Below are 57,671 nucleotides of genomic sequence, written 5' to 3' on the forward strand. Positions count from 1 at the left end.
TGATGGCAATGGATCACCGTTACTGGTGCAGCGTAATTTGCGCATGGATGGTACGGTATTTACCGGTGAGGTGCGCGGGGTACCGTTTGTTGAGGCGGGTGAAACCGTGGTGCTTGAAGTGGTGCGTGACATCAGTGACCGGCTTGATGTTGAAAACAGATATAGCAAGCTGGTGGCATCCTCCTCGGCTGCCATTATGACCTATGCCGATGGTCATTTTTTATCGGCCAATCCTGCTACGTTATCGATGTTCGGTGTGGTCTCGGAAGAGGATTTCCGTCAGCTGTTGCTGGCAGACCTTTCGCCATCACTGCAACCTGACGGGCGTGATTCGACGAAGGCCATCGCCGGGCATATCCGGGCGGCGATGACGGATGGCGCATCCCTGTTTACATGGATCTGTATTCGCAGCAGTGGTGAGACCTTTCCTGTGCAGGTGCAGTTAACGGCGCTGGAGCTTGATGGTCAGCCGGTATTGCAGTGGATTGTCACCGACCTGAGCGAGTTCCGTCAGATGCAGGCGGAAAAAGCACGTCTGGTTGCAGCTCTGCAGTATTCGGCGGAAGCAGTGATTATCAGCGATACCGAGGCGCGTATTCAGTACGTGAACCCGGCCTTCGAGCGCCTGACCGGTTTCACCTTCGCCGAGGTAGAGGGGGGATTCGCCAGTGTACTGCGTACAGCAGGGACCGATACTGCGATCTATGAGAAGATGCTCGCTACGGTCAATGGCGGTAAGGTCTGGAAGGGCGAGATGGGAATCCGTCGCAAGAGCGGTGAAGAAATTCTGACCGATCGCAGTATTGCACCGATTTTTGATGAGCAGGGCAAGGTGGTCAGTCATGTGGCGATGCTGCGCGATGTGACTGAAGAGAAGCAGCAGGCACAGAAGCTGGAGCATACCCAGAGACTGGAGAGCCTGGGTATTCTGGCGGGTGGTATTGCTCACGACTTTAACAATATTCTGACTGCCATTATGGGCAATGCAGCCATGGCTGAGCGGGCGCTGGATATGGCGTCACCGGCCAGAGTGTTGCTGGGCAGAATCGAGGAGTCCTCCCGTCGAGCCTCGGAGCTGTGTCGGCAGATGCTGGCCTATTCGGGGAAAGGAAAATTTGTTGTCAAACCGCTGAATATATCCTCGCTGGTAATGGAGATGACACGCTTGATGGAAGTTTCCATCAGTAAAAACGTCGTACTCAAATATCATCTGTGTGAGCAGCTGCCTCTGATTGAGGCAGATGCGGCCCAGATTCAGCAGGTGGTGTTGAACCTGATCACTAATGCCAGTGAGGCCATTGGTGAAAAGAGCGGTGTTATTGGTTTTACCACCGGTGTCATGCATGCCGATGCCTCCTATTTGAGCGGTTCGGTGGCGCGGGTGACGCTACCTGAAGGCCGTTATGTATTTCTGGAGGTGTCGGATACCGGTTGCGGTATGGATGCTGCCACCGTTGAGAAAATATTTGACCCGTTTTTTACCACCAAGTTTACCGGCAGAGGCCTCGGCATGAGTGCTGTGCTGGGTATTGTGCGCGGTCATCATGGTGCACTGCGGGTGTATAGTGAGCCCGGTCGCGGTACGACATTCAAGTTGTTGCTGCCGGTGATGGATGAGCCGATGGAGGCACTGGCTGCGGATCATACCGGCGAATGGGTTGCCCCGGTGGGCGATGGCGTTGTCCTGGTCGTGGATGATGAGGAGACGATTCGCGAAGTGGCTGCAATGATGCTGGAGGATATGGGGTTTGAAACGATGACGGCAGAGGATGGTCAGGATGCTGTGGAGGTGTATCGCCAGCATGGTGACCGGATTGTTGCCGTATTGCTCGATATGACGATGCCCCGGATGGATGGGTCGGAGTGTTTTCGTGAGCTGCGTCGCATCAATGCGGATGTGAAGGTTGTTTTATCCAGCGGTTATAACGAGGAGGAGGCCACGACCCGTTTTCTGGGGAAGGGATTGGCAGGATTTCTGCAAAAACCATACTCACCTGCAGCATTGCGGGAAACGATGGCCGATATCATCAGGTAACGTATCGAGGGTGGCTGCTTCACGGCTGGTTTTGGCTGGCCGGTTATGCTATACACAATCATCAGGAAGGGGTCGGTTGCATGAGCTTTGCTGAAACATGGGTGGTGACCACCGGCATTCAGATGCAGATGTTGCGGAGATGTCTGCTGGTGGCGATTGCATTTGTCGCGGTATTCGGCATGGCGAACCTGATGGCCGGCCTGACGATGCTGGCTGTCACCGAGCTGGCAATGATTGTCACTCTGGCCGGATTGATGCTCTGGAGTCATTTTAACGGGCCACTCGGCTTACTCAAAAACCTGTTCATTCTTCATCCTGTGGTGCTGTTCTCGACCCTGTTTTTTGCCGGTGGCAGCTATGAGATCGGTTTTATCTGGAGTTTCGGTATCCCGTTTATCGGTTGTATGGTGGCTGGTGTACGGGCAGGGCTGATCTGGAGCCTTCTCTATGTGGTGATCATTGCGGCCGGCAGCCCGTTTTTCTCCGATTTTGATCTGCTCAAGCTGCTTTACATTGGCCTTGCCTATGTACCCTTTACCATGATTGCCCTGTTTACCGGTTATGCGATGGAGAAGATCGGCGCCTTCAAGGATGCGTTGCTCGATGATACGACCAGGCGCTTACGCCATGAAGAGCATGCATTGAACGAGAGCCGGTTCAATCATCGCGCCTTGCTGGATATGATGCCATATGCCATCGGTGTCCATCGCGACGGGCGCTGGATTTACTGTAATCCGGCGGCGGCCCGCCTGCTTGAGGCGGCAGGACCGGAAGAGATCATCGGTACAAACATTTATGACTATGCCCATCCCGAAGACCATGCCCGCCTGCAGGAGCGGGTTCGTCATATGGCCGGGTCGGGGCGGCCTGCACCTGTACTTGAGCTTGCGGTGGTACGTCGTAGCGGGAGAGATGTGACCATCAAAATGCAGTCTTCGCCTGTGATGATTGAAGGCGGGCCGGCGGTGCTGGTGACGGCGGAAGATACCAGTGAGCGTATGCAGCAGGATCAGGAAAATCATGCCCTGAAGGCCCAGCTCGAACATGCCCAGCGGCTTGAATCTCTCGGGGTGCTGGCAGGTGGTATCGCGCATGATTTTAATAATCTTCTGACCGCTATTATGGGCAATGCCGAACTGGCGCAGGGGGTGGTGGGCATCAAGTCACCTGCAAATACCTACCTCGGCCATATTGTCACAACCTGCGATCATGCGGCCGAATTGTGCAAACAGATGCTCGCTTATGCCGGCAAGGGCACCTATGCGCTGGAAGTGCTTGATATCAACGAGATGATTCGATCGATGGGGCGTTTGATCCGGGCCTCTGTCGGCAAGAATATCGCATTGAAAATCAAGCTGTATCCCGATCTCCCCGGTATTGAGGGTGATGCGGCCCAGATTCAGCAGCTGATTCTTAACTTTATTGTCAATTCTGCCGATGCCATTGGTGCTGCCGCAGGTGAGATCAAGGTATCCAGCGCTGTACGCGAGATGGCGCGCAACGAGCTCGATCCTCTCTATCACGGCGCGGAATTGCCGACCGGGCAGTATGTGATTATTGAGGTTCGCGATACCGGTTGTGGCATGGATGCAGAGTTGCAGGCGAAAATATTTGATCCGTTTTTTACGACCAAAAAAACGGGAAGCGGGCTTGGGCTTTCGGCTGTACTGGGTATTGTACAGGGGCACAAAGGGGCAGTGCAGTTGTTCAGTGCACCGGGTAAAGGCACGGTGTTCCGGGTCTATCTGCCGGTGACGGATCAGAAAGTGAAAGAGAAAATGGTGACCACGATGGAGGTGGCGGCCTGGCGTGGTGATAATGGCATGGTGCTGGTGGTGGATGATGATCAGCGCGTACGCACCGTGGCAGAGACATTTCTGTCGAAACTCGATTTTGATGTGCGCAGTGCGGAAGATGGTCAGCAGGGGGTAGAGCTGTTTGAGCGCTATCATGATCAGCTGGTGGCTGTGCTGCTGGATATGACCATGCCGGTGATGGGGGGCGTTGAGGCGATGGCCGCCATGCGTGCCATCGACAGAACGGTACCGATTATACTGGTTTCAGGTTATTCCGAGGTGGATGCCGGCACCCTCTTGACCGGCGATCGTCCGGATGGCTTTTTACAGAAACCGTTCAAGGCGATGGTCCTTAAATCCGTCCTGTATGAAATCACGCACCAGCAAGGTACCTGAAGCCACGGGGTGGCTTCAGGTACCGCGATAGTTGCACATAACCGAAGCCACGGGGTGGCTTCATGATGCGCGATAGTTGCACCCAACCGAAGCCACGGGGTGGCTTCAGGTACCGCGATAGTTGCACCCAACCGAAGCCACGGGGTGGCTTCATGATGCGCGATAGTTGTACCCAACCGAAGCCACGGGGAAGGCTTTCAGGTACCGCGATAGTTGCACATAACCGAAGCCACGGGGTGGCTTCATGATGCGCGATAGTTGCACCCAACCGAAGCCACGGGGTGGCTTCATGATGCGCGATAGTTGTACCCAACCGAAGCCACGGGGTGGCTTCAGGTACCGCGATAGTTGCACATAACCGAAGCCACGGGGTGGCTTCATGATGCGCGATAGTTGTACCCAACCGAAGCCACGGGGAAGGCTTTCAGGTACCGCGATAGTTGCACCCAACCGAAGCCACGGGGTGGCTTCATGATGCGCGATCGTTGCCCCCAACCGAAGCCACGGGGGCAGCACTGCAGCAACAGGGTAAGTAAAACCGGTTCGCTATTAAGCGGTGTATCAGCATTTTTACGCACAGAAAGGCCGGTGATGGCGTCTGCCATTGATGTGCCCGCCTGCTTGTAAGGCGGGCAGTTCACACTCCTCTGAGTCACGTCTCTATTTTGGCAGTGAACGTATTTTTGAATTGCCCTGTTCCATTGAAATGGTTGCCGAGTAGTCTTCGCCGTCATGCGAGTCAGCGATTACGATTTTGATCTGCCCGAGCAGAGTATCGCCAGCCAGCCATTGCAGCAACGGGATGCTTCCCGCCTGCTTTGTCTGAGTGAGGTGAATGACGATTTTAGTGATCGCCGTATTGTCGATCTGCCACACATGGTGCAACCCGGTGATGTCTGGGTGGTGAATGACACCAAAGTGATTCCTGCCCGTCTGGTTGGCAGCAAACAGAGCGGCGGCCGGGTGGAGATCCTGCTGCTGGAGCCCACCGATAAAACCGATGTCTGGCGCGCCTGGGGCAAGGCCAACAAGCCTTTGAAGGAAGGTACGATGATTACCTTCTCCGACACCTTTACGGCGACGGTTCTGGCGCGTGAAGGCAAGGATGTGCTGGTGCAGCTGCAGGCTGACGATGTGGCGGCGGCGATTGAGACGCATGGCCATATGCCGCTGCCGCCCTATATTGCGCGCCCCGATTCTGAGGAAGATAAGCAGCGTTATCAGACGGTGTTTGCCCGCCATGCCGGCGCAGTTGCTGCACCGACTGCCGGCTTGCATCTGACGACCGAGCTGATGGCTGCCATGCAGGCAGCCGGGGCCGAGTTTGTGCATGTCACGCTGCATGTGGGGCCGGGTACCTTTCAGCCGGTTCAGGTGGAAGATGTCGCCGATCATATCATGCATGAAGAAGCCTATATCGTGCCGGCGGAAACCGCCGAGGCGGTGAATCGGGCCCGGCAGCAGGGGCGGCGCGTGGTGGCTGTGGGAACGACCAGCCTGCGTACGCTGGAGGCCGCCGGCCAGAGCGGGCAACTGCTTGCCGGAGCCGGTCGTACATCCATTTTTATTACGCCCGGTTATCATTTTCGTATGGTGGATGCCCTGCTGACCAATTTTCATTTGCCTAAATCGACGCTGCTGATGCTGGTTTCAGCACTGGCCGGTCGGCAGCGCGTGCTGGCGGCATATGAGCACGCCAAGCAGGCGGGTTACCGTTTTTATTCCTATGGTGATGCGATGTTTGTGCCGGGCCGGACGGAATCGTGATAGCGTTGACTGAATATATGGGTTGCTTGTTCTCCGGAGGCGAGAAATGAGAATTCTGATATCCCAGATGATGCCCCGCGTCGGCGAGATGGAGGGGAATGTCCGTCAGATGATGCAGGCGATGGCGCAAGCAGAGTCAGGGCTTTGTGATCTGGTGGTGTTTTCCGAGTTGTGTATCACCGGCTATCCGCCTGAGGACCTGCTGTTCAGGCCCGCTTTTATGGCGAAGGTGGATGAAGCGGTTGCTGCAGTCGTGGCAGCCAGTCGGCAGAGCTGCGTGGTTTTCGGTGCACCGCGGCGGGAAGGTATTCACCTGCGTAACAGTGTGATACTGGCCCGTAACGGAAAAGTGGTCGGCATTTATGATAAACAGCGCCTGCCCAATTACGGTGTGTTTGATGAGCAGCGCTATTTCACCCCCGGTACTGGCCGCCAGTGTGTGTTTGATGTCAATGGCTGGCGGGTAGGGGTCGGCGTATGTGAGGATCTCTGGCATGATGATCTGGCCGCCAGTCAGGCGGGCATCGCCTGCGATGTATGGCTGAATCTGAATGCATCACCGTTTCATCTGGGTAAACAGGCGGACCGTGAGGCACTGGTTGCCCGCAGGGCTGCGGCCTTCGCAACACCACTGGTCTATGTTAATCCGGTGGGTGGGCAGGATGAAGTGGTATTTGACGGTGGTTCACATGCAGTAGATGGCAATGGCAATATGTTATTGCGGGCCCCTCTGTTTGAGCCGTGGCAAGGGGTGCTTGATCTTGGCTGTGTCGGCGTCACTGCTATTGAACCGGTCGCTGAACCGATGGCACAGATTTATGCCGCCCTGGTGATGGGGGTGCGCGATTATGTGCGTCGAAATGGCAGCTCACAGGTGGTGATAGGACTCTCCGGCGGTATCGACTCGGCCCTGACGGCAGCGATTGCCGTTGAAGCTCTGGGTGCAGCCAATGTGCTCGGCGTGCTGCTGCCATCAAAGTATTCCAGTGATCACTCGATTGCCGATGCCGAGGCACTGGCGATCAGCCTTGGCATCGAGGTGATCACATTGCCGATCAGTGGCGGCACCTTCGCTGTTGAAGCGATACTGGCCGATACCTTTGCGGCCTGGGGTACAAGTGCGCCCGATGTGACCGAAGAGAATATTCAGGCCCGTATGCGTGGCCTGCTGTTGATGGCCATCTCCAACAAAACAGGGCGTATGCTGCTGACAACCGGTAATAAATCGGAAATGGCGGTCGGCTATGCCACCCTGTACGGGGATATGGCCGGTGGCTTTGCCGTGCTCAAGGATGTCTATAAAATGCAGGTGTTTGCACTCTCCCGCTGGCTGAACCGGGAGCGTGAGGTGATTCCGGCCAACACCATCAGCAAGCCGCCTTCGGCCGAATTGCGTCCGGATCAGAAGGATAGTGATTCATTACCTGACTATGCCGAGCTTGATGCCATTCTCAGTGCCAGCATCGAGGAACGTCTGAGCGTGGATGAAATTGCCGCGCGCGGTTATGATGCCGAAGAGGTGCGGCGTGTGGTGCGCATGCTGCAGCTGGCCGAGTATAAACGCCGGCAGGCGCCTCCAGGGGTGAAAATTACCGAGCGCGCATTCGGGCGGGATCGGCGTTATCCGATTACCCATGGCTTTCGCGAATAGCAGGCAGAAAAAAGGTTAAGTAGCAGAATCCCGTGCAGAAAGGAGCAAACATTGAAGAAGATTGAAGCAGTGATCAAACCGTTCAAGATCGATGATGTAAAGGATGCCCTGGGTGAAATGGGGATCGATGGCATGACCATTACCGAGGTGAAAGGGCATGGCCGTCAGAAGGGACATACCGAGCTTTACCGCGGGGCAGAATATGTGGTTGATTTTGTTCCCAAGGTAAAAATCGAGATGGTTGTCAGCGAAGAGCGGGTCGAAGAGGCCGTACAGGCCATCTGTGCAGCAGCCCGAACCGGCAAAGTCGGTGATGGTAAAATTTTCATTTCGCCGGTTGAGCAGGTAATCCGTATTCGTACCGGCGAACGTGATCAGGATGCAATTTAAACATCGGTTGCCAAGCTGAATATCTTGTGCCAAAGTCGCGCATCCGATCTGACCGGGTGGGATTTTTTGTATAACTATGAAGGAGTACATTGTGAGTAACGCAGTTCAAAAGGTCTTTGACCTGATCAAAGAAAACGAGTGCGAGTTTGTCGATGTCCGCTTTACTGACACACGTGGCAAATGGCAGCACGTTACCTATCCAATCCATCAGCTGAGTGAAGATTCATTCGAAGACGGCTTCGCCTTCGACGGATCATCCGTTGCCGGCTGGTGTGATATTAATAACTCAGATATGGCTCTGATTCCTGATCCGGCAAGTGCAAATATCGATCCCTTCTTCGAAGCTTCCACGCTGGTTCTGGTTGCTCAGGTGATCGACCCAATTACCGGTCAGGAATATAACCGTTGCCCGCGTCAGATTGCACAGAAAGCGTTGAACTACATCCGCTCTGCAGGCATTGCTGACACCGCATACTTCGGCCCTGAGCTCGAGTTCTTCATTTTCGACGGCATCCGCTGGAACAACGATATGGGTGGCTGTGGCTACCAGATCGAGTCCGAGGAAGCAGCATGGAACTCCGGCAAGAACTTTGCTGATGCGTCCGAAGGCATGATGCGCAACTCCGGCCATCGTCCGCGCGTCAAGGGTGGTTACTTCCCGGTTCCGCCAATCGACTCCCTGCATGAGATCCGCAGTGACATGTCTCTGGTCATGAGCGATCTGGGCATCCACATGGAAGCGCATCACCACGAAGTGGCGACCGCTGGTCAGTGCGAGCTGGCAATGAAGTTTGCCGAGCTGATTCAGAAGGCTGACGAAGTACAGTGGTACAAGTATGTGGTACACAACGTTGCTCATGCCCATGGCAAGACCGCAACCTTCATGCCTAAGCCAATCTATGGCGACAACGGCTCCGCCATGCACGTTCACCAGTCTCTCTGGCTCAATGGCAAGAACCTGTTCGCAGGCGACAAGTATGCCAACCTGTCTCAGGAAGCACTGTGGTACATCGGTGGTATCATCAAGCATGCCAAGGCTCTGAACGCAATCACCAACGCTTCTACCAACTCCTACAAGCGTCTGGTTCCTGGCTTCGAAGCACCTGTGATGCTGGCTTACTCCAACCGTAACCGCTCTGCGTCCATCCGTATTCCGGTTGTTAACTCCAATCCGGCTCGCCGTATCGAAGTTCGCTTCCCTGACTGCACCTCCAACCCGTATCTGGCCTTCACTGCCATGATGCTGGCAGGTCTCGACGGTATCGCGAACAAGATTGATCCGGGTGCAGCTGCAGACAAGAACCTGTATGACCTGCCTCCGGAAGAAGGCAAGCTGATCCCGACCGTTTGTGGTGGTCTGGAAGAGGCTCTGATTGCACTCGATGCAGATCGCGACTTCCTCAAGGTTGGCGGCGTCATGGATGATGACATGATCGATGCCTACATCGAGCTGAAGATGGAAGAGCTCAACGAAGTTCGTATGCGTCCGCATCCGAAGGAAATGGAACTCTACTACTCCTGCTAATCCAGCCGGATTTGCTGATCAGGAAAGGCCGCCCATCGGGCGGCCTTTTCTTTTTTATGGCGCAGGTTTGCCCGGATGGTAATAAATCAGTCATCGCCTGGCAGACGGGCATACATCGGTACTGATTCTCACGTTGTCATCAAACGGTTATAGTTATGCAATGAGCGAACCGATTGATCAGCTGTTAACAGATGTCCCCCAGTTCCTGCATGCCGATGTGCGCAGGGTATATGCCCATTCGCCGCTGTTTGCCATGCTGATGCGCACAGCCACCCCGGCAGAGTGTAAAAGACTGTTTGTGGCGGCGGATGCGATCGCGCTGCCGGATGCCAGTGCGAGCTGGATTCCTGATTGTGACAGCAGTGATCTTGTCACCTGCATGCGCCATTTGCGTCAGTGCAAACATCGGGGCCATCGTCATCTGATCTGGTGGGAGCTCGGCCTGCATGGCGATATGGATCGCTCCTGTCAGGCCATCGCAGACTTTGCCTCCGGGCTGCTTGATCAGGCGCTGAAGATGGCCATGCGCCTGATTGCTCCGCGTTACGGGGTGATCGAGGCGGGGCGTTTCTGCATTATCGGGCTGGGCAAGCTTGGCGGCCGTGAACTCAACCTCGGTTCGGATGTCGATCCGCTGTTCATCTGGCAGGGGGAGGGTCATAGCTCAGGCGGGCGGCAGTCACTTCCTGTGGACGAGTATTATATGCACCTCTCGCGCATGCTGATTCGGTTGATGAGTGAGCGAACGGCCGATGGCATTGTCTGGCCGGTGGATATGCGCCTGCGTCCGGGTGGCGACGGTTCGGCCATTGCCCTGCATCTGGAAACAACCCTGTCGCACTATCTTGAGTATGGTCAGACCTGGGAGCGGGCGATGCTGATCAAGTCGCGGCCGGTGGCAGGTGATCTGCTGCTCGGTCAGGCCTTTATCGAAGGTATTACACCATTTATTTATCGCCGCTATCTCGATTATACCACGGTGGTTGCGCTGGCTGATATGAAACGCCGTATCGACGGGCAGGCCGGTAGTGGCGGCATTGCTGCCGGTTTCGATGTCAAACGGGGTCGTGGCGGAATTCGTGAAATCGAATTTATTATCCAGTCGTTGCAGCTGTTGCATGGTGGCCGCAATGTGGCACTGCGGGTGCAGCCGAGCATGCAGGCGATCGATCTTTTGCAGCAGTCCGGCATTATCAATGCGGAAGATGTGGCTGAACTGAAGCAGGCCTATCGATTCTGGCGGCGGATGGAGCATGCCATTCAGGCGAGGCGGGGAGAGCAGACGCACCGGTTACCGGATGATTACCGCCCATATCTGAGCGCTGCCACCGGTATCGAGGATATTGAGCGGCAGATGATCCACCATGCCGCGATCGTTGAAGGTGCATTCAGCCGCTTTGTTAAACCGGCCGATAGCGGTCAGCCGGAGGCGAACAGCTGGCTGACCGGTCATGCGGATGCCTTGTCATCGGTTGTTGAGGCGGATCGGGAGCGGATCGTCATGTCACTGCAGCGGATTGATGAATCGCTGGCCAGAGGCATGCTTCCTGAGCGCAGCCGGGGCGAGGTTGAGCGTATTCTGATCCGTGCCATGCCGCGCTGGCTCGATGATGAAAATGGTGTCACCGCACTTGAGGCTTTTGCCCGGCTTATTCACTCGATTTCCGGTCGTGCCACCTGGATTGATTTGCTGGCAACCCATCAGGGGGCACTGGACTGGCTGATCGGTGTGCTCTCAGCCAGCCAGTATCTGGCCGATCATATTGTCAGGGATCCTTCGTGGCTTGAGTGGCCGCTGATGGTGGAGCGCAGTGAAACAGATATTCATCATATGGTGGCCGAGCTTGATGGTTTGCGCGATTACGATCATGTCGAGCAGATGCTGGCTGATATCGGTTACTGGGTGGATCGTGCACGACTGCTGTCGGCACTGGCTGTGGATGCCCATACCGCCGATGCCATGACCATTGGCGGCTGGCTGGCCGATATCGCCGATGCGGCGACGGCGGCGACGCTGCGCCTGTGCCTGCATCAAATGGATTTGCCGGCAGATTTTCCATTTGTTGCACTGGCGATGGGGAAGCATGGCTCACGTGAAATGGGGCTGGTATCCGATCTGGATATGGTGTTTGTGCTGGCCGATGAAAATCCTTCCGGCATGGTCGGGCGGCGCAGCATGGGTGAGCATGCCCAGCGTATCGGCCGGCGCATGATCCAGTATCTGACCGGTACACCACCGTACGGAGCCGGTTACGAGTTTGATGCCCGTCTGCGCCCATCCGGTCAGTCGGGGGTGCTGGTCACCAATATCAGCGGTTTTCGCGACTACCAGTTAACCGATGCCCAGACCTGGGAGCATCAGGCCTTATGCCGTGCCCGTCCTGTCGCCGGCCCGGCTGCTGCACGGGAGATGGTGGCCAAACAGGTGGCGTCCATTCTGGATCTGCCGCGCAACCATTCCGCTCTGGCGGCAGAGGTGATGGAGATGCGTGAGAAGATGCTTGCTCACCTGGCCAGCAAAGAGAGTGATATCATCAATCTGAAGCAGGATGCCGGCGGACTGGTTGATATTGAGTTTCTGGCCCAGTACGCGCGTCTGGCCTTTGGAGGATATCAGCGAAGAACGGTTGATCTGCTCCGGTCTCTGCCTGATTCTGCACCGGATGCATGGCATCAGCAGGCCGAATGGCTGGCAGAGAGTTATCTGATCTATCGTCAGATGGAGAATGCACTGCGGGTGGAGTTGTGGCGCTCGATCGGCCATTTGCCCAATGATCCGGCGGCCACCGAGTGGGAGACCATGCGGCGGCATGCCGCCATTCACTCACCCTTGCAGTTAAAAGAGCGCATGCAGCGGGTCCATGACTGCTTTCATCAATTCATGGCAGCGGAGCTGGACCGTTGCGGGTGATTTCCTTGGCGCACGCGATGACGCCAGAGTAGCGTGGCGCTGCTTTTCTGAACCATATTACTGCGGATGGCCGCAATTTCTGGATGTGACTACATGAGCGATCAAGGCGGCCCGGAGGGTTTACAGGAACTCTTTACGGCACTGAATCTGCAGGAGGATGCACCCGATCCCTGCATAATGGTGATCTTCGGTGCTTCGGGTGATCTGACCAAGCGACTGCTGATTCCATCGTTGTTTAATCTCTACTGCGATAATCTTCTGCCGGATGCCTTTGCCATTCTCGGTATGGCCATGGATGATTTTTCCACCGAATCATTTCGCGACCGCATGAGCGAGGATGTACGCAACTACTCGCGCCAGGATCAGTTTGATGACCATGCATGGTCGGTCTTTTGCGATAAAATCCATTATATGCAGGGGCGTTTCGATGATGCAGAGGCATTTGCCCGGCTGAAGACGTTTTTGCAGGCACTCGATGGCCGTTACGATGCCGGTGGCAATATCCTCTTTTATATGGCTACACCTCCAGCTGTTTTCAGCATGATCTCTACCGGTCTTGAGGCGGTGGGAATGAATGAGGAACATGATTACTGGCGGCGTATCATTGTTGAAAAACCGTTCGGGTCGGACCTTGATTCAGCCCGTCAGCTCAACCGCCAGATTCTCACCTACTGGAAAGAGAGTCAGGTCTATCGTATCGATCATTATCTGGGTAAGGAGACCGTGCAGAATCTGCTCGCCTTCCGCTTTGCCAATGGCATGTTCGAGCCGTTGTGGAATCGTACCCATATCGATCATATCCAGATCACTGCCACTGAGCAGGTGGGTGTGGAGTGGCGCGGTGGCTATTACGATAAATCGGGTGTGGTCCGCGATATGATCCAGAATCATCTGTTTCAGATGATGGCCTACCTTTGCATGGAGCCGCCTGTTTCATTCGAATCCGAGGCTATCCGGAATGAGAAGTTCAAGCTGCTCAGTGCGGTGCGGATCATGGAGCCGGAAGAGGTACGGGAAAATGCCGTACGTGGTCAGTATGGCGAAGGTGTGAAGCAGGATGGATCACCGGCGAAGCCGTATCGACAGGAGCATCTGGTGCATCCGGATTCGAATACCGAGACCTATGCGGCCGTGAAGTTGCGCATTGATAACTGGCGCTGGCACGGGGTGCCGGTATTCCTGCGTTCGGGGAAGGGGTTGCGTACCAAATCCACCGAGATTGTTGTGCAGTTCCGCAGGGCACCCGAATTTACCTTCCGTGGTACACCGGCTGCCGGTCAGCTGGAAGCCAATCAGCTGATTTTCCGCATTCAGCCCAATGAAGGCATTGAGCTGCGTTTTCTGGCCAAGCGGCCGGGCCCGTCGATGCATATGCGCAAGGTCAATATGAACTTTGAATATGACGAGGCCTTTGTGACCCATCCGGGCACCGGTTACGAAACCATGTTATATGATTGCATGCGCGGCGATGCATCGCTGTTTTCCCGCTCCGATCTGGTGGAAACATCCTGGCAGATTGTGCAGCCGATTCTGGATGTATGGAAAAGTGAAAAGGCGCGCGATTTTCCCAATTACCCGTTCGGCTCATGGGGGCCGAAAGCGGCCTTTGATCTGCCCGCTGCAGCCCACAGGCGCTGGCTGGCCCGCTCGCCGAAACAGGCGTTGTCCCGTGTGCCGATGTTTGAGGGATCAGGCACGACGATGATCAATGCCTTTGCCATGATGCTCAAGCCGCGTGTGTATAATGCAGGTGACGAGATTGTCCGGCTCGGTTCTGTGGCCGGTGAGCTGTTCATTATCGAGCAGGGGCGGGTGGAGATGGTGGATGCCCGTGGCTGGGTGAAAGGGGAGCTGAGTGACGGGCAGGTGTTTGGTGAGCTGAGTCTGCTGTTAACCAAGGAGCGCCAGGCAACGATGCGTGCATTGACCTATTGTGCGATCTATACGCTTGATAAGCGTGATTTCAGCAAGGTGTTGATGGATCGGCCGCAGTTTGCCGAACGGATGATGCAGGTGGCGCGTGAGCGCTATCATGTGATTGTGAATGCCAATGAACTGATGACGGGTGAGTCGGCGAAGATTGCGGACAAATAACAGGAGAGTGGAAATAATATGAAACTGGCAATGATCGGATTGGGTCGCATGGGCGGCAATATGGTGAAGCGGCTGGCACAGGGTGGTCATGACGTGGTGGCCTATGATGTGGATACCACTCCCGGCGCAGCACTGGCCGCCGAATATTCATCGGTTACCGCTGCTACCGATCTGAATGATGTGATTGCACAGCTGCCTGCGCCGCGTGTGATCTGGGTGATGGTGCCGCATCAGTTTGTCGACAGCACCATTGCTGCATTGCTTGCGGCAGGGGTTGAAGCGGGCGATCTGATCATCGATGGCGGTAACTCCAACTATAAGGAAGGCCAGCGTCGCGGCACTGAGCTTGCGGCAAAGGGGATGCTGTTTGCCGATTGCGGTACCTCCGGTGGTGTGTGGGGTCTTAAAAATGGCTATTCACTGATGATCGGTGGTGAAGATGATGCCATTGCCCTGATTGCACCGGCACTGACCACCCTGGCCTCCAATGAGGGCAAGGGTTGGGGTCATGTCGGACCGGTGGGAGCCGGCCACTTCGTCAAGATGGTTCATAACGGTATCGAGTACGGCATGATGCAGGCCTTTGCCGAGGGCTTTGAGCTGATGAAGGCGAAGGATGAGTTTGATCTGGATATGCATCAGATCTCGCGCGTCTGGCAGCATGGTTCGGTGGTCAGCTCATGGCTGCTTGATCTGACCGGTGATGCACTGGAGCAGGATGGCGATCTTTCATCGCTGTCCGACTGGATGGATGATTCCGGTGAAGGGCGCTGGACAGTCAATGAATCGATCGATCTCGGTATTCCGACGCCGGTGCTGACGCTGGCACTGCAGATGCGCTTCCGCAGTCGTCAGAAGGACGCATTTGCCGGCAAGATCGTCAATGCCCAGCGGGCCGGTTTCGGTGGTCATCCGATTCGTCCGGTGGAATCCTCCGAATCATGAGTGAGATGTTGTTTGAGTCACCCGCAGAACTGGCCGCTTATGCGGCCGGGCGGGTGGCTGAGCTCTGTCAGAAAGCGGTAGCTGAAAAGGGTGTGTGCCATCTGGTACTGGCTGGCGGTACTACGCCACGGCTCTGCTATGACTTGCTGCGACAGATGCCACTGCCATGGGCGTCACTGCATATCTGGTTCGGTGATGAGCGCTGTCTGCCGGTCGGAGATGCCGAGCGTAACGATACCATGGCCGATGCGGCGCTGCTCAGGCATGTGCCGATACCGGCAGCGCAGATTCATCGCATGGCGGCAGAAGAGGGGCCGGAATCGGCGGCTGCGGCCTATGCGGCGCTGCTTGCTGCTGCTCCGGTGATGGATATCGTGCTGCTTGGTATGGGGGAGGATGGGCATACCGCCAGCCTGTTTCCCGCCAATCCGGCCCTGACCGATGTGCGTCTGGCGGTGCCGGTTTACAACTCGCCCAAGCCACCAGCCGAGCGGGTCAGTATGGGCTATAGCGCACTCAATGCGGCCCGTCATCGTATCTTGATGGTCACCGGCAAGGGGAAGGCCGATGCGCTGGCGCGCATCCGGGCAGGGGAGCGGTTGCCGATTGCCGCCATTGCCGATGGTGAGTGGCTGATGGATCGTGCTGCGATGGGATCAACCGACTGAAAAATAGCGGGCCGGCTTATTGCCGGCCCTGCATGTTAAAGCGTCCAGTCTGGCGGATGTGAATCACTCCATAAGTCATGCCTGGCACTGTCACTGTCATAAAAAATAAAGGCGATTGCCCTGATGTTTCTCGCTGGTTATATTTACTTATATGAAATTATAGCTATAAGTTGCTATAGGTTGTTATAGACCATGCAGATAATGTTCAGAGGTGTGTATGGACCCGATTAAAAATCCGTTTTCTCCGGGGGCAGGTTCTCCGCCTCCTGAATTGGTTGGCCGGGATGGGGTGCTTGAACAGGCCAGAATTTTACTGGGGCGGGTGAAGCAAAAGCGGTCCGAGAAAAGTATTCTGCTGACAGGCTTGCGAGGTGTTGGCAAAACAGTGCTTCTCAATGAGATGGAGCGGATGGCCGGGGACGCCGGATATCGCACGATTCTGATTGAAGCGCACGAAGATAAGTCTCTGGGGATATTGCTGGCTCCGCATTTGCGCCGTCTTCTTTTTGATATCAACCGTATGGCAGGAGCAGGTGATAAGGTTCGCCGTGGGCTGGCTGTGTTAAAAAGCTTCGTTGGAGCGATCAAAGTCACAGTCGGCGATATTGAGCTGGGCCTTGATATTGATCCTGAGCAGGGTTCAGCCGACAGTGGTGACCTTGAAGTTGATTTACCCAGTTTGTTTATCGCTGTGGCTGAAGCTGCAGCCGATAGAGGTGTATGTGTTGCAATACTGATCGATGAGATTCAGTACTTTAAACAGAAAGAGCTGAGCGCCCTTATTATGGCGATGCACAAGATGCAGCAGCGCCAGCTTCCATTGGTTTTACTTGCTGCCGGTTTGCCCATTTTGCCTGGTCTTGCAGGAGAGTCGAAATCATATGCAGAGCGGTTATTCAGTTTTCCTGATATAGGGGCGTTCTCGGAGCATGATGCCAGTCGAGCTTTACAGGAGCCTGTTGAAACAGAGGGGGTACGTTTTTCCGAAGATGCATTAAAAGAGATCTTCAGGTTGACGCGGGGGTATCCATACTTTCTTCAGGAGTGGGGTTATCAGGCCTGGAACCGGGCCGTTGCCTCTCCGATCGAGTTTTCTGTGATTCAGGGCGCATCCGAAATTGTGATTGGCCGGTTGGATTTAAACTTTTTCAGAGTGCGATTTGATCGCCTGACACCGACAGAGAAGACCTTTCTCCGGGCTATGTCAGAACTCGGCCCAGATCCGCAACGGACGAGCGATATCGCGGATGCTTTGGGGCTGAAAATCAGCAGTATCGGCCCAACACGCGCTAATCTGATTAATAAAGGAATGATATATAGCCCTTCGTATGGAGAGCTGGCATTTACGGTTCCGCTGTTTGACGAGTTTATGCGCAGAGCAATGCCGGTTTTTCCTGACGGGGGTCTGCAAGGATAAAGACGATGCGCTGGCACGCATCAGGGCAGGGGAGCGGTTGCCGATTGCCGCCATTGCCGATGGGGAGTGGCTGATGGATCGTGCTGCCATGGGATCAACCGATTAAGAATAGCGGGCCGGCTTATTGCCGCCCCTGCATATTAAAGCGTCCAGTCTGGCGGATGTGAATCACTCCATAAGTCATGCCTGGCACCGTCACATGTCCTGAGCTTTGTTCTGCAGGCAGACTTTTTGCAACAGATTCAGTTGATTCGTCCTTTTATAAAACCAACCATTTTGCTACAGTATTAGTGGTTCGCGGTCATGCGACGCATTCACCGCATGCGAGGAGGACAACATGAAACGTTCAGTCTATGCACTTATCCCGTTGCTACTGGCACTGCTGTTCAATGTTACACCCGCTGTTTCCGCCACCGTCCCGATCCGTACCATCGACGCTATCCTGATGCATTTAAGTCACTATCCGTCCGAAAGCGAGATGGCCAGCCTGCAGCAGATCGTCGATAACACAGATGCCACAGCCGGCGAACGCACACTGGCCGGGGCCATGATGCGCTTCAGTCATCATGTCAGTGATAGTGATCTGCTCAAACTGGAGACCCTGAAACAGAGTAAATCGGCGAGTGCTGACGAAAAGGAGCTTGCCGACATCATCATGCATGTCGCACACCATCCGTCGAATCGCGACAGGCAACGATTGCAGCAGCTGCTGCAGTGACCTGCAAGGGACGGGGTCAGGACTTGTTTTGCGAAGGGACGGGGTCAGGACTTGTTTTGCGCATTGTTGGAGTTAGTGTGCTCTCATGGCCAGACCGTTGCGGATAGAATTTGAAGGTGCTGTTTATCATGTGACATCGCGTGGTAACGCGCGGTCCGATATCTATTTAACGGACGATGACCGGGAGATGTTTCTGGCGGTGCTTGCTCATGTGGTCGATCGCTTCGGCTGGATTTGTCATGCGTATTGTCTGATGAGTAATCATTTCCACCTGATGATAGAAACACCGCGTTCGAATTTGAGTCGCGGGATGCGTCAATTGAATGGTATCTATACCCAGCGCTTCAATCGCACGCATGGACGTGTCGGACATGTGTTTCAGGGGCGGTTCAAGTCGATTGTTGTGGATAAAGATGCCTACCTGCTGGAGTTAAGTCGATACATCGTTCGCAACCCCGTTGCGGCCGGCATGGTGAAGGATGCAGGCGACTGGCCGTGGAGCAGCTATCAGGCGACAGCGGGTGCCGTTTCAACTCCTGCATTCCTTGATACTGGCTGGCTGTTATCCCGGTTTGGTAATGACTCGGAAACCGCCAGGGCTGCGTATGTTGCTTTTGTCCGGGATGAGCAGATGGTCTCCCCCTGGGATCAGTTGAATGGCCCCGATATTTTAGGCGATGATCTGTTCAGAGGTCGGTTGCAGGTAGCCGGGAGTGGTGAAACAGTAGGGATTCCGAAGCGGAAGCAGTTGTTGAGGCATCTGCCGCTTTCAGAGATTGCGCAGCCAGACAGGGAGCGAAGCGACTGGATACGGGAGGCCTACAGGGAACATGGCTATACCATGCAGGAGATTGCAACTTATTGCGGCCTGCACCATTCAACGGTGAGTCGCATCATTAAATCCGCCGATGAAAATGCGCGAAACAAGTCCTGACCCCCTATACTGTTGACTGAAGGGTTAGAGGAGAATTGCACTTGTAGCGAACAGGCTTGAATTTCGCCTCTTGGCTAGGATTGGTTTCCCTTAAACTTTTCGCCTTTCGAAGAGCTTCTTGGGCGGAATTGTTATCTCCACTTTGCGCAAGGGCATCAGCATATTCTTCATAGGCGCCGGCAAAGGCTATGGGGTCTGACTTCACACTGTTGGTTTGCTCGACTTCACGAAGGGCATCTGAGTAGTAGCTGGCCGCATCTTTATAACGCTTTTGGTCATACATAAGGCGCGCCAATTCAAAACGACGGATGCCAATATTGCGGCTATTCCGTTGGGGTAAGCTCTCCTCCAGTTTCAATGACTCCACGAGAAATTTTTCTGCTTCCTCCAAATGGCAGGCATACCCGGTTGTTCTTCCAAACTCATACGTCATCATCGAAATGGTTTCCGGTTCGGCACCGCCTGAACGAGCAGCAACGAGCGCCTTCCAGTCCTGCTCTCGGGCTGAAACGAAATCACCTTGATTTTCGAAATTTCGTGCGGCCTGGTAATGTATTTGCGCCTCCTTCATATTTATCGAACTGGCGCATGCACAGCAAATTAGACTGAGGACCGATACTGAAAATAATTTCGCAAAATTCATTACTTCTTCTCCTCTAACGTAAAAGTGAGGGGCTGCGCGCTTTTGCGCAGTCCCTCTCGACTGACGGGTTATGCCTAAGTGCTAAGGCGAAGATCAATTTTATGTGCTCGAACATTCATGTTCTCGTTAATTGTTTTTGAGAGTTTTTCCAAGATCACATTGAGATCGGCCACATATTGCGACGGTTTTTGATCTTCATCGCCTAGAAGGACAAATAGATAAGTATCCAATTCCCGGAAGCCACTTACTATTTCCTTGCTAAGGACTATTTGATTTTCATCGATCAGCCTTCTAAAGGCGTTCAATTTTTCAAGTGCTTCGGCGTGGTTCTGCGCGAGCCACTTTTCATGGCCTAACGCAACCTTGCGGCCAAAGATATTTTTGACTTCGTAGAACGAAGACCAAATTTGGTTCATACACGATATGCGCTGTTTGAACACTTCATTACTGCACTGAGCTTCTCGATCAATCCACGATTTGACCCATGTGGAAAATAGAGCGATAGCAGCCCCAACTATGAGCAGAAATATTTCGTTCACTAGACCCTCCAGTTTTTAGGCATAACGATCAAGCTGTGGGGCGCGAGCCGCATCGCGGCGCAGCGTCCCACACGAGCGAATTGTTATGTGTTGTTGTTTGCACCAGCTTGTCCTTTTGCATTTGTGCGCAGCTCAAATGCACGAACGATAACGTATGCGATGAGTGCAAATATAAAAAACACCAACAGCATCCATGCGATGGATTGAAGAGACTCGATTATCGTACGATATATTTCCAATACCCAGCGATCCATGGTTAGCACGGGTGGGGTAAAGTGTTCTGTCGGTGCACGCAGGAAGTTTTCCAGGTAGTTGATCCTGACACCTCCAGAAATTCCAACCACATAAATGGCGAATTTAAGGTACTTTGTCCAAGCATAAGCGATATCGTCTGCCACGATTCTTTCCAGAATTCCATCGATCGGCTTGGCGAATAACTTCGCTACGATAAAACACACTAGCAATGAGACAATAAACGTGATTCCTAATAAAGATAAAAACACTTGATGCTCCCTCCACGGTTAAGACACATAACTTATTAATATACGACGATATACATTTGCCAGATTTGGCAAATGTATATGCATTGTTTGGAGGTGATCGGGCTGATATTCGGCAGGCTTCGCAGGGGATGCAGCGCATCCGATATCTTTTTGCATGGAATATCCCCTGTTATATATAACGATACCTAACAGGGGATATTGATATCCCGGGTGATATGCTAAAGCGGTTTCTGCCATCGACTCCTCCCGTTTTGTTCAACGTGCATGATACCCTTTCCAGGCCTTTGTATCTCCGATAAATATGGGACAAAAGAGGCTTCAGCTCGCAGTTTTTGGATCGGCTTTTGTTGCTGCTTCCGGGGCGGACTCAGGTTCGGACTCGGACTCGGACTCGGACTCGGACTCGGACTCGGACTCGGACTCGGACTCGGACTCAGGAGCAGACTCAGGAGCAGACTCAGGAGCAGACTCAGGAGCAGACTCAGGAGCAGACTCAGGAGCAGACTCAGGAGCAGACTCAGGAGCAGACTCAGGAGCAGACTCAGGAGCAGACTCAGGAGCAGACTCAGGAGCAGACTCCTGCGTGGCGGGAGCAGCTTCCGCCTCATGTCCCGGTTCGGCTGCTGGCGCGGTGAGAGGCTCTTCGGTAATCACCAGGTTTCTCAGGTTTTCGCAGGCTCTGATGGTATCGCGCCGATATTCCAGCATGCGCTTGTAGTAGTAGGTGGCGGGCATGGCCAGCAGCAGCAGGAGCCATGGATGCTGATAGACGATGGTATTCAACAGCGGTTCAAGAAAGCCCGGGGTGACAAAATCGATCATATCGGCCAGGTAACCGAACAGGCCGGTGTGCTCCGCCGGTTGCTTGTCTGAGAACAGCCAGGTGGCGAAACCGGCAAGCAGGAAGAGCAGGGCAAAGCTCAGCATGCGCTCATACAGGCATTTGCGCTCATGGACCCAGGTGTTGATCTCGGAGCGATAACGATTCCAGTTATAGTGATGACCGGGATTTCGGATTTCGACCGGTGCATCCGGATCATCATCCACCACAGCAAAGCGGGCCGGCAGCTGACCGGGGGCATAGTTGGCGGTGCGATGGTTGATGCGCTCAATGACGCTGCGATGCAGTTTGATCTCGCCGTTCAGGCGGCCTTCGCACAGCTTTTCGATTTCGCGCGGATGATAACGATAGAAAATGCCAAGTCCGTCGCGAGAGTTATACATGCGGCCATGCACATGGCTGTCGTTCAATGCCTCCTGCAGTCGCCCCGGCTCGAAGTGGAGGCCGCATCGCTGTGCTCTGAGCATCATCCAGTAGAGCGGGACACTGGCCATGCCCGAGCGCTCGTAGCCGCCACCGACATTGGAGTGCATGCCGGCAAACCAGACCTGCTCGACACTGCCCTCGGGGCGTCCCTGCTCACGCCAGACATGTGGCCAGAACGCCGTACGCTCATCATCAATGGCCAGTGCCTGATAAGCATGTGCCACGTTATCGGTCAGCCTGTAATGGTAGAATTTATGCGGCCATTTGCGATCCAGCCACATCTCCGCCTTGATAAACAACGCGTTAAGCCAGCCGGAAACGGTGCCGGTGACGTCGGTACGGGAAGGGAAGCCCAAAGCCACCACCGTATCCCAGACGCCAAGGAAATGGATTGGCACAATGCCATGCGAATCTTCGGATGCGCTCAGTGCGCGGGCTCGCTCGGGATGCTGCTCGTGCTGTTTATAAGCGGCGAACGCCTCATCCACACGTTTTGTCAGCTCCCGGTTGCGCAGCCCCTTGCCTTTTGCCAGACCGCAGATGCTGATCAGGCCATTGCAGGCGCGAACGGTGGAGGCACCACGGCTGAAGCCGAAGAACCAGATGCGGTCACCCGGCTCATAATTGCGCGCCAGAAAGGCATAGAGGTCGCATACATTGCGCTCGAATCCGAAGCCAAGCCCGCCGGAGAGGGCGCGTATATATTTGTTTTTCTGGGTGCCGACACCGTTATCGTAAAAGACGATCTGCTCGCGGCAGTGAAAGCCGTCGGTTACCTCACCGCTAAAGCGTTTGTCCACGGCCTTGTACATGCGGTAGACGTTGCTGTCCGGTGTATAGCCGCCGGCATTGCCGGTGCCATCGGCGCATACAATGATATTTTTTCCGCTTTTGCGCGTTGATTGAGCTTCCATCATCCACCCCCCCAGGCTTCAGTTTCAGCGACAGGGTAAACCGGTATGGCACTGCTGTCATGCTTTCGGAGGCGTAAAGACAGACAACAGACTTGAAAAGTTTCTCCCGGTTGGATTGAATGCATTCAAAATCGATCGGGCGCTGAGGGCATGCGGGCTCTCATTTTGAGGGTATGACGCAGGGAGGGGAGTGAAGGACCAGATCAGGTGCTGTGTATTCATTGCGTTTGTGCTGATGAATCTGTTTACTGCTTATGCGGGAGACATGCTGTCGTCCCGATCTGCCGGCGTGATTGATTTCAGGCCGGCGTCGCCGGGTGAGCATGTCATTGATTTGACCGGAGAGTGGCGGGCTTACTTTGGCCGGATACTGATGCCCGATCAGCTTGCCGATGCGAAGGTTGCGGACACGTATACGCCGGTCGATATCTCCCGAATGGGCGCTGTTGATCATCCGGGTACGATTCAGGAGCCGCCGCAGCAAGCAGATGCCTGGTCGACCTATACGCTGACGGTGCTGTTGCCCGCGAAACCACAACCACTGGCCATCCGTTTGTCTCCTTATCTCTCATATGCGCAATTGTATGCCAATGGTCGTCTTGTAGTCGCACTGGGCAATGTACGTAGCAAAAAGCTTTTTTGGGAACGCCGGTTAATTAATCTGGGCGAGGTGTCAGGCAAACTGGAGCTGGTGCTGCAGGCCAGTAATTTCGATGCCTATCGCTCGGCCCTTGCCTGGAATATGTCTCTGGGCGATCCTGTACTGATCAGCCGGGAAGAGTTGCTGGCGAAGACGCATGATACGCTGATTATTCTTACACTGTTGCTGATCGGTATCGTATATCTGATCTTGTATGCCAGGCACAGACACAGGAAAACCCTTCTTTATGCGGCGCTGTTTGCAATCTTTGTCGGTATCAACACCATGTTCAGTCTGGAGGGAGTGGTTTATGACCTGCTTCCGGGGCTGACGCTTGAATTCGGATACCTGCTCAATTTTATCTCCCTGATCTGGGCTACAGTTTTTCTGATTTACCTGGTGAAGGAGCTGTTTAAAGAGGATGTCTGGCCGCTGGTCGGCCGCTTTTATCTGGTGATCAGCACTATCTTAACCGCACTGATCTTTGCGCTCGGGCAGGAGCAGATTGTTGATCTGGAGCTTGTGCATCGCTTGCTCGTGCAGGTTCCCATCTCCGTATATGGTATCTACCTGGTGATTGTCGCTGCTCTTCGCTGCCGCTCAAGATGTCTGCCGACCATGGCGGGGATTGTCATCATGGCCCTGACGGTGATTTACGATGTCATCTCTTTTGAAGGGTGGTTGCCGGTTTACGATATGACCTACTACGGCATTGTGGCATTTCTTCTGTTGCTGGGAATGGCCCGGCTTGGTCTGTTCGCAAGGTCCATGCATGACGAGCCCGGGCAGCCAGCGGTAGCGGCGCAGGCGAATGTGGAATCGCTGCAGCAGGCTGATGTACAGCCGCTCTCTTTGCCGGATGAGCCACAGCCAGATCAAATAGCCTTGCCTGCGGATGAGCGTGAACTGGTCGTCTGTCTGATGTGGCAGTGCCTGGAGATATGGCAGCGTGTGACCGGTACGGGCAAGGTAGAGCTGGCAGAGCAGAGTGGTCTCTGGCGGGCGCAGCTCGATGGTGATACCTGGCGTACGCGCACGCTGGACCGTTACCTGAAGGTCGAGACGTTGCCGCATCGTCCACGCTGGCAGGTTGTGGTGAAGACCGCCGAGTATGTGCTTGCGCATACAGACGAGCATCCGGAGCTGCGCGAACAGCTGCAGACGACCATCACAGCCTTGCGGGGACATCACATGCAATGGGCCATGTCTGCCTGATGGTAAGTTTTAAACTCCTTTAATTTCATATGGTTAAAAAACTTTTACCATTTTTTACCGTGAAATTCCGCCCTTGATTCTGATGATATCGTTCAGGAGTTTTTCCAAATCTCGGAGGGCATACATTGAAAAAACTTAAACTATTATTTTTGGGGCTTCTGGTGCTGCTCGGCCTTGCGCCGCAGATGGCCTCTGCAGCCGTGGGCGATATTACCACTGTGGCCGGTAACGGTACTCTTGGCAGCTCAGGCGATGGTGGTGCGGCAACTGCTGCCCAGTTTGGGGTGCCCGGCAATGTTGTTGTGGATGCTGCGGGCAACCTCTATATCGCAGATGGCTGGTACAAACGCGTTCGTAAGGTAGATGTATCTGGCAATATCAGTTCATTGATGCAGGGAGTCTATGCAAACGATATTGCTATTGATGGTGCCGGTAATATCTATGTGGCGAACTTATACAATCAAGTTCAGAAAATGGATGCTGCAGGCAATGTAACTACTGTAGCAGGGACTGGTGTACGTGGCTTCTCCGGTGATGGTGGTGCAGCAGTTTCTGCTCAGTTGAACCAGCCATCTGGCGTTGCAGTTGATGGTGCAGGCAATCTTTACATTGCGGACACTGGTAATCATTGCATTCGCAAAGTAGATGCATCGGGAAATATCAGTACAGTGGCTGGGACCGGTGTTCTGGGATATTCAGGTGATGGTGGTGCAGCAGTTTCTGCGCAGCTGGCTTATCCGAACGACGTTGAAGTGGATGGAGTCGGTAATCTTTATATAGCGGATACAGCTAACCAGCGTATTCGCAAAGTGGATACATCGGGCAAAATTAGTACGGTTGCCGGTACCAGTGTGACGGGCTACTCCGGTGATGGTGGCGCTGCAACCTTGGCGAAGATAGCCGGTGTTTACAATATTGGCATTGATAGTGTCGGTAATATCTATTTGGCCGACAGTGGCAATAATCGCATCCGCAAGGTGGATGTTTCGGGTAATATCAGCACGGTGGTCGGTACAGGAGTGGCGGGCTTTTCCGGCGATGGAGGCCCGGCACTTAGCGCCCAGTTGAATAGTCCAAAGACTGTCTATGTTGATAGTGCCGGCAATCTTTATATCGGTGATGGAGCCAACCTTCGAGTCCGCAAGGTGGCGGGCGTTGCTGCCGCTGCCGCTGCGAAGGCAGAGCCCATGGCCTGGGGGTATAACTCCTACGGTGTTTTGGCTACAGGCGATACAAAATTGAACATCAAGCCGCTGGCAGTGCCGCAGGCTGCCGATTTTGTCAGTATCAAACTGGGCATAAGCCATGGCGTGGGACTGAAGGCCGACGGTACGGTCTGGGCCTGGGGTTATAATGACTATGGTCAACTCGGTCTTGGTTACTGGGGTGGTGTCAGTTACACACCTGTACAGGTCAGTGGTCTGACCAATGTGGTGGCAATCGATGCGGGGCAGTCATTCACTGTTGCGCTGAAGGCCGATGGCACGGTATGGGCCTGGGGTATTAATAATTACAGTCAGGCCGGTATGGCTCCGTCGACCGCAGTGCCAGGTCCGTATCAGATCAGTGGCCTGACCAATGTGACCGCCATTGCGGCAGGCCGTGCTCATGCGATTGCATTGAAGTCAGACGGTACTGTCTGGAGCTGGGGTAACAATCAATATGGCCAGTCCGGTAACGGTGTGGTGAATGGAGGATGGCCGTTCTGCATAACTAATCCCGTTCAGGTCTCGGTTAGCGGGGCTGTGTCCATTGCTGCCGGCTCAAGTCACAATTTTGCGCTGAAATCAGACGGTACGGTTTGGGCCTGGGGCCTGGATGCCAGCGGTGAGCTTGGCGACGGTCGCACGGGTGTGTGGGCTGTTCCAACGCCGGTGCAGACCCAGATCAGTGGTGTGGCGTCGGTTTCCGCCGGTTATAACTATGCCTCCGCATTGAAGACGGATGGTACGGTATGGGTCTGGGGTCTGAACCGTTTTGGTCAGGCCGGTAATGGTACCATTACGCCCACCGAGCCTCTGCCAGTGCAGACCAATATCACTGGCGTTCGCCAGATTTCTGCCGGTTCTTCCCATATGCTGGCAGTGAAGCTTGATGGCACGGTTTGGTCATGGGGTTATGGTGGTTTCTGGCAGTTAGGTACAGGCACGTCCACAACTACGCCGACGCCTGTGCAGCTCAGTGGTCTGGGCGGTATCGGTGCCACGGTTGAGGCGGGTAGTAACGAGTCTTTCGTTTACGGTGGCGTGAGCGGCGGTGCCGGATCTGCACCGGCTGCACCTGCGAACCAGCCGCCGGTAGCCAATGCCGGTGCCGCACAGGTTGTGGAATCAGCGGGTGCGATGACGGCAGTGATGCTGAATGGTTCTGCATCGAGCGATCCGGATGGCGATACGCTGACCTACAGCTGGAGCTGGAACGGTGGCTCGGCTACCGGTGCAACCCCGACCGTGAATCTGGCTAACGGCACCTACAACATCAGCCTGACCGTCGATGATGGCAAGGGTGGTACAGCAACTGCCACTACCACTGTAACCGTTCGGGATACCGTGGCGCCGTCCATCAGTATTGCGCCGATTGCAGCAGTGGAGGCAACCTCTGTTTCCGGTGCATCGGTGAATGTAACCTCTTATGTTACTACCAGCGATGTCTGCGGCGTACAGCTGGGTGTTTCACCAGCCGGTGTGTATGCATTGGGTAACACCTCTGTGACCGTGACTGCCACGGATTGCGCGGGTAACAGCCGCAGCGCATCGACCACCGTATCGGTTGTCGATACCACAGCACCGGTACTGAGTGTGCCTGCCAACGTATCTGTCGAGGCAACTGCCAGGCTGACGTCGGTCGCGATTGGTGCTGCCACCGCGACCGATATCTTTGCGGTAACGGTCAGCAACAATGTGCCGGCAGCATTCCCTGTTGGCAACACCACCGTGACCTGGACGGCGACGGATGCGAACGGCAACAGTGCAACGGCAACCCAGACTGTCACCGTAACTGACACCACCGCTCCAAGTGTGGTGGCACCGGCAGCAGTCACTGTTGAAGCAACCGGCGCGCTGACCGCTGTCACACTTGGCAGTGCAAGCGCAAGCGATCTGGTCGATGGCGTAGTCACCGCGACTGCCGATCAGACCGGTCCGTTTGCACCGGGTGTATATACCATTACCTGGAGCGCAACCGATGCTGCGGGTAACACAGGTACAGCAACCCAGATCGTGACGGTCACCGATACCACTGCACCGAGTGTTATTGCACCGGCAGCAGTCACTGTTGAGGCAACCGGCGCGCTGACTGCTGTCACACTTGGCAGTGCAACAGCAAGCGATCTGGTCGATGGTGTAGTCACCGCGACTGCCGATCAGAGCGGTCCGTTTGCACCGGGTGTGCACACCATTACCTGGAGTGCCACCGATGCGCATGGCAACGTGGGTACAGCAACCCAGACCGTAACGGTCACCGATACCACTGCACCGAGTGTTATTGCACCGGCAGCAGTTACTGTTGAGGCAACCGGCGCGCTGACCGCTGTCACACTTGGCAGTGCAACAGCAAGCGATCTGGTCGATGGCGTTGTCACCGCGACTGCCGATCAGAGCGGTCCGTTTGCACCGGGGGTATATACCATCACCTGGCGTGCCACCGATGCTGCAGGTAACACAGGTAAAGCAACCCAGACTGTCACGGTCACCGATACCACCGCTCCAAGTGTGGTGGCACCGGCAGCAGTCACTGTTGAGGCAACCGCTGCGCTGACTGCTGTCACACTTGGCAGCGCAACAGCAAGCGATCTGGTCGATGGTGTAGTCACCGCGACTGCAGATCAGACCGGCCCGTTTGCACCGGGTGTATATACCATCACCTGGAGCGCCACCGATGCTGCAGGTAACACAGGTACAGCAACCCAGACCGTAACGGTCACCGATACCACTGCACCGAGTGTTATTGCACCGGCAGCAGTTACCGTTGAGGCAACCGGCGCGCTGACCGCTGTCACACTTGGCAGTGCAAGCGCAAGCGATCTGGTCGATGGTGTAGTCACCGCGATTGCAGATCAGACCGGTCCGTTTGCACCGGGTGTTTATACCATCACCTGGAGTGCAACCGATGCGCATGGCAACGTGGGTACAGCAACCCAGACTGTCACGGTCACCGATACCACTGCACCAAGTGTGCTGGCACCGGCCGATGTGACGGTTGAAGCCAGTGCAGTACTGAGCACGGTTGCAATCGGCAATGCCACAGCAACTGATCTGGTCGATGGTGCAGTCGCAGCGAGCAGCAATGCACCAGCCAGCTTCCCGGTTGGTACGACGGTTGTAATCTGGAGTGCAACGGATGCAGCGGGTAACACAGGCAGTGCTACGCAGAAGGTGACCGTGGTCGATACCACAGCACCGGTGTTGACACTTCCTGCCAATGTCACGGCAGAGGCCAATGGTAATCCGGGCAGCACGGTTGCAATCGGTAACGCGACTGCGACCGATATCTTCCCTGTTACCGTTACCTCCAATGCGCCGGCGGTATTCCCGCTGGGTGTCACGTCCGTGATCTGGAGTGCGACGGATGCCAACGGCAACGTTTCAACAGCAACACAGACGGTTACGGTTGTGGATACCACCGCTCCGGCGATGACCCTGCCAGCCGATGTGCATGTTGAGGCGACAGCAGCCCTGAGCAGTGTGGTGATTGGTACCGCGACTGCGACGGACCTGTTCGGTCCTGTGAGCGTGGTTTCCGATGCGCCAGCCAGCTTCGCTCTCGGTACCACAGTGGTGACCTGGACCGCGACCGATGCCAATGGCAACAGCAGCACCGGTACACAGCGTGTCACCGTGGTGGATACCACAGCACCTGCGGTTGCGGCCGCACTTGAAGCTGTGAAGGTCGAGGGTCAGGAGGGCGTGTTCCGCGTCGTCTTCAGCTCTCACGATCTGGTTGATGCGAATCCGGCTCTGTCAGCGATGCTGAACGGTGTGACGGTGAGCAATGGTCAGAGCGTTCACCTCTCTTATGGCAGCCGTCAGAAGGTTGAAGGTGGCCGCAATGTTGAGATCGAAGCACCATCGTTCTCACTTGATGTGATCTCGACCGATGCATCGGGCAATGCAGGTTCAGCAGCAGCGGCCTATGCTTTCCCGGCTCCAAGGGAAGCACATGGAGACAGCAAGTCTGATCATGGCAAGCAGTCTGAAAGCAAGAGCAAGAGTAAGAGCAGCAAGCGCGACTGATCATCGCGTACGCTAAATGAAAAGGCCGGCGGGTAACTCCGCCGGCCTTTTTGTTTGTTCATGTCAGTGATATTCATGGTTTAAGTGGTGATTTCTTTTGCAGCTACAGCGATAGTGCGAAGTTATTGAGGATGCTGATGATTGTTTGTGATGATTATGCCGGTCGCGGCAATCGTATGATCTGCGACAGGGCGGCATATTCATTGGCACCGAGCCGGGCAACCGGATCGAGTTTTTCCGCATCCACCTTGATGCGACCATCTTTACCGTGTTCGATGATCTCATCACTCAGGTAGAGTTGTTTTACTTCGCCATAGATCACTGCCTGCCCGCTGTTGCCTATCTCATGCAGAGCATGCAGTTCACAGGCAAATGCGGCGCGGGCATCTTTCAGGCGGGGAAGCGGGAAGTTTTCCAGAGCCACCGTTTCCAGTCCCAGTTGCTCGATTTCCGATACACCGGCTGGCATCGTTGCCGAGCTGTCATTCATCGCCGCCAGTTGATCCATCGATGGAATGTGAATAACGAAATAGCGACGTGCTTCGATATTGTTGCGGGTATCTTTTTCTTCGCCGGGCGATTTTTTACCGACGGAAATCATGACCAGAGCCGGATCTGCGCAGATGGCGGAGAAGTATGAAAAGGGGGCAAGATTGAGTTTGCCATTTTCATGTTCGCTGAGTACCCAGGCGATGGGGCGGGGGACCAGTGTCTGAATCATCTGGAAATAACGCTGTGAAGTGGTGAGTTGGTCGAAGTTGATCTGCATGGGGCCTATGCAAGCCGGTTTGCTGTTGCGCGTAAAGATATGAGCGGGAAATAAAAAAGGTTCATCGCGGACGTCCGCTGTTGGTCAAGATGTGTGTGGGCCGCTTGAACCCCCCTAATACGATTTGCCGAATAGAGTGATTTACTACAGAAACAAGCTGCGGCTGCAGTGAATGGCTCGTATGAGGTCATCCGCAGGACAAAAATACGGGGGGGCGGCTCTCGCTCATGCGCGATGAACCAATAAAAAAGGGACCCCGAAGGATCCCTTTCTATCTGGAGCGGGTAACCGGGCTCGAACCGGTGACCTCGACCTTGGCAAGGTCGCGCTCTACCAACTGAGCTATACCCGCGAATGGCCCGCATTATGGTAATCGGACCGTTGTTGTCAAAACTTTTTTTACCATTTTGACAACTATGTGTTTGAACCGGTTGGAGGCAGGGGCGAGAATCGAACTCGCGAATAAAGGATTTGCAGTCCTCCGCCGTACCACTGAGCCACCCTGCCATTTCCACCGCTTCTTCCAATTAAAAGGGGCCGTGAGGCCCCTTTTGTCTGGAGCGGGTAACCGGGCTCGAACCGGTGACCTCGACCTTGGCAAGGTCGCGCTCTACCAACTGAGCTATACCCGCGGAACGGGGCGAATCATGCCAAGCAGGATGGCCCTGTCAAGCTCTTTTGGCGGGATTTTTTTCATGTGCAAAGTCATCCCTTCTGGCATAGTTACGTCCAGCAGTTATCCAACACGCCGGAGAGAAATCATGAGTGATAATGAAATGGCCGAGCGCAAAATCTATATTCTTGATACCAACGTCCTGATTCACGATCCAAACGCACTGAAACGCTTCGATGAGCATGATGTGGTGCTTCCGATCGTTGTGCTTGAAGAGATGGATAATGTGAAGAAGGGACTGGATGAGCTGGCCCGCAATGTGCGCGATGCCTCCAGGCAACTCGATGAGTTGAGTGAATCCTGTGACGATCTGGAACAGGGGTGTCCGTTGCCAGGTGGTGGTCGTCTCTTTTTTGAAATGAACCATCAGTCGCTGGCGATATTGCCGGAGTCGCTGGCACGCAGTGGCGGCGACAACCGCATTATTGCCGTGGCGATGTCGGTTCAGAAGCAGCATCCGGGACGGCAGGTCATTCTTGTTTCCAAGGATATCAATCTGCGCATCAAGGCGCGTGCACTGGGCTTGCGCACTGAGGATTACCGCTCCGACCGGGTCGTCAGTGATCTTTCCGTGCTGCCAAGTGGCAAGTTGCGCCTCGATGCCGATGTGTGGGCTGCGATGGGCGCCGACATGCAGGTGCTTGAGCATGCCCATGGTAATCATTTTGTGGTCACCTGGCCGGAGGCGATGGCTTTGCCATTTATTCACTCCTTTGTTGTGCTGCCGGGAGAGCGTGAAATTGTCATGCGTTGTACGGCCCTTGATGAGGGGCGCCGGGTTCATCTGCAGGACGTCATCTCCTATCGTCAGGAGCGCAATGCGATCTGGGGCATTCAGGCCAAGAATCCGGAGCAGAATATGGCCATGAACCTGCTGATGGATGCGGATCTGGATCTGGTGGCCATGATGGGGCTGGCCGGTTCCGGTAAAACCCTGCTGGCGCTGGCCTGTGGGTTGCATCAGACGCTGGATATGGGGCTGTATGACAAGATTCTGGTGACGCGTGCAACGGTGCCGATGGGCCACGATATCGGTTTCCTGCCGGGTACCGAGCGTGAAAAGCTTGAGCCGTGGATGGGGGCGATCACCGATAATCTGGCACTGCTGCTGGGAGATGAGGCGGCAAATATCGCCGATATTCTCGGGCAACACAGGATTGAAATTGCAGCGCTCTCATTTGCACGTGGTCGTACATTCACCAAAACATGGCTGATTGTCGATGAGGCCCAGAACCTGACGCCGCATGAGATGAAAACCATTATTACCCGTATGGGCGAGGATTCGAAGATTATTATTCTCGGCAATAATGCCCAGATCGATACGCCTTACCTGACGGCTTATACCAATGGTTTGACACGGGCTGTGACTGCATTTGCCGGTTGGGAGCATGCCGGTCATATTGCTCTGAAGGCGGGCGAGCGCTCTCGTCTGGCCAGCAAGGCGGTCGAGGTCCTGTAAAAAAAAGCCGGCCGATGATGTCACTGTCAGGGGGATTTCTCCCTGGCAGTGAAAGGCCTTCGATCGATTGCCAGGATGGCAGTGGGTCAGCATCTCCTTAATCGAAGGTGGCGATGTGGAAAGCGGTGCCGCCATGGCTCAGTATCACACCATCTTCCGTAATCTCCTCAAGTATCAAGCGATCACCACAGGGCTGCTTCTCCCTGCAAAGCTGACCGTTAATGATTACCATCCGCTTGTCAGGCTCTGCATCAAAAATGTGTCCTTCGATCCGGATCGCCGGAAGTTTATCCTGCTCGCTGGCGGGTAGCTCCGAGCGTTCAGGGATGTTGGTGCCGCGATCGATCTGCTGTAACGGTTCAATGTCAGAGCGGTCGGGTGGCGCCGGAATTTGATGTTGCTGTACCGGTACCACCGGTTCCTGTGTTTGATCTGTCAGGTTGTCCGTGTGCGCAGCTTCTGTCTGCTCAGCTGTTTCAACCGGTGTCTCTATCCGTCGATGGTGCCATGGTTGTGGCGGAGGTGTGATGGTGGCGGCAGTCGTTGCGGTCGGGTGTGGGGTAGCCGGTTGTTCGGGCAGCTCTGGTGCAGGCCGGCTTAGCCAGATGAGCAGTATGACACTGCTGCAAGCCAGTATCAGCCATATAGCCGTGGTATAGGGTGAGCGGTGGCCGGGCGCATGGGAGTGAATGCCGGCAGCTTCGGGGCTCTGTGTGCTTCTTTTTTCATCCGACTTTTTCAGTGCATCAAGGATATAGGACATTAGCGCTGTCCATCGCTGTCGGGGCGAAGGTGAGGTGCTGGCCTGTGTGCACCCGGGGAGTGCCAGATCACGGTGAACTCACCTGACCAGTATTGATGCAGCTCATCCGCCGGAATGTCCCATTCATCCTGGCCAAGTCGTAATGTGATCTGCCGGTCCTGAATGCTGACGAGCGCAAAGAAGGCGGTGGTTGGGCCGCTGGTCAGTGGCAGTACCGCCGGCAGGTTCAGTTTCTGCACATCATGGAGGTCGCCATGGCTGTGAATACAGTGGTAACGGCTTGCTTCAAGGGTCGTACAGATATTTTTGCCCTGAATCAGCCTGAGCGCAGGGTCCCAAAGTTCGACAAGGGTTTGCCATGCGGAGAACTCACTGTTGCTGGTATCGAGCTGGCCCCATGGTGGTGGCGCCGCAGCTTTCTCCTTATGGACAGGTGGTGCATCCATCTCCCGGGTGGAGTGCTCTATGGGCGGGAACGATGCGCCGGCTGAAGGCGTCGCGACCGCATGGATGGGTAATGGGCTCTTTTGCCATGACTGCATGGTAAATATCGCCAGTGCCAGCAACGGTATGGTGATCGCGGCAAGAGTGATGCGCCATCGTTTGCTGTTTCTGATTTCATCCTCGCCGGCGACTTCACGGCAGGCCTGGCGGATATGCTCAGGCGTAGCTGTGGTCTGGTTCCGGGCATAAAGTCCGAGCATGGCGCGATTGCAGATCAGGTTGATCAGGCGAGGGATGCCGTGGCTGCCGCGATAAATGAGTTTGATGGCGCGGCTGTTGAAAATCGGGCTCTCACATCCGGCCACTTTCAGGCGGTGGCGGATATATGCGCCGGTTTCATCGAGATTCAGCGGGTTTAAATGGAAGCGGGCGGTGATGCGCTGTGACAGCTGGCGCAGTTCATGGCGCGCCAGCATGGTTTTGAGTTCCGGTTGCCCGAATAGCGCGATCTGCAGCAGCTTGCGCTGATCTGTTTCGAGATTGGTGAGCAGGCGCAGTTGTTCGAGCACCTCGACAGAAAGCGTCTGCGCCTCATCGATCATCAGGACGGTGTTTTTTCCTTCGGCATGGGTCTGTATCAGTTTTGCACTGATCAGATCGGTGAACTGCTTGATATCAGTGCTTCCCGGTGTGTAATGGATGGAGAGCTCGTCGCAAAGCGTGGCAAGCAGCTCTTTAACCGAAAGTTTCGGGTTAACAATCCAGGCATAGTCGATGTTTTTAGGTCCGTTACTCAGCAGGCGCCGGCTCAGGGTTGTTTTGCCCGTGCCCACCTCTCCTGTCAGCAGAACAATGCCACCTTCTCCCTGTAAGCCGTAAAGCAGATGGGCCAGCGCATCCTGGTGTCGCGGGCTCATGAACAGATAGCGGGGGTCGGGGGCGATGGAGAAGGGCATCTCCCGCAAGCCAAAGTGCTGAAGGTACATCGCTAGCAGGCTGCCACAGCGCGTCTGCTTTGCTGATGCCGCCGACATGCAGAGAGTGGATGCTGTGCATATGTGAAACGTGGGTTGTTCAAAGCTACCTCGCGATCTGGCTGCAGGGGAAACATAGCTGCAACAGGCTATATTCCGCGAGGATTATTTTTATGGCTGACAGCAGGTAGACGGTATCTGCCTAATTGAATGCCTGAATCAGGTTATGACGCATGGCCATGCGTAGCAGCTCCACCATGTTTTTAACGCCCAGCTTGCTCATGATATGGGTATGATGGTTGGCCACTGTTTTCTGACTGATGTGAAGATTTTCGGCAATGCAGCCGCTATTGGCGCCGCTTAAAATCATATGCAGCACAGCTTGCTCTCTGGGGGAGAGTGAATCAAAGGGGTTGCTCGTATGCCGGTAGGGTGTTTCCGAAATGGTCTGTGCCAGCCAGGGTTCGATAAATGAGCCGCCCTCTGCGATGGTACGGACCGCCTTCCTGAGAATATGGCCTGGAATATCAAGCGAGACCACGCCTTTGGCGCCGATTCTGATAGCCTCTCCGGTGAGGGAGGCCTGCTCCTTGCGTATGATAAGCAGTACGCGAGCCTCGGCAAACCGGCGTACGATCTGGCTGAGGCAATGAAGAGAGCCGGCACTGCCGGTATGCGTACCAACGACGATAATATCGCAACCGGACTGATAACATGTATGATTACAGCCATTGTCACACCGGGCCGGTGGCAGCACGGCCATATCCGGATCCATGTGCAGCAGGCAGACGATTCCTTCACGAATCAGATTTTGCTCATTCATCACTTGAATGTGTATGGTCATTTTTCTGATATCCGGCAGGTCAGGGTGTATCTTTTGTATTGGATGCAGAGAAAAGCGTGAAAATGGTCCTGTTCCTCCTGTGGGTGACTGTCTGGTTCAAATACCTGACAATATAGCTCAGATATTTCAGAGTGATAACTTTTTTGTCAGTGAGGTGTTCGTTCGCCATGCTGCTTGCATGTAAAAAGACGATGGCGGGTGATCAGCGCATGTCATTCATTCTGTCAGGTAGTCAATTGGATTGCAGCTGTTAAACTCGCCACATCTTATTTTGACGGGAGGCCGCTTGGCGCAGATGCAGAACTATGTTGGCAGGCTGACCATGCCGACAGAGCTTGTGCTCGTTGTCATCATGGCCTGGATGGTGGCTGGCTGGCTGATGCCGGCGCCTCAGCCGGAGCAGATCCTGCAATCGCAAGCACAACAACCTGTCGCGGTTGCATTGCCTGATATGGCTGCAATGATGGCCATTCCCTTGTTCGGCACCCCTGTAGTGAAAAAAGAGATGGCGAAACCTGTGGCTGTATCCGCACCGGTGGTCCGCAGCCCGTTGCAAATCAGCCTGTTGGGTACGGTGGTGGCGGGCGATGCCTCAGCCGCCATTGTCCGGCTGGGATCCGGCGGGGAGAAGGCGTTTGTGATCGGCAGTGTGATTCAGCCGGGAGTGGTGCTGAAGCAGGTGGAGGCAACCTCCATCGTGATTGATCACAGTGGTCGCATGGAACAGATCAGTATGCCCAGGTCAGCACTGCCATCGCAGTTTGTTGCGAGTGAAGGGGCGCCGGCCAAACAGGAAAACCGGCTGATGAGTCGCGCACAACTGCAGCAGCAGATGCAGGATTTGCCGACATTGCTGACTCAGGCAAGATTGGCTCCGGCCGCCGGCAATGGGCCGATGGGTGGATTTGTGATCAGCGATATTGTTCCCGGTTCCCTGTTTCAACTGGCCGGGCTACAGAATGGTGATGTGCTTCATAAGGTGAACGGGCAGCTGCTTGATAATCCATCGCAGGCCATGCAGCTGTATCAGAGCTTGCAAAATACCCCATCCATCGATGTTGAGCTGACGCGCGCGGGACAACTGCAGCGTGTGCACTATGATATTCGCTGAGACGGGCTGAACAGGATGAATGATGTGACGAATAGTGAAAAAGGATTGAACATCAGGTGGTTGGCCTGCCTGATTGGTCTGATCTGTTGGTGCCAGATTCAGACGGTGTCGGCCAGAGAGATCACGCTCAACTTCAAGGATGCGGATATTGGTGCATTTATTGAGTTTGTTGCCGGCTTTTCTGGCAAAAACTTCCTTGTTGATAACCGCGTGAAGGGAAAGGTGACAATTATTTCCCCGACGCCGATTTCCGAAGCGCGTGCATATGAGGTGTTCGAGTCGGTGCTGGAAGTGAATGGTTTTGCCACCGTGCCCAGCGGACCGGTGATCAAGATTGTGCCGCGTGCTGAAAGCAAACAGATGTCATTGCCGATCAAACTGGCCGGTGCCAACAGTGGCGAAGGTGACGCGATGGTGACGCAGGTTATCCGTCTGCAATATGCCGATGCCCAGCAGTTACAGGCGCTCATTCGTCCGCTGATTTCCCCGAACAGTCATCTGGTCGCTTATCCGCGCGGCAACATGATGCTGCTCACCGATAGTGCCAGCAACATTCAGCGCATCCAGAAAATTCTGCAGTTGCTCGATCGCAAGGATGCGGTGGGCGTACAGTTGTTCAAGTTGCAGCATGCCTCGGCAGATAAATTGGCGACGACCATCTCAACCCTCTATGGCGCGGCCGCCGGTCAGTCGCCGGATGCTGTCAAAGCCATTGCCCATCAACCGGGCAATATATTGATCATTGTTGCCGCACCGCAGATTATCAATGAGGTGGCCTCCGTGGTTGAGCGTCTGGATGTGGCACCTGAGGCGGATAGCGGTCGCCTGCAGGTCCGTTACCTGAAAAATGCCAATGCAGTGGATGTGGCAAAGGTATTGACCAGTCTTGTCGGGACTCAGGGTGGCGGCGGAGCAGCGGCCGGGCAGGGGAAGGCGCTGTTTTCAGGTGATGTAAAGGTGGTGGCGGATGATGCAACCAATGCCCTGCTGATTACGGCCGACTCCAGTGATATGAGCGCCATTGGTGGTATTGTTGACCGCCTGGATGTGAGGCGTCGACAGGTGTTGGTGGAGGCGCTGATTGTTGAGGTCAGTGGCAACGCGACCCAGCGGTTCGGTGTTGAGTGGATGGCATCCGGTGGTATGGGGGCCGGTGTGCAGAACTTCAAAAATATGCAGGCGATCGGTGGTGCAATGGCTGCCAATGTCAACGCGGCCGCACCTGTGGCGCCGGCCGCAGCACTGACAGGAGCAGCTCCGACCGGATTGACACTCGGGGTGGTGAACAAGGCATTGTCAATCGGGGCACTGGTGCATGCGATGCAGTCGGATAATGATGCCAATGTTTTATCCACTCCCAACCTGCTGACCATGGATAATGAAGAAGCCGAGATCGTTGTCGGCCAGAATGTGCCGTTTGTGACCGGCGGCTACGCTCAGGCGGCAGCAACAGCGACAGGTGGTGGCATTAATCCGTTTCAGACGATCGAACGCAAGGATGTGGGGCTGACATTACGGGTGAAGCCACAGATCTCCGAAGGCGATACGGTGCGGCTGGAGATTTACCAGGAGATTTCCAGTGTGGTTCCTGCTGCCAACAATGCAACCGGTGCGACCGATATTGTTACCAATAAACGTTCGATCAAAACGGTGGTGCTGGCCAATGATGCCCAGATGATCGTGCTGGGCGGGCTGATGCGGGATGATAAATCGGCTACCGTGCAGCATGTGCCGTGTGTGGGTGCCCTGCCGCTGGTGGGGGAGCCGTTTAAATTTACCGAAAATCTGAAGACGAAAACCAATCTGATGGTGTTTCTCAAGCCGCATATCATCAAGGGAACCAGTCAGATCGATTCACTGACCAATGTGAAATATCGTGATATCAGAGGTCTTTATGAGAAGCCGGTCGAGGGGGGGACGATTCTTTTCCCCAGGGATGTGAAGGCGCTGCCTGAGTCACTGAAGCCCGCACCTCTACCAACCGTGATCCCTGCAAACAGTGCGCCGGCGGCAGCAGTCCCCTGATGTTACAGCTGACACGCTTGACGAGTGATCAGGTGGATGCGCAGCGGGTGGCTGCCTTTACGCTGCCCGTTTTGCGCAGTGGTCCATTGCTGCCGTTAAAGCCACTGCAGGGGCTTGCCAATCCTGTGGCTGTGGCTGTGGATGCGCCATGGCCGTGGGAGTTACTGGATGATTGCCGTCGCCTGTTCGGCGTTGAGGTGCAGCCGGTTTATCTTCCCAGAGAGGCAATTCTGATTGCTTTGAATCAGGCCTTCGATATGGCTTCCGCATCAGCCGAGCAGATGATGGAGGATCTGGGGATCGATGAGCTCAGTCGCGAGATTGAAGAGGTCGGAGATCTGCTTGAATCCGAAGATGATGCGCCGGTCATACGACTGGTCAACACCCTGCTCTCGCAGGCGTTGAAAGAGCGGGCCAGTGATATTCACATCGAGCCATTTGAGTCGCGAGTGCTGGTCCGTTTTCGTGTGGATGGCGTATTGCATACCATCGTCCATCCGCCCAAAGCGGTGCAGGCGGCTCTGACCTCCCGCATCAAGGTGATGGCCGGTCTTGATATTGCTGAAAAAAGGCATCCGCAGGATGGACGTTTCCGGGTAAAGATCGCCGGACGGGAAGTGGATGTGCGTGTTTCGCTGCTGCCGACAGCTTATGGTGAGCGTGTGGTGATGCGATTGCTGGATCGTGGTGCAAAGATGCTGACCCTTGCCGAGCTTGGTATGAGTCCGGCTCAGTTGCAGACGATGCAGGAGGTGATTGGGCTGCCGCATGGCATTGTGCTGGTAACGGGGCCGACAGGATCGGGCAAGAGTACCACGCTTTATGCCGCTCTGATGCAGGTGGATCGCATCAACCGAAATGTGATGACCATTGAGGATCCCATCGAATATCAGATTGAGGGTGTGGGGCAGATGCAGGTGCAGCCGAAAATCGGCGTCAGTTTTGCCGCCGGTTTGCGCTCGATTCTGCGTCAGGATCCCGATATTGTGATGATCGGTGAAATTCGTGATCTGGAGACCGCTGAAATTGCCATTCAGGCATCGCTGACCGGCCACCTGGTGTTTGCCACCCTGCACACCAATGATGCGCTCTCGGCCATTGTTCGTCTGCAGGATATGGGGGTGGAGCCCTATCTGGTTGCTTCCTCGCTGACCATGGTGCAGGCCCAGCGCCTTGTCCGCCGACTTTGTCCGCACTGCTGTACGCCGCGTCATCCGACAGCGGATGACTGGCGTTTGCTGGAGAGTAATCCGGAAGACTATGCCCATGTTGAGCAGGTGTATGCAGCCGTTGGTTGTGATCACTGCATGGGCACGGGCTATATTGGCCGGGTTGCGATTTATGAGATTACCCGTATTTCCGATGCCATGCGCAACCTGATTCATGATGGCAAGGGACTGCCTGCGATGCGCCGTCTGGCTCGCGCCGAAGCGATGGTGACGCTGCGTCATGACGGGGCTCGCCATGTGGCCAATGGTGTGACCACGATCGATGAGGTCTTGCGCGTGAGTCTCGAAGATATGCTGGTGGTTGAGGTGTGAGAGTGATGGCTCGCACCGTGAAGTTACCATGAGCCTGTTCAGTTATGAGGCGATCGATGCCACCGGCAGGCGCAAAAAAGGTGAGATTGAAGCTGATTCGGAGCGCTCTGCCCGCCAGCAGCTGAAATCAGCCGGGCTGGTTGTACGTCAGCTGCAGGTCGGCGAGTCACGGACAGCCAGGAGCAGGAAGTCGGCTGGCAGGCATGCTGTTTCCCACCTCAGTGGTGCAGATACGGTACTGTTTCTGCAACAGCTGGCGACATTGAGTGCCGCAGGCATGCCGCTGGTGGAGGCGCTGGCTGCCATTGCCGCAGGCATGGACCGGCGCAAAGCGCGCTCTGCGATGGTCACCATCAGGCAATCGGTGCTGGAAGGGGGCTCCCTGGCAGAGGCACTGCGTGATCAGCATATGGATGAGATTGTCTGTAATATGATCGCAGCCGGCGAAGAGACCGGGCAGCTGGAAGTCGTGGCGACCCGTTTGGCGGAGTTGCTGGAGCATCGTCAGGCGCTGCAGCAGGAGCTTTTGTCAGCCACCCTTTACCCGGCCATTATTCTCGGTTTTGGCATGCTGGTGATGCTGTTTTTGATGGCGGTGGTGATCCCGCAGGTCATTACGGTGTTTGAACGGGCTGGCGGCCATTTACCCTTGCTGACCAAAATCGTGATTGCCGCATCCGATTTTTTGCGCGCCTATGGTGGCTGGCTTTTTCTGACCGTGGCAGGAGCGCTGCTGGCTTATCGTGTGTCGATGCGGCAGCCCTTCTTGCGTCGTCAGCGTGACCTGATATTGCTGCGGCTACCGGGCGTCGGTCATTTGCTTGCACGCATCGAAACGGCGCGATTCTGCCACACGCTGGGTATGCTGCTGACCGGTGGCGTGCCGGTACTGGCGGCCATCCATATTGCCAACCAGAACTGGTCACTGTTGCCATTGCGGGAGCTTGGCCAGGTGGCGCGAGAGAGTCTGCGCGAAGGCGGGGCATTGTCCGATGCGCTGGCGAAAGGGGGGATGGTTCCCCATCTTGCCATACAGTTGCTGGCGGTCGGTGAGCAGAGTGGTCGTCTTGATGCAATGTTGTTAAGGGTTGCCGAACATTTCGAGCGCGAGGTGTCGCGTGGACTAAAGCGTATGTTGACCATTGCTGAACCGATGCTTGTTTTGCTGATGGCCATTGGCGTCGGGGCGATGGCGATGGCGATATTGTTGCCGATTGCCGAAATGAACGAGCTGGTCCGGTGATGCGCAGCACCTGCTGGCTGGTGCTTGCGCTGGTGCTTGCTTGCCTGATCCGGGTGGTGCCTGTGTATGCATCGGCGGCGACAGTCTGGCAGCAGGCCATGGAGCAGGCGGCTGCGGGACACGATGCGGAGGCGATTGCCCGATTGAGCGGAGCGCTGTCGATGATGTCGGCATCGGCGGATGATCTGTGGTATGAACGTATGCAGGTCGCTGTCATGCTGCTCAAGCATCGTCGCCAGCAGCTGGTGACGATGTCGCTGGCTGATACCGTTTCCCCGCAATGGATCGAGGTGCGGCTGATGCAGCAATATATGCAGTTGCATCCTCTGCCGGAAAAAGAGCATACAGGTATGATCACGCTGCTCGCCACCCTTGTGCCCGGTGCCGGGCATGCATGGCTGGGGCGCTGGCACGATGCCGGCGTTGCCTTCATGCTGGTGGTGCCGATGCTTGTCCTCACGTTATGGGCCGGGCGTAGAAAAATGGGGCCGGTCACACTGTTTTTTACGCTGATTACACTCTGGTTGTGGTCGGGAACCATCTTTTCAGCCATTTCTCTGGCCGAGCGGGGAGGGGCTGAAGCATATCTGCTCTGGTGGCAGGGGATCTGGCAGGCATCGGCACTGCCTGGCAGGCCATGGTAGGGTTAATCAGGTGGTACCTGCTGCTGGCATCATTGAGTCTGCTGTTGTCAGCGGGTTTGCGTGAATTTTCATTGCCGGCAATGGAACCTGCCCGTGTGATGATCGGCTTGTATCAGTATGTGCTGGGGCCGCTGGATGGTCGCAGTTGTCCGGCCTATCCTGTCTGTTCCGCCTATGCGGCGGAGTCACTGCATCGTTACGGTTTGCTGACAGGCTCATGGTTGATGCTGGATCGTCTGATTCATGAAGGCGACGATCTGAAGCATGGGCCGTGGGTGATGGTGGATGGTGAACGGCGTTTGTTTGATCCGCTTGAGCGCAATGCATTCTGGTTGGCCCGATAGCCGTCTCCGGGCTGTCGGTGGTTTTACGCTGGGGCCAGCTCGTGATAAGATTCGTCGCTTGTGTGGGAATGTCAGGTTTTGGCTGTGATAAGCAGGTAGTTAAGGGGTGATTATGACGAAAGTAGCCTTGTATTATTACGCCGGCATCGCCTTGATGCTTTTTACGACCGCGACGGTTGAGGCGCAGGAGGTCCGGGTTTATGCCGGTTTGGGGGCCGGAGCCTATTCGGTGAAGTATTCGGAAGAGGGCCCCAGCGGTGCTCTGTCAGTCAAAAAAAGTGCCTTGCCTTCAGGCATTATCAAGGTGGGGTTTGATTACAGTTACTGGGGGGCTGAGCTTCGTGCCGGTGCCATGCCGGGGGCCAGCGCCCAGTTTCCGGTCGGAACCAAGGGAAGTGCCCGGCCGTTTGGTGTGAGCGTGCAGGCCAGCCCCTTTGTCTCATACCTGGCCAAGATGCAGTACCCTGTCAGTAAATCATTCAATATATATGCGCTACTGGGGGGGACAGCGGCCACCTATAGTGTCAACCCGACAGGTACGGGCGTGACCTTTAACTCCAAAGTGACCAAAACAGGATTTACCTACGGTTTCGGTGCAGCCTACAGGCCGCGTCCATTGTTTGCCGTTGAGATGGAGTGGATTCAGTACTGGTCGGACGTAACACTGGCTCTCTCTACTGCCGGTCGTTCCAAGGCCTCGTTCGGTGGCTTTGGCCTTTCGTTCAGTCGCTCATTTGATTATTAACAGATTTAACAGGTATCGGGGTAAGGCCGGGTGAGGCATATGCGTTTAGTTTTATCACTGCTTATTATTATGGTATTGAGTGGTCCGGTGAAGTCATTTGCCGCCACCACGGTTGTTGCTGACTCTGTTGCGGCCAACCTGGTGAACCGTTTTGTTCAGAATGCGGCAGGTGTGTTTGTGTCGCTGCCGTCAGTGGTCGCAACCTCTGCCGCCAATCAGACGGGCCTTGTGAATAATACCAACCTGGGAAACGTGCAGATTGCACCGGCTCCGGCGGCGGCTACACCGGTTGTACTCGGGGCAACGGGTATTATGCTGACCACCGGTAATATCAGTGGCACCGGTAATAATCTTGCCACAGCCGGTGATGCCGATGTTGATGCCCAGCTTGCAGCCAATGCGGCGTTGTATGCAACCACCGGTACCTTTGATGCGTCGATGATTCAGTTTGATTTTACTGTGGCGGCAGGGGTCACTGCGGTGACCTTTGATCTGGTTTTTGCCAGTAACGAGGTGCCACTGGCGGTGAATCCGGATACAGCTGTAGTGATGGTGGATGGTGTCAACTATGCCAAGCTTTCCAATGGCCAGCTGTTAACGAATCAGACAGCCGGATTGCTGGTTGCAGCTCCCGGTGTTGTCACCGGTTATACCAATGCATCCCAGGTGCAAACTGTCACTGCCGTGCTTAATCCGGCTCTGGCTACCCACCGCATTAAAATTGCCATTGCCGATAATGTTGACGGGCTGGTGGATTCAGCTGTCATTGTCTCCAATCTGACGACCACTGTCAGTGCTCAGGGCGGCATGGGTGTTGGTGATATCTTCCCGCCGGTGATTACCCCGGGTGCCAATGTAGTGATGGAAGCGACGGCAACACTGACGCCGGTGAATCTCGGCGCTCCGGTCGTGACCGATAATGTGGACCTCAATCCGCGCGCGACGCCTGCCCCGGCAGGCCCTTATCCGGTCGGTGTGACGGTCGTGACATGGACCTCGACCGATGCGGCACTCAACGTCGGCACTGCGACACAAACGGTCACCATTACCGATACCACGCCACCGGTGATTACGCCGCCACCGGCCAATGGATTTTCAACCGCCAGCCCGACGATGAATGCCGATATCACCGCCTATCTTGCCACGGTGACGGCAACCGATCTGGTCGGTGTGGTCTTGCCTATTACCAATAATGCCCCGGCAGGTGGTTTCCCGATCGGTGCCACGACCGTGACATTTACTGCTGCTGACGCGGCCGGCAATATTGCGACAGCCACTACAGTGATTACCGTGACTGCCGCGACAGTGATTAACGAGATCAATGCTGCGGCGCTGGCAACCCGACTGACTCAGTTTGATCCTGCCATTACGGTTTCATTGCCCACTGCGGTGACTGTTGCCAATCAGACAGGGGTGATCAATACCACCAACCTGGGCACGCTGAATGTATTGCCTGCTCCGATTGCTCTGACATTGCCTCAAACCGGTATTGTGCTGACGACCGGAAATATTACCGGTACCGGTGGTAACCTTGCACCTCCGCTTGCCTTGCCGGGTGATGCGGATGTCAGTGCGGCACTTACGGCACACCCGTCGTTTAATACCACCGGTACCTTTGATGCTGCCAGCCTGCAGTTCTCTTTTACTGTACCGGCAGGCACGCCGTCGATCAGTCTGGATTTTATCTATGCCACCAATGAGGCGCTTGCCGGTGTTCCATTTCCGGATGCGGCGGTGATTATGGTCGATGGCATCAACCGGGGTGTATTTACCAATGGTCTGCTGCTCTCTAATCTCAACGGTGCTTTCCTGACCGCGACTGCGGGCACCCTGATCGGAGGCTATACCAATGTCTCCCAACTGCAGACGCTGACAGCCCAGCTGGATCCGCTACTGGCAACCCATACGATCAAGATCACCATTGCGGATAATAGCGATGCCCTGACCGATTCAGCGCTGGTGCTGTCCAATATGCGCGTATCAGCCAGTACGCAGAGCGGTATGGGCGTGGGCGATGTGTTTCCGCCGGTGATTACGCCCGCTGCCAATGTGACCATGGAGGCGACTGCAGCATTGACGCCGGTGAATCTCGGTCTGCCCATTGTGACCGATAATGTCGATCCGAATCCTGTGGCTACGCCATTGCCGCTGGGGCCATACCCGGTGGGTGTAACGCTGGTGACCTGGACCTCTACCGACGTGGCGCTGAATGTCGGTACAGCCATTCAGAGCGTCACCATTACCGATACCACGCCACCGGTGTTGACGGTGCCGGCCAATGCGACGTTTGCTGCCACAACGCCATCAGGTATTCCGGCCAGTAACGGTGCTGTAGCGACCATCCTGGGTTCAGCTACAGCGACAGATGCGGTCGGTGTGGCAACGATCAGCAATAATGCTCCGGCACTGTTTCCGGTGGGTACGACAACCGTAACCTATACCGCACGCGATGTGACAGGGCTTACCTCCACTGCCAGCATGAATATTGTCGTTACGCCATATGTTCCGGTCGGTGGTGTCGCCGTTGCCAATGGCGTGGACCAGATTCCGCCGGTGATCAAGCTGAATGGCTCCGTTGAGGATACGGTATTGCAAACCCCAGCGGCAGCTGCCTATGTGGATCCGGGCGCGACGGTGAAGGATAACTTTGACGGACCGGTTGTGCCGTCAGTGATTTTCGGCTTGCCGGCAATCGACACCTCCATCGTCGGTACGACGGTACTGACCTACACGGCAACCGATGCGGCAGGAAATAGCGCAAGTGTTTCCCGAATTGTGCATGTGGTCGCGGCAGTTCCGGGACGGGATGTGCTGCCTCCGGTTGTTACGCCACCACTGGATATTGTCGTGCCGGCGGTCACCTTTGCCGGCGTGCCAAAAGCAGATGCAAGTCTGGCTGCTTTCTTTGCCGGAGCGACCGCACTGGACAATATCGTTGGCGCGACGGCGGTGACCAATGATGCTCCGGCTGTGTTGCCGGTCGGTAAAACAGTGGTGACCTTCTCATCGGTTGATCCCGACGGTAATCGTGGTACCTCAACGGCGACCGTGTATGTCAGTGGCATCACGCCGAACATGGGCTCTGCTGCCGATGCCGATGGTGACTTCATTCCCGATGACTGGGAAATTGCCATGTTTACTGCGCCCGGTTTGACAGCGGCACAGATTCTGGCGGTGGCAGGGCCGGCCACCGACTTCGATCTTGACGGCATTCTTGATTCAGCCGAGCGCATCCTTGGTACCAATCCGAAACTGGCCAATACCAATCCGTCGGGTGCCGCCTCTGACCTTAACGATGTGGTATACAGCAACAGCCCCAGCGATAGTGACTCCGATGGTATTATCGATGCACTTGAGGATAACGTCAGCGCGCTTGATCCATCGGTTGTGACCGGAATTCCATCGATTAACGGGGCCAGCACGTTTTCCATCAACGCCAATGGCAATGCGGTTCAGTCGGTTGCAGTTACACTTGCCACCGGTGCGCCTGCTCCGGTCAATCAGGGACTTGGTACCCTTTCCTACAAGGTGCTGACAGCCGTCGGGGCAACCGTGACGGTGCGTATCAATTCAACCGTTCCCTTCGGTACCAATGGTCAATTCTACAAGCTTGATGCAGCCGGGAACTATACGCTGATCCCTGTTGCCTATGTGACAACGGTGGGGGCGAATACGATTGATCTGACTCTGACCGATGGCGGGCCGCTCGACCAGGATGGCGTGGCCAATGGCGTGATTGTCGATCCGATTGCATTCGGCAGTGCACCACAGCTTATTGGCGGAAATGGTGGTGCGAATAAGGCAGGTTGTGTCATTCAGCCATCCGCTTCCTTTGATCCGGTCTTTCCGCTGCTGATAGCGTTGGGCTTTTTGTTCCTGGGTTTGCATCGGCAGCGGCTGGTCAGTCGTCAGGAGGGGAATCATTGATGAAGTATCATGTGGAGCAACAGCGCGGATTTACACTGCTGGAGATTATGGTGGTGCTGGTCATTATTGGTGTGATGGCAGCGCTGATTGCGCCGCGATTTGTCGAGAGAGCCGATGAGGCGAAGGTTTCAGCTACCCGGGTACAGATGCAGAATATTGCCCAGGCGCTGAAGCTTTATCGTTTGCAGCATGGCAGTTACCCGCCATCGGGAGCTGGTTTGAATGCGCTGGTTACGGCAGGAAAGAACGGCAGCCGTTATCTGGATGCCCTTCCCAGGGATGCATGGGGGCGCGAGTTTGTTTATCTCTCGCCGGGCGTACATGGCGATTTTGATATTCTTTCATATGGTGCTGATGGCCAGGCCGGCGGCAGCGGATTCGATGCCGACATCGGCAACTGGGAATAACAGCTCCAGCCACATTGTTTGTATGATGGGGGGGGGGAGTCACAGGCATGCCGGCTTTACCCTGATCGAGATACTGCTTGTGATTGTGATCATGTCAGTGGTGACTGCGATGATTGCACCTTCATATTTCTCGGTTGCCGTACCGTCGCTAGAGCAGCAGGGGAGAAGGCTGGCGCAGCTGCTCAGGCTCGCAGCAGAGGAAACCGCGCTGGAAGGACGCCCCATGCGCTGGTCTGCGCGCGCACATGGTTACGGTTTTGAACGTATCGATGCTGCAGGTAGCTGGCTTCTGTTGCGCGATCATCCATTTGAATCCTTTTCATTGCCTGCCGGTATTTCCATTGCAGATGTGCAGCCGGTGGATGTGATGAATGCCGGCCAGTCGACTTCAAAGCGGGATGAGGAGCCTGTGTTTGCTCATCTGACGCTGATGCCCGAGGGCATTGTCGAGCCAGCCAGTATCGTGCTTGCTGACCGTGAGGGGAAACAGTTGACGATCGTATTGCGGCCGGGGCCAGCAGGTATTGCCCTTGATGACGGGCAGTTGCAGTGAAAAGAGAGCGGGGTTTTACCCTCATTGAGGCCATCGTTGCGCTGGGGATCGCGGCAACGGCACTGGTCATTCTGATGGGGCGACTGGGGGCATCCGCAGATATTCAGCGCAGACTGGCATTTCATGCGCTGGCACTGGATGTGGCCAGCAATGAACTGGCAAGCCAGATACTGGCGGTATCTGCGGGCGGTATGTCTCAAGCAGGCACTGAACAGAGTGGAAGTGTTGAGGTTGACGGGGTTTCATTAAGCTGGCGCAGCTGGACGGAGAAAACCATGCTGGATGGCTTTGTCAGACGCAATGTTGCCGTGAGTGCTCCGGGTGAAGAGGAGACGACCCTGTTTCTCTATCAGGAGATCCATTAACCGTGCCGTACTGCAGGCGAAGGGCCGAGACAATACGGGGCTTTACCCTGATTGAGGTGTTGATGGCGTTGACCATCTTTTCACTGATCGTGGTCATTGCCTATGGTGCGCTGGCAACTTCCGGTGATGGATTTCGTATGCTCAAGGATGTACGTGACAAGCTTGAGCAGAGTGGCTGGATTGGCCGGCAACTACGAGCTGATATGGATGCACTGGCCTGGCCACAGGCGGGCAGCTTTTCTGCTGCCGCCCCTGTTTATGTTCGTAAGCCGCCAGTGGCCATGACCCATGATAATCGCGGCAGCAGTGAATTCGATCAGCTCTGGTTACTGGTGGCCGAGCCGGGACAGGCGGGAATTTCGGAAGTTCATTACTATATTGATGAAAGTAAATATCATCTGATCCGGGAGTCGCGCTTGCTATGGGCGCGCAATGGTGTCGAGCCGGTTCGCTGGGATATGGGTGAGGCACACAGCTGTGCGGTAGAAGCAATGGGGCTTGATGGACAGTGGCAGCCGGAGTGGAAATCGATCAATCCGTTTGTCTGGCCGAAAGCTCTGCGCATTCGTATTTCAACTCAGGTTGATGGCAGTAACAGCCGGGAGTGGCTTCTTCCTTTGTTGTATGGTCGGCCCTTGTGAGTAAGCGGGAGAAGAGGGAAAGAGGGGCCGCCCTGATTATTGTACTGGGGCTGGTGGCATTGGTTGGTGCATGGGCCTCCTCAGCAGCCTTTGAGGATATGGTTTCGCTCAGGCGGGCAGAAAATATGCAGGATGCCATTCGTGCACAGCAGGGAAGTCGTTCGGCTCTGGCGTTGGCAGTAAAAGCACTCAGACAGGATGCGGCCAGGACGTCGATCGATGAGCCGGGAGAGCTGTGGGCAAGCCCCGTTCCCCCCTTTACCATCGATCAGGGAAGTGTTGCGCTGGTGATTACCGATGCCAACCGCCGCTTGAACCTGAACGACCTGGTGAATGATCAGGGCAAGTTGCAGATGGATGTATACGGGCGTCTGCGACGTCTGTTTGTGCGGACAGGGCTGGATGCCGGGCTGGTTGAAGCGCTGGCCGACTGGATGGATGCGGATGATCGCCCTGTAGGGGCATCGGGTGGGGAAGACAGCAGCTATATCGACAAGCCATACCGGGTAAAGAACGGACGACTGGATCGCTGGAGTGAACTGGCCATGATTCATGGCTTCACCCGCGATGTCATGAACAAGCTGGCCACCGTGGTGGTGGTGCGACCTGTTCCGCAGGGTGATATGACCCCGATCAATCTGAACACGGCCGATGTGAATGTATTGCGGGCAGTTTTTCCCTCCATGAAGCCAGCGGATGCCGATGCATTGATTGCCGGGCGGCCTTATCAGAGTACGTCGGAAGCACTGGCTAACCGCTCATGGTCTACTGGTGTAAACCCGGCGGACTTGAGTGTCACCAGTGATCTCTTTATCGTACGAACGGATGCCCGTTTCGGCAGGGCTCAACTGCGGGAGGAATATATGCTGATGCGTCAGGCGAATATGCTGACACTTCTTTCGCGTGAGCGTTTGAGCTGGGGTGATATGTGAGTGAGCGCGGGATAACGAGACTTGCGGTCAGCTTTGACGGTTCCGGCTGGTATGCTGCGGATCCGCTTGGCAATACCATGCCGTTGCCTGTCAGTGATGGCTGCTGGTTACCCGATCTCCCTGATGGCGCCAGTTGTGAACAGTTGCTGTTACCGGTCGAGCAATTGCTGGTGCGGGTGTTTTCGCTGCCGCTGACTTCGCCTCGTCTGATCGATGCAGGTATTCTCGGACAGGAGCTGGATGATCGTGCTGCGATTGATATCGATGCATGGTGGCTGGGCTGGCTGGCTGCATCCGGGGTACAGCAGGCAGAGTCGTTATCACCCCGGGTTGCGGGTATCGTGTTTGGGCTTCCGATAAGCTGGAAAGAGGAGATTGATGCTTCGCCCGCATGGCAGCAGGTCAGGGTGGTGGCCGCTGATGCAGCGCTTCGTCTGGGCCGGCACCTTAACCCTAAATCCGAACACGACAGTCAGTCGTGGGAGGCTGTTTTTGATGCGGATCAGGATGGTTTCTTTTTCGGTTTGTGGCGGGGAGATGCCTGTTATGGCATGCGCCGTGTGAACCGCAGTGGCGCTTATGCCGGATACCTGGCGGAAGAGGTGACGCGGTCATTGCAGGCGATGGCTGCAACAGAGGCGATGGTTTGTCATTTTTCAGGCCTGCTTGATGAGCCATTGCTGCACGCCCTGAGGCTGCCATCGTGGCATGGCCGGACTGAGTCGGAGGGGGATTTGCCGACAAGGCATCAGGCTAACCTGGCATCTGCAACGATTTCTTCCGATGCATCCCTGTCTGCGGCCACAAGGATGAACTTTCGTCATGGCCGTTGGGCAGCCAGCAAAGGAATTGCGTGGATCAGACCATGGTATCGGGCCTTGTCACTTGCCGGGATGCTGCTGCTGTTATGGCTTGCCGGACTGGGTTACCAGATTCACAGCCTCAACACCAACCTCGCCGCCACACAACAGCAGATTGTGCAGGCGTTTCACCAGGGGCTGCCGGATGAAAAGGTGATGATCGATGCACTGGCACAGCTGCGTCGGGCGGCAGGTTCTTCCGGAGAGGTTTCCCCTCTTACAGCGCGCTGGCTTCAGCAGGTTGCAGCCGTGCATCAGGTTTACAAGGCGACGTCATGGCAGATGGGGGAACTTGAGTGGCAGGATGGCGTGATGAAAATGTCGGGTAAGGCGGCCAATCTGCAGCTGCTCAATGTGATTCGGCAGTCCCTGCAGAAGCAGACAGGTCGTGATGTTAAACTGCTGGATACCGATCTGAGCGGCCAGCAGGTGACATTCAGGATGCAATGGCAATGAACAGACGGCTGAAGGAACTTCTCTCTGCTCGACTGGAGGCGCAATGGTTGCCGCTGCGCGAAAGGGTTGAAACTGATCTGCTTCCCCGTTTTCAGCAGCTGCAAAGCAGGGAGCGCTATCTGCTGCTGGCTGCCGCTTTCATTTTACCGTTGATGATGCTGATCTTTCTGCTGATATTGCCGATGCAGGACCGGATCACAGAGCTGAATCGATCGCTGAAGATCGCTCAGCAGCAGGCGGGAGAGGCCGAACGTCTTGCCCGTCAACTGGTTGCCGGTGGTGGCAGCAAGATGGCACCGGTCAATGTGCTCTCCGATGTGGAGCGGTTGGCGCGTGCCTCAAAAGTCCGCCAGTACATGACCCGTATTCGGCCGCAGAATATGCCTGATTCGCGCGGGCAGCGCCTGCTGATTGAACTTAAGGATGTACCGTACAACGATATGTTGCACTTTGTGGATGCCCTGGCTGGCGCCAGACTTGAATTGATCAATATGAAGGTGCAACCGGGCTCTTCGGCGGCACTTGTACAGGTTCAGTCATTGATCGGCACACGATGAGCCGCGCTGACGGAGCTGTGAGGCATGCCAGCGGATGGCAATTGCTGGCGCTGTTTGTGACGGCATTGCTGCTGTTTGTCGTTTGGCGCTGGCAGCCGGAGCCGTGGTTGCGCAGTACGATAGCCGAATCACTGCGCCCTTATCATATGACTCTGGAGTATCAGAAGCTGGAAACAGCCGGCCTGGCAATCAGGCTGGAGGGTGTGCGTATCAGCAGTGATTCCCTGCCGCTGCCTTTGCAGCTGGATTCCATCCGCCTTGCACCGGACTGGCTCTCCCTGCTACAGCTCAGGCCTGCTGCACATCTGACGCTGCTGTGGAACGGGGTCGACGTGCAGGCGACGCTTTCGCGATCTGATCAGGCAATAGAACTGGCTGATATGCATGCGAGTGCCGCAGCTGAAGCGTTATCGGCGCAATTTTCCGGGATGTTGCCGGTACAGCCCGGTGGTGAGTTGCAGCTCTCCGGCACATTGCAAATAGATCCGGTCAGCGGGCGCCCATTAAACGGTTCATTGCAAGGGATATGGCAGCAGGCGTCACTGCTGTTTCCGGGTGCAAAGGAGTCGCTCGGAAACTATACCCTGGCGCTTAAACATGATGGGCAGGGAAATAGCTGGCAATGGCAGCTGACCGGAGGGACCGCTGTTGTGCTTCATGGCACAGGTACACTCGCCATCCCGTCAAATCTGCCGCAGCAGTGGCAGCTGGCAGGTGATGTGGGGATAGTGGCCGGAGCCTCCGTTTCAGCGACGTTGCAGTCGATGCTGCAACAGCCGCTTCGTTTTTCACTGGCGGGCTCACTGATGGCACCGCGACTACAGCTTCAGCGCTAATCCTGATCATGCGGTGCTGATTGCAGAAGTGTCCTGATGCGCTGCCATTGCACCTGCTTTTCCTCCAGTCTCATTGAGGCATGAGCCGGACTGGTAGATGGAAGGTACAGGCAGGGGATATCGGCGAATGGCGGGGCCAGAGCGGGGCGAACCATGCGCCTGTACAGCTCGGCAGCCTTTTGTCCGTTAAATGCGATCCACTGTATGTGCGGATGAGAGCGGAAAAACAGGTTGAAATCATTGGCGATGACCGTGTGTTGCTGAATGGCTGCATCCAGACTCCCCGCTCTTTTGCACTGATGAGCAACATCCCACAGGGCAATCTCCTGATGGTGCAGCTGCTCCAGACGTGCGGGATACGGCAGTGACAGGTCGAAGCCGAACAGATTGGCCATGATCGGCCAGAAAGCGTTGCGTGGATGCGCATAATACTGTTGCTCATCGAGTGATTTTCGTCCCGGCATCGAGCCCAGAATCAGCACCCTGGCACTGGCATCAGCCGAGTATGGAAAGCCTGTTTCAAGCATGGCTCAAGCGTTGCAGGAGTGCAGGCAAACAGCAAGATTCATGCTGCTGGCAGCAAGGTCTGACGGAATATACGGCGTGCCGATATTTGCGGTTACTTTCTGCACCGGGGCCTCGCATCGGGAGTCGTGCGGTGACAGCGAAATCAGGAGAGGAAATATGAGCAGTTCATTGAATGATATCGTCAGAGAGGTCACCGGTGCATGCAGTGTGATCCGTGGCGAGGTGATCCAGTCGCTGTGGAGCGGTTATGGTGAAATTGTGCGCTATCGTCTGAGCGGGGCCGCCGCCGACAGTGCCGTGCTCAAACATGTCATATTTCCATCACAGGTGAATCATCCGCATGGCTGGCACAACGATCTTTCTCATCAACGCAAGGTGCGCTCGTATGAGGTTGAAATGGCCTGGTACCGGGATTGGGCCGGACGCTGTGATGCGTATTGCCGGGTGCCGCACTGTTACGCTTCAGTGACTCAGGGGGAGGAGCACCTGATCGTTTTGGAGGATCTGGATGCCGCCGGATTCCCGCTGAGGAAAAGCAGACTTGATCTTCAGGGGGTGCAGGCATGCCTGGTCTGGCTGGCAAATTTTCATGCCACTTTTATGGAGGAAAAGCCGGCCGGGCTCTGGCCTGTCGGTACCTACTGGCATTTGGCAACCCGGCCGGATGAACTTGCCGTGATGGCGGATGACAGCTTGCGTCGTGCCGCCCCGCGTATGGATGCCATGTTGGCGAATGCCCGTTATCAGACGCTGGTGCATGGTGATGCCAAGCTGGCCAATTTCTGTTTCTCGACTGATGGCAAAAAGGTGGCAGCGGTAGACTTTCAATATGTCGGAGGCGGTTGCGGCATGAAAGATGTCGCCTATTTTCTCGGTAGTTGCCTGAACGATCAGGGACACGAGCGGTATCAGGCATCACTGCTGGATTACTACTTTGCTGCACTGGCACAGGCAGTGGATCGCCATGGCAAGCAGCTGGATATGGCGTTACTGGAACAGGAGTGGCGCTCTCTTTTGCCGCTGGCACAGGCCGACTTTTACCGTTTTCTGGTTGGCTGGATGCCGACGCACTGGAAGATTAATGATTACAGCAAGCGTGTCGCCACGAAGGTTGCCATGCAGCTGAACCGGGAGGCATACGATGTGCTTTAAAACAACCGATCTGTATGACCAATATCTTGAAACAGTGCAGGTGGCGGCGCCTCTGTTTCGTGATTATGGTGGCAGACGCCGCTTCTCCGGTCAGATTGTGACTCTGAAGGCCTTCGAGGATAACACATATCTGAAGGCGGCATTCGAAACGGACGGCCGGGGTAAGGTGCTGGTGGTGGATAGTGGCGGCTCGTTACGCTGTGCGATGATGGGTGATGTCATGGCCTCACTGGCTGCGGAACATGGCTGGGAGGGGGTGATTATCCACGGTTGCATTCGCGATTCCGTGGATGTGGCGAAAGTCGATATCGGGGTGAAGGCGCTTGCCACCACGCCGCGCAAAACGGTGAAGCGGGGGCAGGGCACTTCCGGAATTCCGCTTGCATTTGCCGATGTGACCTTCAGGCCGGGAGAGTACCTTTATGCCGATGAGGACGGCATTGTCATTGCCTCTGTCGCATTGCTTTAGGGAGATGCTGATTGATTGCCCTCCTGGCAAAATCAGTTCGCAAAGACAAAATCGTGACAAAGAGGCAGGAAGCTGATTGGGCGGCCGTCCATGGCTCGCTCGGAAGCGCCGACACATCAGCGCTTCCTTAGGGCGACTGGTTTACAGGCTTGATGCCCCAGTGCTCCCGTCATCGGCAGCGCCGGGAGCTGATATTACTCGTTATGGTCGAGGCGGGTGAGCTCCTGACCTGCCGGTGTGCGTCCGAGATTGATGCCGATCGATTCAGCACAGCGGATCAGTTGTGAGTCGAGCGGAATGCGGCGGACGACACCTGCCAGCTCACACAGTGGCACCAGTGTCATATCCGGTGTATTCAGGCTGACCATATTGCCGAATTTTCCTTCGGCTGCAGCCTGGACGGCATGACTGCCAAGACGTGTGCCGAGAATGCGGTCAAAAGCGGTGGGGGAGCCACCACGCTGAATATGGCCAAGAACCGTGCAGCGAACCTCCAGATCAATACGCTTCCTGATCTCTGCCGCAAGGTGGAAACCGACACCGCCAAGCTGTGGCACCCCCTGCAGGCGGGTTGAAGCAGCTTCCTGCACAATACAATCACCGCCGATCTCCTTTGCTCCTTCCGCAACGATGATAATACTGAACGGACTACCGTTTCTTGCCCGCTGGCGGATTCTTTGTACCACACTTTCGATGTCATAGGGGATTTCGGGGATCAGAATGATATGGGCTCCCCCGGAGATACCTGCCTCCATGGCGATCCAGCCGGCACTGCGTCCCATCACCTCAAGGATCATCACGCGCTGATGACTTTCACCCGTTGTGTAAAGGCGGTCAAGCGCATCGCATGCAACCTGCACTGCAGTCTGGAAACCGAATGTGTAGTCCGTTTTATCCAGATCATTATCGATAGTTTTCGGAATGCCGATCACCGGGACACCACGCTCAAACAGGCGATAGCCGATCTCCAGTGTGCCCTCGCCACCGACGATAAACAGGCAGTCGAGCTGCAGCTGTTCAACAGTTGCCAGGGCCTTGTCAGAGTAATCGTGCACCGAGATCGAGTGATCGGGATTTATTTCACGCCACTCGAACGGATTACCTTTGTTGGTGGTTCCCAGAATGGTTCCGCCGAGTGTCAGGATACTGCGCGTACTGTGAACGGTCAGCTCGGTGGTATGATTGAATACGAGCCCTTCAAAACCGCGTTCGATACCGATTACTGTGGCACCATGGCCAAATACAGCGGCGCGAGTGACGGCGCGAATGACGGCGTTCAGGCCGGAACAATCGCCACCTCCGGTTAATATGCCAACACGTTTCAGGCTCACATGATCCTCCGGACTGATATCAACTATATAGTTAACCGGGCTTCAGGCAGGAACGAAGTGATATCATCTTCGCTATTAATGCAGGAAGCTAATGAAGGGTGGGTTGAGAGAAGGTGGCTTTACCAAGGGCTGCAAGTCCCTCCAGCCAGTTGATATAGGATTTGAGGTGGGTCTCTTTCTCACTTTCCGAGAAGACTCCCATTTCAACCAGGATATCACCGATCTTTTTCCTGCTTTCACTCTGCCTGGTCAGCAGCTCTTCGATTTGTTGCTGGTTTAACAGTCCGAGCTCCATCGCAATCTCTCCGAAGGGGCGATGCGTCTGGCTCTGCTTGTTCAGTACTGTGATCAAATCCATGGAATCGAGAGCATAGCTTGCCTGAGCGAGCTCGCCGATCTTCTGTTGTTCGGACTTTTGTTTCTCCAGCGCAAGACAAACATATTTTGCATCGACACCAAGGTGGGAGATTAAAAATGAACCGAAGAAATTGGTGGAAGTAGCCATCTGATTAAACGCTCCATCGTTTGATAATCGATGCATGCAGTCTATGCATGCACATCAAACTCAGCAACCACTGCTGAGTTTGATGTGCGAAGCCCGAAGCGGGATCTTTGTATCGTACCTTTTTGATTGTCTGTGCATTGAAAAGCATCGATTTGACACTCATTGGCTTCACATCTGCTGATCGCGTTGGCGGAATGGGTCGGGTTCAAGGAGCTGGCGTATCGCCGCAGCCAGCTTTTGAATCACGGGCGGTTTCTCGAGCAGCATGCACGACTCCAGTTGCGCAGTGATTTCAGAGGCGTGACTCTTATCGTATCCGGTAAGAAATATGATGGGTAGCGCCGGGCGGGTATTGCGCAGGGTTTTGGCTACCT

Annotated in this window: 46 protein-coding genes and 3 tRNA genes (2 of these 49 cut by a window edge); 34 read left to right on the forward strand and 15 right to left on the reverse strand. The window is 55.3% G+C overall.

The genetic code is table 11. The features are described from left to right. The 13 genes from FEF65_RS07575 to FEF65_RS07640 form a co-directional block, all read left to right on the forward strand. Positions 1 to 2,035, forward strand: partial view of a PAS domain S-box protein gene (locus FEF65_RS07575; protein ID WP_170304431.1) — the 3' portion only. Its footprint begins 1,070 nt before the window's first position; only the last 2,035 of its 3,105 coding nucleotides appear in the window; the start codon falls outside the window, past its left edge; it ends in the stop codon at positions 2,033 to 2,035. Between the two features lie 80 nt (positions 2,036 to 2,115). Then, complete coding sequence (locus FEF65_RS07580) at positions 2,116 to 4,227, forward strand: hybrid sensor histidine kinase/response regulator (protein ID WP_238701253.1); 2,112 nt, start codon at positions 2,116 to 2,118, stop codon at positions 4,225 to 4,227. Positions 4,228 to 4,959: 732 nt separating this feature from the next. Beyond that, the gene (gene queA / locus FEF65_RS07585; protein WP_138239200.1) at positions 4,960 to 5,994 is read left to right on the forward strand and encodes a tRNA preQ1(34) S-adenosylmethionine ribosyltransferase-isomerase QueA; all 1,035 of its coding nucleotides are present in this window, start codon (positions 4,960 to 4,962) and stop codon (positions 5,992 to 5,994) included. Positions 5,995 to 6,040: 46 nt separating this feature from the next. After that, positions 6,041 to 7,645, forward strand: a complete 1,605-nt coding sequence (locus FEF65_RS07590) for an NAD+ synthase (RefSeq protein WP_138239201.1) — start codon at positions 6,041 to 6,043, stop codon at positions 7,643 to 7,645. Between the two features lie 51 nt (positions 7,646 to 7,696). Further along, positions 7,697 to 8,035 (forward strand): P-II family nitrogen regulator, encoded by a 339-nt coding sequence (locus FEF65_RS07595; protein WP_138239202.1) that lies wholly within the window; start codon positions 7,697 to 7,699, stop codon positions 8,033 to 8,035. 91 nt (positions 8,036 to 8,126) lie between these two features. Then, positions 8,127 to 9,560, forward strand: coding sequence for a type I glutamate--ammonia ligase (gene glnA, locus FEF65_RS07600; protein WP_194149433.1), 1,434 nt, complete (start codon positions 8,127 to 8,129; stop codon positions 9,558 to 9,560). A 160-nt stretch (positions 9,561 to 9,720) separates the two neighbouring features. Then, positions 9,721 to 12,471, forward strand: a complete 2,751-nt coding sequence (gene glnE / locus FEF65_RS07605; protein WP_138239204.1) for a bifunctional [glutamate--ammonia ligase]-adenylyl-L-tyrosine phosphorylase/[glutamate--ammonia-ligase] adenylyltransferase — start codon at positions 9,721 to 9,723, stop codon at positions 12,469 to 12,471. A gap of 93 nt (positions 12,472 to 12,564) precedes the next feature. Continuing rightward, entirely contained in the window at positions 12,565 to 14,565 is a 2,001-nt protein-coding gene (gene zwf, locus FEF65_RS07610) for a glucose-6-phosphate dehydrogenase (RefSeq protein WP_138239205.1), read from the forward strand. An 18-nt stretch (positions 14,566 to 14,583) separates the two neighbouring features. Next, entirely contained in the window at positions 14,584 to 15,510 is a 927-nt protein-coding gene (gene gnd / locus FEF65_RS07615) for a phosphogluconate dehydrogenase (NAD(+)-dependent, decarboxylating) (RefSeq protein ID WP_138239206.1), read from the forward strand. Next, the gene (gene pgl, locus FEF65_RS07620) at positions 15,507 to 16,178 is read left to right on the forward strand and encodes a 6-phosphogluconolactonase (RefSeq protein WP_138239207.1); all 672 of its coding nucleotides are present in this window, start codon (positions 15,507 to 15,509) and stop codon (positions 16,176 to 16,178) included. The genes gnd and pgl overlap by 4 nt, the downstream gene beginning before the upstream one ends. 217 nt (positions 16,179 to 16,395) lie before the next feature. After that, the gene (locus tag FEF65_RS07625; protein ID WP_138239208.1) at positions 16,396 to 17,595 is read left to right on the forward strand and encodes an AAA family ATPase; all 1,200 of its coding nucleotides are present in this window, start codon (positions 16,396 to 16,398) and stop codon (positions 17,593 to 17,595) included. 337 nt (positions 17,596 to 17,932) lie between these two features. Then, on the forward strand, positions 17,933 to 18,313 hold the full coding sequence (locus FEF65_RS07635; protein ID WP_138239209.1) for a hypothetical protein: 381 nt from the start codon (positions 17,933 to 17,935) through the stop codon (positions 18,311 to 18,313). Positions 18,314 to 18,398: 85 nt separating this feature from the next. Continuing rightward, a complete protein-coding gene (locus FEF65_RS07640) occupies positions 18,399 to 19,247 on the forward strand; it encodes an REP-associated tyrosine transposase (RefSeq protein WP_138239210.1) in 849 nt (282 codons plus the stop codon). Positions 19,248 to 19,251: 4 nt separating this feature from the next. On the opposite strand, the gene FEF65_RS07645 is transcribed toward FEF65_RS07640, so the two are convergent. The 4 genes from FEF65_RS07645 to FEF65_RS07660 all read right to left on the reverse strand — a co-directional run bounded on the left by FEF65_RS07645 (position 19,252) and on the right by FEF65_RS07660 (position 23,116). Continuing rightward, positions 19,252 to 19,890 carry a tetratricopeptide repeat protein gene (locus FEF65_RS07645; RefSeq protein WP_138239211.1) on the reverse strand — a complete coding sequence of 213 codons (639 nt, stop codon included), beginning with the start codon at positions 19,888 to 19,890 and terminating at the stop codon, positions 19,252 to 19,254. A 74-nt stretch (positions 19,891 to 19,964) separates the two neighbouring features. Then, positions 19,965 to 20,429, reverse strand: coding sequence for a hypothetical protein (locus FEF65_RS07650; RefSeq protein ID WP_138239212.1), 465 nt, complete (start codon positions 20,427 to 20,429; stop codon positions 19,965 to 19,967). An 83-nt stretch (positions 20,430 to 20,512) separates the two neighbouring features. Beyond that, entirely contained in the window at positions 20,513 to 20,932 is a 420-nt protein-coding gene (locus tag FEF65_RS07655) for a hypothetical protein (protein WP_138239213.1), read from the reverse strand. Positions 20,933 to 21,250: 318 nt separating this feature from the next. Continuing rightward, positions 21,251 to 23,116 (reverse strand): DUF2235 domain-containing protein, encoded by a 1,866-nt coding sequence (locus tag FEF65_RS07660; protein WP_138239214.1) that lies wholly within the window; start codon positions 23,114 to 23,116, stop codon positions 21,251 to 21,253. A gap of 232 nt (positions 23,117 to 23,348) precedes the next feature. Here FEF65_RS07660 and FEF65_RS07665 point away from each other — a divergent pair, with 232 nt between their 5' ends. Together FEF65_RS07665 and FEF65_RS07670 are read left to right on the forward strand one after the other, a co-directional pair. Further along, a complete protein-coding gene (locus FEF65_RS07665; protein ID WP_138239215.1) occupies positions 23,349 to 24,968 on the forward strand; it encodes a 7TM diverse intracellular signaling domain-containing protein in 1,620 nt (539 codons plus the stop codon). Positions 24,969 to 25,093: 125 nt separating this feature from the next. Next, on the forward strand, positions 25,094 to 30,199 hold the full coding sequence (locus tag FEF65_RS07670) for an RCC1 domain-containing protein (protein WP_138239216.1): 5,106 nt from the start codon (positions 25,094 to 25,096) through the stop codon (positions 30,197 to 30,199). 154 nt (positions 30,200 to 30,353) lie between these two features. Here FEF65_RS07670 and FEF65_RS07675 read toward each other — a convergent pair whose 3' ends face one another. The 4 genes from FEF65_RS07675 to FEF65_RS07690 form a co-directional block, all read right to left on the reverse strand. Then, positions 30,354 to 30,968, reverse strand: a complete 615-nt coding sequence (locus tag FEF65_RS07675; protein WP_138239217.1) for a flavin reductase family protein — start codon at positions 30,966 to 30,968, stop codon at positions 30,354 to 30,356. A 276-nt stretch (positions 30,969 to 31,244) separates the two neighbouring features. Further along, positions 31,245 to 31,320, reverse strand: a tRNA-Gly gene (locus FEF65_RS07680). An 80-nt stretch (positions 31,321 to 31,400) separates the two neighbouring features. Then, positions 31,401 to 31,475 (reverse strand) — tRNA-Cys (locus tag FEF65_RS07685). A gap of 49 nt (positions 31,476 to 31,524) precedes the next feature. Continuing rightward, positions 31,525 to 31,600 (reverse strand) — tRNA-Gly (locus tag FEF65_RS07690). 129 nt (positions 31,601 to 31,729) lie between these two features. Here FEF65_RS07690 and FEF65_RS07695 point away from each other — a divergent pair. Continuing rightward, the gene (locus tag FEF65_RS07695) at positions 31,730 to 33,100 is read left to right on the forward strand and encodes a PhoH family protein (protein WP_161595206.1); all 1,371 of its coding nucleotides are present in this window, start codon (positions 31,730 to 31,732) and stop codon (positions 33,098 to 33,100) included. A 97-nt stretch (positions 33,101 to 33,197) separates the two neighbouring features. On the opposite strand, the gene FEF65_RS07700 is transcribed toward FEF65_RS07695, so the two are convergent. The 3 genes from FEF65_RS07700 to FEF65_RS07710 form a co-directional block, all read right to left on the reverse strand. Beyond that, the gene (locus FEF65_RS07700) at positions 33,198 to 33,863 is read right to left on the reverse strand and encodes a general secretion pathway protein GspB (RefSeq protein WP_138239219.1); all 666 of its coding nucleotides are present in this window, start codon (positions 33,861 to 33,863) and stop codon (positions 33,198 to 33,200) included. Next, positions 33,863 to 35,341 carry an ExeA family protein gene (locus FEF65_RS07705; RefSeq protein ID WP_202978245.1) on the reverse strand — a complete coding sequence of 493 codons (1,479 nt, stop codon included), beginning with the start codon at positions 35,339 to 35,341 and terminating at the stop codon, positions 33,863 to 33,865. Before FEF65_RS07705 ends, FEF65_RS07700 begins: the two co-directional genes overlap by 1 nt. A 142-nt stretch (positions 35,342 to 35,483) precedes the next feature. Continuing rightward, a complete protein-coding gene (locus FEF65_RS07710) occupies positions 35,484 to 36,104 on the reverse strand; it encodes a LuxR C-terminal-related transcriptional regulator (protein WP_161595207.1) in 621 nt (206 codons plus the stop codon). A 316-nt stretch (positions 36,105 to 36,420) separates the two neighbouring features. Between FEF65_RS07710 and FEF65_RS07715 the strand changes: the two genes are divergently transcribed. From FEF65_RS07715 to FEF65_RS07790, 16 genes are all read left to right on the forward strand, one after another. Further along, a complete protein-coding gene (locus tag FEF65_RS07715) occupies positions 36,421 to 37,236 on the forward strand; it encodes a type II secretion system protein N (protein WP_238701261.1) in 816 nt (271 codons plus the stop codon). 24 nt (positions 37,237 to 37,260) lie between these two features. Beyond that, positions 37,261 to 39,261 carry a type II secretion system secretin GspD gene (gspD, locus tag FEF65_RS07720; RefSeq protein ID WP_202978246.1) on the forward strand — a complete coding sequence of 667 codons (2,001 nt, stop codon included), beginning with the start codon at positions 37,261 to 37,263 and terminating at the stop codon, positions 39,259 to 39,261. After that, positions 39,261 to 40,802 carry a type II secretion system ATPase GspE gene (gene gspE / locus FEF65_RS07725; RefSeq protein ID WP_138239223.1) on the forward strand — a complete coding sequence of 514 codons (1,542 nt, stop codon included), beginning with the start codon at positions 39,261 to 39,263 and terminating at the stop codon, positions 40,800 to 40,802. Before gspD ends, gspE begins: the two co-directional genes overlap by 1 nt. A gap of 28 nt (positions 40,803 to 40,830) precedes the next feature. Further along, positions 40,831 to 42,045, forward strand: coding sequence for a type II secretion system F family protein (locus FEF65_RS07730; RefSeq protein WP_138239224.1), 1,215 nt, complete (start codon positions 40,831 to 40,833; stop codon positions 42,043 to 42,045). Beyond that, positions 42,042 to 42,689 carry a hypothetical protein gene (locus FEF65_RS07735; protein ID WP_138261021.1) on the forward strand — a complete coding sequence of 216 codons (648 nt, stop codon included), beginning with the start codon at positions 42,042 to 42,044 and terminating at the stop codon, positions 42,687 to 42,689. The genes FEF65_RS07730 and FEF65_RS07735 overlap by 4 nt, the downstream gene beginning before the upstream one ends. Then, positions 42,683 to 43,033, forward strand: a complete 351-nt coding sequence (gene yidD / locus FEF65_RS07740; protein WP_138239226.1) for a membrane protein insertion efficiency factor YidD — start codon at positions 42,683 to 42,685, stop codon at positions 43,031 to 43,033. The genes FEF65_RS07735 and yidD overlap by 7 nt, the downstream gene beginning before the upstream one ends. 112 nt (positions 43,034 to 43,145) lie before the next feature. Next, a complete protein-coding gene (locus FEF65_RS07745) occupies positions 43,146 to 43,778 on the forward strand; it encodes an outer membrane beta-barrel protein (protein WP_138239227.1) in 633 nt (210 codons plus the stop codon). Positions 43,779 to 43,817: 39 nt separating this feature from the next. Further along, positions 43,818 to 47,705 carry an HYR domain-containing protein gene (locus FEF65_RS07750; RefSeq protein ID WP_138239228.1) on the forward strand — a complete coding sequence of 1,296 codons (3,888 nt, stop codon included), beginning with the start codon at positions 43,818 to 43,820 and terminating at the stop codon, positions 47,703 to 47,705. Continuing rightward, positions 47,705 to 48,112: a type II secretion system major pseudopilin GspG gene (gene gspG / locus FEF65_RS07755; RefSeq protein ID WP_138239229.1), complete on the forward strand. Its 408-nt coding sequence runs from the start codon at positions 47,705 to 47,707 to the stop codon at positions 48,110 to 48,112. Before FEF65_RS07750 ends, gspG begins: the two co-directional genes overlap by 1 nt. A 22-nt stretch (positions 48,113 to 48,134) precedes the next feature. Continuing rightward, a complete protein-coding gene (locus tag FEF65_RS07760; RefSeq protein ID WP_161595208.1) occupies positions 48,135 to 48,665 on the forward strand; it encodes a GspH/FimT family pseudopilin in 531 nt (176 codons plus the stop codon). Next, entirely contained in the window at positions 48,662 to 49,030 is a 369-nt protein-coding gene (gene gspI, locus FEF65_RS07765; RefSeq protein WP_138239231.1) for a type II secretion system minor pseudopilin GspI, read from the forward strand. Before FEF65_RS07760 ends, gspI begins: the two co-directional genes overlap by 4 nt. Positions 49,031 to 49,032: 2 nt before the next feature. Continuing rightward, positions 49,033 to 49,671 carry a PulJ/GspJ family protein gene (locus tag FEF65_RS07770; RefSeq protein ID WP_138239232.1) on the forward strand — a complete coding sequence of 213 codons (639 nt, stop codon included), beginning with the start codon at positions 49,033 to 49,035 and terminating at the stop codon, positions 49,669 to 49,671. Further along, positions 49,668 to 50,603, forward strand: coding sequence for a type II secretion system minor pseudopilin GspK (gene gspK, locus FEF65_RS07775; RefSeq protein ID WP_202978247.1), 936 nt, complete (start codon positions 49,668 to 49,670; stop codon positions 50,601 to 50,603). Before FEF65_RS07770 ends, gspK begins: the two co-directional genes overlap by 4 nt. Continuing rightward, positions 50,600 to 51,919 (forward strand): GspL/Epsl periplasmic domain-containing protein, encoded by a 1,320-nt coding sequence (locus tag FEF65_RS07780; protein WP_138239233.1) that lies wholly within the window; start codon positions 50,600 to 50,602, stop codon positions 51,917 to 51,919. The genes gspK and FEF65_RS07780 overlap by 4 nt, the downstream gene beginning before the upstream one ends. Continuing rightward, entirely contained in the window at positions 51,916 to 52,476 is a 561-nt protein-coding gene (gspM, locus tag FEF65_RS07785; RefSeq protein WP_161595210.1) for a type II secretion system protein GspM, read from the forward strand. Before FEF65_RS07780 ends, gspM begins: the two co-directional genes overlap by 4 nt. Beyond that, entirely contained in the window at positions 52,473 to 53,312 is an 840-nt protein-coding gene (locus tag FEF65_RS07790; protein WP_138239235.1) for a hypothetical protein, read from the forward strand. Before gspM ends, FEF65_RS07790 begins: the two co-directional genes overlap by 4 nt. Here FEF65_RS07790 and FEF65_RS07795 read toward each other — a convergent pair. Continuing rightward, complete coding sequence (locus tag FEF65_RS07795; RefSeq protein WP_138239236.1) at positions 53,309 to 53,839, reverse strand: DNA-deoxyinosine glycosylase; 531 nt, start codon at positions 53,837 to 53,839, stop codon at positions 53,309 to 53,311. The genes FEF65_RS07790 and FEF65_RS07795 overlap by 4 nt on opposite strands. A gap of 157 nt (positions 53,840 to 53,996) precedes the next feature. Here FEF65_RS07795 and FEF65_RS07800 point away from each other — a divergent pair, with 157 nt between their 5' ends. Next, positions 53,997 to 54,992: a phosphotransferase gene (locus FEF65_RS07800; RefSeq protein ID WP_138239237.1), complete on the forward strand. Its 996-nt coding sequence runs from the start codon at positions 53,997 to 53,999 to the stop codon at positions 54,990 to 54,992. Further along, entirely contained in the window at positions 54,982 to 55,461 is a 480-nt protein-coding gene (gene rraA / locus FEF65_RS07805) for a ribonuclease E activity regulator RraA (protein WP_138239238.1), read from the forward strand. The genes FEF65_RS07800 and rraA overlap by 11 nt, the downstream gene beginning before the upstream one ends. A gap of 194 nt (positions 55,462 to 55,655) precedes the next feature. Here the strand turns inward: rraA and FEF65_RS07810 are convergent, their stop codons facing one another. The 3 genes from FEF65_RS07810 to FEF65_RS07820 all read right to left on the reverse strand — a co-directional run. Then, a complete protein-coding gene (locus FEF65_RS07810) occupies positions 55,656 to 56,792 on the reverse strand; it encodes a 6-phosphofructokinase (protein WP_138239239.1) in 1,137 nt (378 codons plus the stop codon). Positions 56,793 to 56,880: 88 nt separating this feature from the next. Next, positions 56,881 to 57,297, reverse strand: coding sequence for a cyclic di-GMP-binding domain-containing protein, MshE-related (locus tag FEF65_RS07815; RefSeq protein WP_138239240.1), 417 nt, complete (start codon positions 57,295 to 57,297; stop codon positions 56,881 to 56,883). 168 nt (positions 57,298 to 57,465) lie between these two features. Next, positions 57,466 to 57,671 carry the 3' end of an ATP-binding protein gene (locus FEF65_RS07820; RefSeq protein WP_138239241.1) on the reverse strand. Its footprint extends 2,230 nt past the window's final position, so only the last 206 of its 2,436 coding nucleotides appear in the window; its start codon lies off the right edge, out of view; it ends in the stop codon at positions 57,466 to 57,468.

This window comes from Mariprofundus erugo, from assembly GCF_005818865.1.
Classification (GTDB): Bacteria; Pseudomonadota; Zetaproteobacteria; order Mariprofundales; family Mariprofundaceae; genus Mariprofundus; species Mariprofundus erugo.

Coding starts and splice junctions, on each gene's coding strand:
- FEF65_RS07640 (WP_138239210.1), top strand. CDS start 18,399: ATGGCCAGACCGTTGCGGATAGAATTTGAAGGTGCTGTTTATCATGTG.
- FEF65_RS07665 (WP_138239215.1), top strand. CDS start 23,349: ATGAATCTGTTTACTGCTTATGCGGGAGACATGCTGTCGTCCCGATCT.
- yidD (WP_138239226.1), top strand. CDS start 42,683: ATGGTAGGGTTAATCAGGTGGTACCTGCTGCTGGCATCATTGAGTCTG.
- FEF65_RS07695 (WP_161595206.1), top strand. CDS start 31,730: ATGAGTGATAATGAAATGGCCGAGCGCAAAATCTATATTCTTGATACC.
- FEF65_RS07760 (WP_161595208.1), top strand. CDS start 48,135: ATGATGGGGGGGGGGAGTCACAGGCATGCCGGCTTTACCCTGATCGAG.
- FEF65_RS07625 (WP_138239208.1), top strand. CDS start 16,396: ATGGACCCGATTAAAAATCCGTTTTCTCCGGGGGCAGGTTCTCCGCCT.
- rraA (WP_138239238.1), top strand. CDS start 54,982: ATGTGCTTTAAAACAACCGATCTGTATGACCAATATCTTGAAACAGTG.
- FEF65_RS07800 (WP_138239237.1), top strand. CDS start 53,997: ATGAGCAGTTCATTGAATGATATCGTCAGAGAGGTCACCGGTGCATGC.
- FEF65_RS07645 (WP_138239211.1), bottom strand. CDS start 19,890: ATGAATTTTGCGAAATTATTTTCAGTATCGGTCCTCAGTCTAATTTGC.
- gspG (WP_138239229.1), top strand. CDS start 47,705: ATGAAGTATCATGTGGAGCAACAGCGCGGATTTACACTGCTGGAGATT.
- FEF65_RS07635 (WP_138239209.1), top strand. CDS start 17,933: ATGAAACGTTCAGTCTATGCACTTATCCCGTTGCTACTGGCACTGCTG.
- gspE (WP_138239223.1), top strand. CDS start 39,261: ATGTTACAGCTGACACGCTTGACGAGTGATCAGGTGGATGCGCAGCGG.
- gspM (WP_161595210.1), top strand. CDS start 51,916: ATGAACAGACGGCTGAAGGAACTTCTCTCTGCTCGACTGGAGGCGCAA.
- FEF65_RS07700 (WP_138239219.1), bottom strand. CDS start 33,863: ATGTCCTATATCCTTGATGCACTGAAAAAGTCGGATGAAAAAAGAAGC.
- FEF65_RS07790 (WP_138239235.1), top strand. CDS start 52,473: ATGAGCCGCGCTGACGGAGCTGTGAGGCATGCCAGCGGATGGCAATTG.
- queA (WP_138239200.1), top strand. CDS start 4,960: ATGCGAGTCAGCGATTACGATTTTGATCTGCCCGAGCAGAGTATCGCC.
- FEF65_RS07660 (WP_138239214.1), bottom strand. CDS start 23,116: ATGATGGAAGCTCAATCAACGCGCAAAAGCGGAAAAAATATCATTGTA.
- FEF65_RS07795 (WP_138239236.1), bottom strand. CDS start 53,839: ATGCTTGAAACAGGCTTTCCATACTCGGCTGATGCCAGTGCCAGGGTG.
- FEF65_RS07815 (WP_138239240.1), bottom strand. CDS start 57,297: ATGGCTACTTCCACCAATTTCTTCGGTTCATTTTTAATCTCCCACCTT.
- FEF65_RS07675 (WP_138239217.1), bottom strand. CDS start 30,968: ATGCAGATCAACTTCGACCAACTCACCACTTCACAGCGTTATTTCCAG.
- FEF65_RS07705 (WP_202978245.1), bottom strand. CDS start 35,341: ATGTCGGCGGCATCAGCAAAGCAGACGCGCTGTGGCAGCCTGCTAGCG.
- gnd (WP_138239206.1), top strand. CDS start 14,584: ATGAAACTGGCAATGATCGGATTGGGTCGCATGGGCGGCAATATGGTG.
- zwf (WP_138239205.1), top strand. CDS start 12,565: ATGAGCGATCAAGGCGGCCCGGAGGGTTTACAGGAACTCTTTACGGCA.
- FEF65_RS07580 (WP_238701253.1), top strand. CDS start 2,116: ATGAGCTTTGCTGAAACATGGGTGGTGACCACCGGCATTCAGATGCAG.
- FEF65_RS07750 (WP_138239228.1), top strand. CDS start 43,818: ATGCGTTTAGTTTTATCACTGCTTATTATTATGGTATTGAGTGGTCCG.
- FEF65_RS07710 (WP_161595207.1), bottom strand. CDS start 36,104: ATGAATGAGCAAAATCTGATTCGTGAAGGAATCGTCTGCCTGCTGCAC.
- FEF65_RS07730 (WP_138239224.1), top strand. CDS start 40,831: ATGAGCCTGTTCAGTTATGAGGCGATCGATGCCACCGGCAGGCGCAAA.
- pgl (WP_138239207.1), top strand. CDS start 15,507: ATGAGTGAGATGTTGTTTGAGTCACCCGCAGAACTGGCCGCTTATGCG.
- glnE (WP_138239204.1), top strand. CDS start 9,721: ATGAGCGAACCGATTGATCAGCTGTTAACAGATGTCCCCCAGTTCCTG.
- FEF65_RS07745 (WP_138239227.1), top strand. CDS start 43,146: ATGACGAAAGTAGCCTTGTATTATTACGCCGGCATCGCCTTGATGCTT.
- FEF65_RS07590 (WP_138239201.1), top strand. CDS start 6,041: ATGAGAATTCTGATATCCCAGATGATGCCCCGCGTCGGCGAGATGGAG.
- FEF65_RS07715 (WP_238701261.1), top strand. CDS start 36,421: ATGCAGAACTATGTTGGCAGGCTGACCATGCCGACAGAGCTTGTGCTC.